Genomic DNA, 56,130 nt, shown 5'->3' with positions numbered 1-56,130 from the left:
TTCGCTACGCAATTTCTGATAGGCGGTTTCCTCGGTGGCCGAGAACCGCGACTTTTCTGACAAAGTCGCCGACATCCGCAGATCCTGCATTTCCGCCAGCTTGGTGTAATCCCGCGCGATCAGATCGAGCGTTTCCAGCACCTTCGGCTTCAACGCCGCTTCCATTGCGGCCAGCGACATCGAGGTGCCATCATCCTCGTCGTCGTCATCATCCGAACGCATCAGCGGGTTGCCGTCCGCATCCAACTCCGGCTCGTCGCCACCTGCCCGACGGGGTGCCGCTTCGACATCGACGCCTTCCAGATCGGCGCCAACCAGACCTTCCTCGCCATCCAAAGACCGCCCAAAGGTGGCCTCCAGATCAATCACATCGCGCAGCAGAATGTCTTCTGACAGCAGTTCGTCGCGCCAGATGATGATAGCTTGGAACGTCAGCGGGCTTTCACAAAGCCCGGCGATCATGGTGTTGCGCCCCGCCTCGATGCGCTTGGCAATCGCGATCTCGCCTTCGCGCGACAGCAACTCAACCGAGCCCATTTCGCGCAGATACATCCGCACCGGATCGTCTGTGCGATCCAGCGCCTCAGTCGTCGTCGTAACAACCGCCACATCGCGCGCGCCCGACCCGGTTTCCACCAGATCGCCGCCCACCACAGGCTCGCCCTCCTCGACATCCTCGTCTTCAATGACGTTGATGCCCATCTCGGACAGCATCGACATCACATCTTCGATCTGCTCGGACGACACCTGTTCAGGCGGCATCACATTGTTGAGCTGTTCGTAGGTGATGTAGCCCCGCTCGCGTGCGTCAGCGATCATTTTCTTGACGGCCGCTTGGCTCATATCAAGGGAAACGTCCGCCTCATCGGCTTCGGGTTTGCCGTCGTCGGTGTCTTTCGAGGCCATGAGCGCTCCTGGGTCAAAACGGAAGGTCGGGGTCGTGGTAGCGAATCAGAGTCAATCAATTCGAATCAATAGCGCGAATCACGGCGGGGGAAAGCCGAATCAGTGAAATCCCCGTGATCTAACGCTTCGGGCCGTCCTTAGAGAACTGGATGCTGTCCCACAAGCTGCGGGCCCCCTCCAATTCGTCCTTATCCATCTGCACGCCATTGCTGGCCATCACCGCCTCGGCTGTCTTGCCTTTCGGGCCAGCCGAGGCACTAAACCGCGCCACATTGGCTTGTGATATCCGCCAGGTCAGACCCTCATCGGCCAGACCTTCGATATCTTCCATCGCCTCGGCAATCTCGCGTCGCGCGCCCCGGCTGGCTTCCAGATGGGTCAAAGCCTCGGCAATGCAGAATTCGGCAAGGTCGCTGTCGGTGCGATTTCTCACTGGCGGCGCGATCTGAACATGGGGGCGGGCCAGCAGCGCATCAAGGGCAGCGGGCGCAGCTTGCTGAATTTGGTCATAAAGCTGGGCAGGCTCGGCGTCATGCCCGATCAGCAGCTGGCCGCGCAGGGCATGGTGGCCCTCACCGATCAACTCCATGCGTTCCAGCGCGGATTCAAAGCGGCGGATCAGCCGGGGGTGGAAGATCAGCGCGGCGAGGATCACCGCCTCACGCAACACTTCCTCGGCGCGTTCGGGTGCGGCAGCTAGCATCGAATCCTTGGTCGAGGCCACCGGAGGCATCTCAACCGTCGGCCCAAAGCGCCCGTTCTGCCCCGGCGCGCGCGGCACAAACGGCTTAGCAGCGCGCGGGCGCTGGCCAAACAACTCCCAACGCAACTGCTTGATATCTTCGCCATAATGGTTGCGGATCGACGGGTCCGCGATGCGCTTCAGATGCGCGCGCAAGGATTTGTCCAACGCCGCCTTACGTTCCGGGCTATCAAACTGCTTGCCCTCAATCTCGCGCTGCCACAGCAGTTTGACCATCGGCACGGCCTGATCCAGCACCGCCTTCATAGCCTGCGCCCCTTGGGCCTTGATCAAATCATCCGGGTCCATCCCGCCCGGCATCACGGCAAAGCGCAAGCCCTTACCCGCCTCCAACAGCGGCAAAGCCAGATCAATCACACGCAACGCAGCCCTGATCCCCGCCGTATCGCCATCCAAAGCAATGATCGGCTCATCCGAAATCCGCCACATCAGCCGCAACTGATCTTCCGTCACGGCGGTGCCCAAGGGGGCGACAGAGGCCTTGAACCCGGCCTCGGACAAAGCAATCACATCCATATAGCCTTCGGCCACGATCAGCGCCGCGCCCTTGCCGGAAGCCTCCCGCGCAGGCGCATGGTTGAACAGATTGCGCCCCTTATCGAACAGCTCCGTCTCTGGCCCGTTCAGATATTTCGCCCGCGCGTTAGGGTCCATCGCCCGCCCGCCCAGCGAAATCGCCCTGCCCCGCCCGTCCCGGATCGGAAAAATGATCCGCCCCCGAAACCGATCATAGGGTGCGCCGCCCCCGCGCGCGTCGCGCGCAGATGTATCGGCATCAGGCTTGGCGCAAACCCCTGACGCCACAATCAAATCATCCGCCACACCCTTTTGCCGCAACGCGAGATACAGCCCCTGCCGCGCATCCGGCGCGAACCCAATCTCCCAGCGATCCTGCGCCTCCACCGACAACCCGCGCTTGGCCAGATACGCCCGTGCGTCCGAGGCCGCCGAAGTGCGCAGTTGCAGCCGGAACCACTTCACCGCCTCCTCCATCACCTCAACCAGTTGCGTCCGCCTGTCCGCCACCTGCGCAGCCCTAGGGTCGCGCGCGGGCATCGGCATTCCGGCCTCGCGCGCCAGAACCTCCACCGCCTCCATGAAGCCAAGGTTGTCGGTTACCTTGATAAACGTCACCGCATCGCCTTTGGCATGACAGCCAAAACAATAGTAAAACCCCTTGCGATCATCGACGTGGAAGCTGGCGGACTTTTCCTGATGAAACGGGCAAGGCGCCCACATATCGCCCTTGCCCTGATTGGATTTGCGCGGATCCCACGTCACTTTCCTGCCCACAATCGAGGACAGCGAGACGCGGGTGCGCAGTTCGTCAAGGAAACCGGGTGGCAGACTCATGCCCTGTTATATCAGGTCTGATGGCCCCTCTGTCCAGTGCGCCGCTTGTATTTCACATTGGCGAAAATACTCCCGCCGGAGGCATCCGGCATTGGCCGCAAGAGCCTCCGGCGGGGATATTTGAGCACAGAGGCTGACAATTTTAGACAGATTTTAGCCAGTTCACCCCAGCAGATCGCACATCACCCGATGGAAAATCTGCACCCCAAGCGGAATAAGCGCATCGGGGAAATCATAATCCGGGTTGTGCAGCGCCGGATGATCCTGACCCACGCCCAAGAACACCATCGCCGACCGCGTGCCCCCCTGCCCAAACCGCCCGAAATCTTCCGAAGCCCGCATCGGCAGATCGCCCTCATCATGGGGCATCCCCAATGCATCCAGCGCGCGCGCCAAATGCGCCACAGCTTGGCGGTCATTCACCGAGGCCGCGAAATCATCGTGATGGCTAAACCGCACACGAAGCCCCTGCGCCGCAGCCTCCGCCCGCGCCAAATCCATCGCCGCCCCGCGCAGCGCCGCCATCTGACCGTCCGCCATCGTGCGCAACGTCACCCACAATTCCGCCTCTCCGGGCGCAATCCCAAACGCCGCCTCACCCAGCCGCGCATGCGTGATGGTGACCAGTCGGTAATTCAGCCCGAGCGGTCCGACCTGCCCCAAAGCCGAAATCGCAGGGATCAGACGCGCCAAAGCCATCGCAGGCGAGACCCCGGTTTCCGGCAAAGACGCATGGGCGGTTTTACCTGTAAGGGTGATCTTCAACCCCTGCGAGGCGCAATTCACCGCCCCCGCCTTCAATGCCGAATGCCCAAACGGCAGCCCCGGCATATTGTGGATCGAAAACGCCCAATCTGGCCGCAAGGCTGCAAAACGCGGATCAGCCACCACCGCAGCCGCTCCCGAGCCATCTTCCTCGGCAGGCTGAAACATCAACACCACCCTGCCCCGCTTGGGCCTTTGACGCGCGATCAACCGCCCCAATCCCATCAGCAAAGTCATATGCCCGTCATGGCCGCACAGATGCCCCTTGCCGGGAACGGTCGAGCAATGCGCCGCATCCGACAATTCCGTGATCGGCAGCACATCCAATTCTGCGCGGAACAGCACAGTTGGGCCAGCCTCAGCACTGTTGAACACCGCAGCCACGCCATGCCCGCCCAAACCCGTCACCACCTGATCGGGTTGCAGCGCCGCTAAAGCCTGCACGATCCGCGCCGCCGTAGCGGCTTCCTCGCGGGAAACCTCGGGAAAACGGTGCAACTCCCGCCGAAACGCCGTCAGATCGAGCAAATCCAGCGCCGAAAGCATCACGCCGCCCGCGCTGCCAAGGTTTTCAGCGCCACCTCAATCTCGTGCCAAGCCGTCCGTGCCATCGAGCGGAACAGCATCAGCCGGAAGCCATCTTCCGCCAGCCGCAGCAAAACCATCGACATGTGATAAAGCGGTGTGCGCGCCGCAGCCCCCACCGGAAACGCGCTCAGCCGCAAATCCATCGGCACATAGCGCGCCAAAGCCTGCACTGCCAACGGCCCCTGCAACGACAGGCTGACCCAGCCGCCGGATTGATCCGTCACCGCCGCCAAACCGTTCAAATTCGGGCACTCCGCCCCGATCAGAAACGCCTGTTCACGCCCCGCCCATGCGATGATCGCCGACCCATTCACCGCAAAACTATTCACCGCAGGAAACCCAAAGCCCAAGCGCTTCAACGCATCCCCCACCGCCTCGCTTTGCCCCGGATAGGGCGCGATGGAGCAGACCACGCCATGATCCACCTCGGCCAGCACCGTCCCTGCCACCACCAGCTTCTTCCCCGCCAAAGCGGTCTTTGCGATCAACTCAGCCACGCAATTTCTCCCCATCCTTGTCGTGGAACACCGGATCACAAACCTCGGCCAGCACATCAATGCCGCGCAGACGGTCGATCACCCGCACCGTCTCGCCATGCCGCGCCCGACCGTTCACCAAGAACCCCAGTCCCAAATCGCGGTCAAACATCGGAGAATAGCCGACAGAGCTGATATGGCCTTGGCTGTTCACCCGGCTCAGATCGGCCCCCGGCACGAACAGATGCGCGCCCGAGGTGATCTTCTCTGCCGACAACGGCTTCAACCCCACCATCTGCGCCCGCTCCGGCCCAACCAGACCGGGCCGCATCGAAGCCAACTTGCCGATGCAATCCTTCTTCGCCGACACCATCTTCGCCGCACCAATATCGAACGCCGTCACCCGGCCATCAATCTCGGCATGGGTGATCAAGCCTTTCTCGATCCGCAACACGTTCAGCGCTTCCATGCCATACGGCCCGCCGCCCATGGTTTCGGCCCGTGCCACCAGATCGCGGAACAAAGCCTCGCCATAACGGGTCGGCACCGCAATCTCATAGCCTTCCTCACCCGAAAAGCTGATGCGGAACAGCCGCGCAGCTACGCCGCCCACCGAAACGGCCCCCGTCGCCATGAAGGGGAAATCGCCCAAAGGCTGATCGAGATAGCCATTCAGCAACACCCGCGCCATCGGCCCCGCCACCGCAAACTGCGCCCATGATTCCGTCACCGAGATAAACCGCACATCCCAATCCGCACATTCGCTTTGATGCACGAAATCCAGATGCCGCATCACCAACCCAGCGGCGGCGGTGGTGGTGGTCATCAGGTAGTGATGCTCCCCCAGCCGCGCCGTAGTACCATCGTCCAGCACATATCCATCCGCCCGCAGCATCAGGCCATATCGAACCCGGCCCACCGCCAAAGTGCTGAACATGCTGGTATAAACCAGATCGAGAAAGCGCCCGGCGTCCCTGCCCTGAATATCAATCTTGCCCAAGGTCGAGACATCGCAAACACCAACCGCGCCCCGCACATAGCCAATCTCACGGTCACAAGACTGCCGCCAGCCCACCTCGCCCGGCTTCGGGAAATAGCTGGGCCGATACCACAGCCCCGCCTCAATCATCGGCGCACCCCGGTCGCGGCTCGCCTGATCCGAGGTCAAAAACCGTTGCGGCGCAAAGCCTGCGCCACGCCCGCCTGCCCCCATCGCGGCAATAGACGTCGGGATGAACGGTGGGCGGAAGGTGGTCGTCCCCGTCTCGGGTATCCCCCGCCCCGTGGTATCCGCCAGCACCGCCAGCGCCCCGACATTCGAGTTTTTACCTTGATCCGGTGCCATGCCCTGCGTCGTGTAGCGCTTCATATGCTCGACAGAAGAATAGCCCTCCTGCGCCGCCAGCTTCACATCCTTTGTCGTCACATCATTGGCAAAATCGAGCCAAGCCCGCCCCTTGCCCGCCACTTGCCACAGGGGGGCGATCACATAAGGCATCCCCTCAGCCGTAGGCAAAGCCGCATCCGCCGCCGCCATATTCAGCCCGCGCAAGGCCACCTGCGCCGCCGCCTGACCCTCGCTCAGACAACCCAAAGTATCGAACACGCCGTTACAAGCCCCAGCCGCCGTCAGGTTCGGCACCGCATCCGCCAACGGCACAAAGGCCGCCAAAGACGCCTCCCACCGGGGCCGTCCGTTCAAATGGCAGGTGATATGCAACGTCGGATTCCAGCCGCCAGACACCGCCAGCAGATCGGTTTCCAATGCAAACTCGCCGCCAACATGAGTGCCCGAAATCGCGCGCAGAGCCATCCGCCCTTTGGTATCAGTAACTTGCGCGCCCAGATACACCGGGCAATCCTCCACAGCACTCGCATCCGTCCGGCTGTCCAAGATCGCCGCAACCGTCACACCCGCCGCCATCAACTGCCGCGCCACCGCCCGCGCGCCGTCATTGTTGGCGAACAAAGTCACGCGCTTGCCCGGCACCACGCCGAATTTATTCAGATAAGCCTGCACCGCAGAAGCCAGCATGATCCCCGGCCGATCATTCATCGGAAACGCGATGGACCGCTCCAGAGCGCCAGCCGCGAGAACCGTCCGCGCCGCCGTGATCCGCCAGAAACACTCACGCGGCAAATCCGGTCGCGGCCTCTTATGCAGCCCCACCCGCTCAACCGCCGAATACTGCCCGCCGTCATAGGCCCCCGTCACCGTGGTGCGCGGCATGATCCGCACATTCGGCAAGGCGCGCAATTCGGCCTCGACCTTAGCCACCCATTCCCCCGCAGGCTTGCCGTCCAGATGCGCATCATCGGCGAGCAAACGACCGCCCAAAAGCCGATCCTCCTCACACAAAATCACATCCGCGCCTGCCCGTGCCGCCTCCAACGCTGCCATCAAACCGCTAGGCCCAGCACCAATCACCAGCACATCGCAGAACGCAAACGCCTTCTCGTAATGCCCCTCGTCATGCTTGCCCGACAGAGAGCCAAGCCCCGCCGCCCGCCGGATAATCGGCTCGTAAATCGCCTCCCAAAAGGCGCGCGGCCACATGAAGGTCTTGTAGTAAAACCCCGCCGACAGGAACGGCGACACCATATCGTTCACCGCCATCACATCGAACCGCAAGCTGGGCCAACGGTTCTGGCTGCGGGCGTTCAACCCCTCAAAAATCTCTTGCATGGTCGCGCGCACATTGGGGGTCTGGTTCGACGCCCCGATCACCTCGATCATCGCATTGGGTTCTTCCGACCCCGCCGTCAAAACCCCACGCGGGCGGTGATATTTGAACGACCGCCCGACCAGCTTCACCCCATTGGCGAGCAAAGCCGAAGCCACCGTATCGCCCTTGAACCCCTGATAGGTCTTGCCATCAAACCGGAACGAAACCGGCTTTGAGCGGTCAATCAGCCCCTTACCTGCAATCCGCATGTTCAGGCCTCCTTCTGCTTGGCAACCAGTTCTGATCCCAGAACCTCATGGCTGATCGTGTTGCGCACGACCACCATCCAAGCCCCACACCCCGCCTCGTGATACCACAGATCCCGCGTCACCCCCGCCGGATTGTCGCGCAGGAACAGATGGTTATCCAAATCCTCCACCGTCCCCTGATCGGTGGGCCGCTTCAGATAATCTTCCGAGCCATAGTAATAAAACTCACGCCGATCCCGAGTGCCACAAAGGGGGCAAGGTATACGCATCTCTCTACTCCCTCAATGCAAGTTATGTTGGCTGCCGGTGGCTTCTTCGTCCATCACATGACCGGTGCGGAAACGGTCCAGCCGGAAACGCTTCGCCACCTCATGACTCTGCCCCGTAGCCATCAGATGCGCCATGCACCAGCCCGACGCCGGAGCCGCTTTGAAACCGCCGTAGTTCCAGCCCGCATCGACAAACAGCCCCTCGATATGGGTCTTGTCGATGATGGGCGATCCATCCGGCGTCATATCCATAATCCCGCCCCAAGACCGCAGCACCTTCGCGCGCCCGATCATCGGCATCAAAGTCATCGCGGCTTCCATCACATGCTCGACCATCGGCAGATTGCCCCTAGCTGCGTAAGAAGAATAGAAATCGAGATCGCCGCCGAACACCAATCCGCCCTTGTCGGACTGGCTGATATAGAAATGCCCCATCCCGAATGAGATCACAGAATCAATGATCGGTTTGAGCCCTTCGGTCACAAACGCTTGCAACACATGGCTTTCAATCGGCAACCGCATCCCCGCCATCGCCGCGACCTGACTGGAGCGCCCCGCCACCACCATGCCAACTTTCTTGGCCCGGATCGCCCCGCGCGTGGTCTGCACGCCCTGCACAACGCCATCCACAATATCAATCCCAGTGACTTCGCAGTTCTGGATCAGATCAACGCCCCGAGAATCCGCCCCGCGCGCATAGCCCCAAGCCACCGCATCATGCCGCGCGGTGCCACCCCGCTTGTGCATCAAACCGCCATAGATCGGGAACCGGGTCTGCACGAAATCCAAATAGGGCGCGAAATCCTTGACCTGATCCAAGCCCCACAACTCGGCATCATCGCCCTGATTGATCATCGCATTGCCACGCCGCGCGAGGGTATCGCGCTGCCCATCCGAATGCGCCAAAATCAACTGGCCGCGCTGCGAGTGCATGACGTTATAGTTCAGCTCGGCCTCAAGCCCTTCCCAAAGCTTCAGCGAATGCGAGTAGAACTCGGAATTCCCCGGCATGTAGTAATTCGCCCGCACAATCGTGGTATTGCGCCCAATGTTGCCACCACCGAGATACCCCTTCTCCAGCACCGCGATATTGGTCAGCCCGTGGTTCTTCGCCAGATAATACGCGGTCGCCAGCCCATGCCCGCCACCACCGATGATGATCGCATCATATTCGGCTTTCGGTGCCGGATTGCGCCAGGCAGGCCCCCAGCCCTTGTTGCCGAACAACCCTTCGGTGATCACCTTCAACCCGGAATAGCGCATGGGGTGGCTCCTTGCTTGGCCTCGCGGGCAAGTCAACCCGCTTTGCGTGGGTTATTCAACAGCCAAACCCGAATAACTGTGCCATCCGCGACAAATGGTGTCGCAAGCCAATCAAGCGCTCATCGGTCCTTGCGGCCCTCCTCGCTGCGTTTTGGTCACCCAGCCCGGCATTGCTCTTTGCAAAATACTCCCGCCGGAGGCTCAAGTGGCCGCCAAGGTAGCCTCCGGCGGGAGTATTTATACCAATGTGAAAGCGAAGACGCCTATCAGGGCGGATGAGCGCCGCCTACAGCCCCTTAGACTTATAGGTTGCCGCAATCCGTCCGATCGAGACGATATAGGCCGCCACCCGCAGATCGCCGACTTCGGGCCGCCCATGCCAAACCTCGCGCATCGCCTGATAAGCGGTGCGCATGGTGTCATCGAGGCCGGAGCGTACCAGTGCCAATTCATCCGAGCCTTGCAGAAACTTCTTCTTGAAATCCGGCGTCAACTGCCAGCCGAGATGCTGATCGTTCGACAGCCGCTCCAATTCTTCGACCAGAATCCGCGAACGGCCCTCCTCGGCCCGCCGCTGCATCCGGCCAAAGCGGATGTGGGACAGGTTCTTCACCCATTCAAAGTAAGACACCGTGACGCCGCCCGCATTGGCATACATATCGGGAATGATCACGCAACCCTTGGCACGCAACACCTCATCCGCGCCGTAAGTGATCGGGCCGTTGGCAGCCTCGACGATCAACGGCGCTTCAATCCGCGCCGCGTTGGACAGGTTGATCACCCCCTCCAGCGCCGCCGGGATCAGGATATCGCAGGCCATTTCCAAGACCTTAGCACCGTCAACGACATGCTGCGCCTTAGGATAGGCTGCAAGCAAGCCATCATTGCGGTTCATCCATTGCCGCACGTCTTCGACGTCGATGCCGTCTTCATTCACCAAAGCGCCATCACGCTCGATGATCGCGATCACCTTGGCACCGTCTTCTTCCGACAAGAACTTCGCCGCGTGATAGCCGACATTACCTAGGCCCTGCACCACGATACGCTTGCCATCCAGATCGCCCGACAGCCCCGCCATCGCCGCATCTTCCGGGTTACGGAAGAACTCGCGTAGCGCATATTGCACGCCGCGCCCGGTCGCCTCGACACGCCCCTGAATCCCGCCCGCATGCGGCGGTTTACCGGTAACACAGGCCTTGGCATTGATGTCGGTGGTGTTCATCCGCGCATATTGGTCGGCGATCCACGCCATCTCGCGCTCTCCCGTGCCCATATCTGGCGCGGGCACGTTCTGCGCCGGGTTGATCAGATCGCGCTTGATCAACTCATAGGCAAACCGCCGGGTGATCTGTTCAAGTTCATGCTCATCCCACGCGCGCGGGTCGATACAAAGCCCACCCTTGGAACCGCCAAACGGCGTCTCCACCAGCGCGCATTTATAGGTCATCAGCGCCGCCAATGCCTCAACCTCGTCCTGATTGACCCCCAGCGAATAGCGGATGCCACCCTTCACCGGTTCCATGTGCTCGGAATGGACCGAGCGATAGCCGACGAATGTCTCAATCTTGCCGCGCAACCGCACGCCAAACCGCACGGTGTAGGTCGAGTTACACACCCGGATTTTTTCCTGAAGACCGGGGCCAAGGTCCATCAGCGCGGTCGCCCGCCGAAACATCATATCTACGGATTCGCGAAAACTCGGCTCGCCTGCAACGCTCATGCTCATTCCTCCCAAAATGCCGTCTCTCAACCCGGCAGAGCGCATGTTACGCTCCCCCAACACCTACTGCCGTTTGCTTAATAAACCAGCAAACATTGTAAGCAGATTTGAGCCGCTTTTGACCAAAAGTGATTCGGAATTGTACAATTTGGGCGATAGTGTGACGATCCATACAACCTATGCGAAAGTAGATCGTCGCCGGTTTCGCCACAGTAAAACCCCTGCATGGCCAGTGTTTCCAGCCCCCGTACAATGCCCCCTGCTTGCCCATGTTGCCACAATTTCGCCACAACTTCTGGGCAGCAAAGTGGCGAAAGGATGTGCTTGCGGGGGCAGCATCCGATGTGGCTTGTAAAGGAACAGACCGTGGTTATGGCCCCCTCCCCCCGCGCTTTGATGCGCAATCTGGTTAATCGCAGCCAGCGGTTTCAGCGCGACGAAGACGGCTCGCTGATCATTTTCGCGCTGGTGTTGTTCTTGCTGATGGCGATGATCGGAGGCTTTGCGGTCGACATGATGCGCTACGAGCAGACGCGGACCGCCCTGCAAAACACGCTGGACCGCTGCACCCTGATGGCGGCCAGCCTTGATCAGCGGCTTGATCCGAAATCGGTGGTCACAGATTGCGTTGACAAGGCCGGTTTTGGGGCTGACCTGCAAGCTGTGCAGGTCGTGCAGTCGTTGAATTCGCGCAGCGTCGTCTCGAAGGGCCGCGTCGATACCAAACCGTTCTTCATGCACCTGATCGGCATCAACAAATTTGACGCGCTTGGCACATCCGGGGCCGAGCAAGCCATCACCAATGTCGAAATCGCGCTGGTGCTGGACGTCTCGGGTTCGATGAGCGGGGCGAAGATCGCCAACCTCAAGATCGCCGCTGCCGAGTTTGTCGACAACATGCTGGCCAACGACCCCAATCACCGCATTTCGATCTCCATCGTGCCCTACAATGCACAGGTGAACCTCGGTTCGGTGCTGCGGGCGAAATATCAGGCGGTCAACCTGCATGGTGTGGCTGATGTGAACTGCCTTGAGCTGCCATCATCCGTGTTCAGCGCTCCCGGCATCCCGCGCAATGTCGATTTGCCGATGATGGCCTATTCCGATCACTACTATGGCACCAGCCAGACCAATGCCGCTGTCTCGCCAACCTCCAGCTCTGCACTGCCAAACTATGCCGCCACCTTTTGCAACAAGACCACTGCGAACATCGTCCGTCTGCCCAGCCAGAACGCCTCCACCTTGAAATCCCAGATCAATGGCCTTGTCGCAGGCGGCAACACTTCGATCACTTTGGGGATGAAATGGGGCGTGGCGCTGCTCGATCCCACCGCGCGCGGCATGTATGATGAGCTGATCGGCGCGGGCCAGATGGGCGCGAACCTGTCCGGCCGCCCGTTCGATTACACCGACACCGAGTCGATGAAGGTCGTCGTGCTGATGACCGATGGCGAGCATGTCGCCCACAACCGCGTCACCAATACCTACAAGACCGGCCCATCGCCGATCTACAAAAGTGCCGCTGATGGTCAGTATTCGGTGTATCAGGCCGCACATGCCGGCAACAAATACTGGGTGCCGCATCTGGGCACATGGTTGGCCACCCCCTACAACGGCGGCGTACAGCAGAACTGGGAAACCGTCTGGAGCAATCTGAAGGTCAGCTATGTCGCCTGGCAATTCTACGCCCGCGCCTTGGGGAGCAGCAATTCCGCGCGCAGCACGATCTACACCACTCAGATGAACGACATGGTGCAGACCTATGCCTCGGTCAGCGGCATGGATGCCTCGTTGCAGCAAAGCTGCGGGCAGGCCAAACAGAACAACGTGCTGGTCTATGGCATCGCCTTTGAGGCCCCCAGCAACGGCCAAGCCCAGATCTTGCAGTGCGCCACCTCGGCTGCGCATTACTTCGACGCGCAGAACGGGGCAGAGATTCAGGCGGCGTTCCGCACCATCGCGTCGAACCTGACCCAGTTGAAACTGACGCAATAGCACACTCCCCCCGATCATAGCATCGGGGGGCAGCTTTCCTGCATCGGTCAAATCAATGCCTCAACTACATATGATGTCTGATTCGCACCGCCCGCCGCTTTACGATGCCCCGGCGCACAGCGTAAAAGCCAATTTGGCACATTCTATCTATGATTGTGCTCAATCTTCCTGTGATTGCACCATGCCGGGCAACAAAGCCGCCCATCAGCGCAGTTTGTCGCCAGAATCATGGATTTCGCCACAAGCTGCCCACAATCTGAAACACCAAAGCCATAGTTTTGCCCAAGCCCACGCGCTTTATGCCGTTTCAAGCTGTGTGTCTATGCCTCGTCGCCCGGTGCCCCGCACCGCAAGCCACGAGCCGAATTTGGGGTATGTCGATGTTCATCGCGAACGTTGGAAATCAGGGTTGTGGCCAGATCAAACCGCGCTGCGCGGTGTTGAAACGCTTTTGGGCGGCGCAAGACGGCTCGCTGACCATTCTGGCGCTTACCCTGTTTCTGCTGATGGTGATGATGGGGGGCCTCGCGGTTGACCTGATGCGCTATGAACAAACCCGCACCACGTTGCAAAACACCCTCGACCGCGCCACGCTGGCCTCGGCTGCGCTGACCCAAACGCTTAATCCCAAAAGCGTGGTGGCAGACTACTTCACCAAGGCCGGGATGGACAAATATCTTAAAAGCGTCACCGTTTCTGAAGGCATGAACTTCCGAAATGTCACCGCCGATGCCGCCGCAGCCACCGACCCCTATTTCCTGCATCTGATTGGCCAAACCAAGATGGACGCCCTGGGCCACTCGATGGCTGAACAACGCGTCACCAATGTCGAGATCATGCTGGTGCTTGACGTGTCGGGCTCGATGCTCAGCAACAGTCGCTTGGTCAACCTTAAGATCGCTGCCACTGAATTCGTCGATACCGTGCTGTCCAGCGATGCCGAGCATAAAATCTCGATCGGCATCGTGCCATTCAACGGTCAGGTCAACATCGGCCCCGATCTGCGTGCCAAGTACACTGGCCTCACCGATGATCCCGGCGCGGCCAACGTGCAATGCGTCGATATGCCCGCTTCGGTCTACAACGCCACAGCCCTGCCGACCAACACCGCGATGTCGATGACCGCCCACGCCGACACCTATTCCGGCACCAACCAGACCAACGCATGGGTGGCTTACACCGATACCAACTACGCCATTGGCTACAATGCCACCAGCAACAACGGCAACGTCTGGTGCCCGCCGATCGCTGCCAACATCATCCGTCTGCCCTCCGAGACAATCGCGACCCTGCAAAGCCAGATCAACGGCTTGGCTGCGGTGGGGGCGACCTCGATCAACGCCGGGCTGAAATGGGGTCTGGCGCTGATGGACCCGTCGGCGGCCACAATGTACACCCAGTTGATTGCCACCGGTAAAATGGCCGGCACTCTCAGCGGGCGTCCGTTCAGCTTTACCGATCCCGAGGCGATGAAGGTGATCGTGCTGATGACCGATGGCGAACATTTTGCCGAAGAACGGGTCAATTCGGCCTATAAATCCGGCTCGTCCGATATCTACAAAAGCAACAGCGACAGCAACTACTCAATCTATCATGCCAGCTTGCCCAGCAACAAATACTGGGTCCCGCACCTCAGCAAATTCCAAGCCGTGCCGTGGACCAACGCGACCAACAGTGGCACCGCCACCCAGCAGACCTGGCCGCAGGTTTGGAGTTCGATGCGGCTCAGCTATGTCGCTTGGCAGTTCTACGCCCGCGCCCTGGGCAGCACCACAGCGGCGCGCAACACCGAATATGCCAACCGGATGCTCGCCTTCCGCACCCAGACCGCGACCACCACGATGGACAGCCAGTTGCAACAAATCTGCGGGTTGGCCAAAGGTCAGGGCGTGATCGTCTATGGCATCGCGTTTGAGGCCCCGACATTGGGCCAGACCCAGATCCGCAACTGCTCGACCTCGGCCGCACATTACTTCAACGCCTCGGGTCTGCAAATCCGCACCGCCTTCCGCGCCATTGCCAGCAACATCAGCCAGTTGAGGTTGACGCAATGATCCGCTGGTTCAAACGCCTGACCTGCGCGTTCCGGCGCGAGGACGGCACCGCCGCGATGGAATTTGTCCTCGCGGTGCCACTGCTGCTCACCATCTTCATGGCCTCGTTTGAAAGCGGTCTGCTGATGATCCGCTCGATCATGCTGGAACAATCCGTCGATATGACGATGCGAGAACTGCGCTTGGGTCATTACACCCTGCCAGATGCGGCACTGCTGAAAAAAGAGATTTGCACGCGCACGGTGATCTTCAAGGATTGTCAGGCCAACATCACCATCGAGATGACCCGGATCAGCACCGCAAACTGGGCACTGCCCACCACGGGTGTCGCCTGCATCGACCGCTCCGAAGAAATCCAGCCCGTCACTGCGCTGCAAATCGGCCAGCAGAATGACCTCATGTTGATCCGGGTCTGCGTTGTGCAGGACGCGCTGTTTCCCACCACCGGTATCGGCCTTGGCCTGCCGAAAGACGGTCACGGCGGCTATGGCGTGATTTCGACTTCGGCCTTTGCGGTAGAACCGAGTTAAGGGGAACACCATGAAATCGCTTCGCAACATGTTCCGCCGTTTTGGCCGCGATGAAAGCGGCGTGCTGATGGCCGAGGCCATCATCGTGCTGCCCTTCATGCTTTGGTCCTACCTCGCGCTGTTCGTCTATTGGGACGCCTTCCGCTCGGTGAACACCGCGCAAAAGGCCGCCTATACCATCTCGGACATGATCTCGCGTGAGATGGTCACCCTGCCCGCCAACTACGTCACGGGGATGCGCGATCTGATGCGCTTCCTGATCGACAGCGATCAAACCGTGAAAATCCGCGTTACCGAGGTGACATGGTCGCAAGCCAACGCACGATTTGAGGTCGACTGGTCGCGCTCGCCCGATGGCGCGATGCTGCAACTGACCACCGCGACAATCGCCAACTACGCCTACCGCATCCCCAAGATGGCCGATGGCGACCGCGTGACCATCGTGGAAACCGAAGTCAGCTATCATCCCGCTTTCGACGTTGGCATGAATGATGAAGTGCTGAAGCAATTCGTGGTGACACGTCCGCGCTTCATCCCCAAGCTGTGCATGACGGGTGTAACCTGCTCCTGATCGCCGATCCCGATCACCCAAGCCCGATCAAATCAGCGTCCCGCGCAAATCTGCACATAAGACCTATACATTCACGCCTTGCTGCAAATACGCACCAGACCTACCTTAGGGACAACGCAATCAAAGGAGCCTTGCATGTCCCTCCGCCCCGTTCTCAGCCAATCCACCGCCCAGCCGCATATTGAAGGTGCAGGCGTGCATCTGCACCGCGCTTTCGGCTTTGGCGATCCAACCCAATTCGACCCCTTCCTGCTGTTCGATGATTTCCGTGGTGAGACCCCGCGTGACTACATGGCGGGTTTTCCGTGGCACCCGCATCGCGGCATTGAAACCATCACCTATGTCCTCGCGGGCGCAGTGGATCATGGCGACAGCCTCGGCAATCGCGGCACGCTGAAAGGCGGCGATGTGCAATGGATGACCGCTGGTTCCGGCATCCTGCATCAGGAAATGCCGAAAGGCAACGCATCGGGCCAGATGCACGGTTTCCAACTTTGGGCCAACCTGCCCAAAGCCCTCAAGATGACCCCACCGCGCTACCAGGATGTAAAATCCAACGAAATCCCGGAAATCATGGATGATGACGGCTCTATCGTGAAGGTGATCGTGGGGTCGTTCTGGGGCAAAACCGGCCCGGTCGATGGCATCGCCGCCGATCCGCAATACCTTGACGTTTACGTTCCACCAGAAAAGAAAAAGACTTTCAAAATCGACACCCGCCGCCACGCCTTCGCCTATATCTTTGAAGGTGCTGGAAAATTCGCCGACAGCTCTAACCCGCGCGGTGTACTGCTGGAAAAGGAATACAAAGGCGAGGAGCTTAATATCCGCGACCTCTCCGGCAACCGCACCCTGATCGAGTTCGGGAAGGGTGATGAAATCACCGTGCAAGCCGGCCCCAACGGCATCCGCTTTCTGCTGGTGTCAGGTGCGCCGATCCAGGAACCCGTGGCATGGCACGGCCCCATCGTAATGAACACCCAAGCCGAGCTGCAACAAGCCATGACCGAGTTGCGCAACGGCACCTTTATCAAACCCGCGCATTAGCGACGCGCGGCACCACAACCTATGTCGCCCCGGACGTGATCCGGGGCCTCTTTTCCGCATAGCCAGCAAAAGGCCCCGGATCAAGTCCGGGGCGGCTTGCAGCTTTTTGCACACCTGCCAACACCCAGGCCGCATCTTGCCACTGCGCCACATAGGCCGTCACACCACAACATGTTGTGGAATACCGCACCAAAATGCACCCAAACCACAAGTCATTCCCCGCTGGGAAGACGTTTCTGTGGTCAAAAGCATGGCATCGGATCAGGTCAATACCGCCATCGCCACAAAACCCGCGCGCAAAACCCGCGCATTGAACCTGCGCGCCGCGCACGTTATGCTGTCAAACATGATGCGCGCCCTTCTCCTGCTTCTCAGTGTTTCCGCCTGTGCCCAATTCCCCGAAGTGGATTCAGGTGCGCGAACCAATCTGCCCACGCCCGGCTTGCTGCCCACTGACCAACTGATCTCTGGCATCAATCAGACCACGCCCGCCGATCCGCTGGCAGGCCCGGTTGCCACCCTGAACGCCCGCGCCGCCGCTTTGCGCGCCGAAGCCGCGAGCCAATAACGCCCGCGTTGCGCCCCGGCCCGCCATCGGCTAACACCCGGCGCAAGCAATCTGAAACGGAGTCCCCTCATGTCTGCCAAACCGCTGCGCATTGGTCTCGCTGGTCTTGGCACCGTGGGCATTGGTGTGGTGAAGATCGTGCAACAGCACGCCGATCTGATCGCCAAACGCACCGGACGCGCCATACAGATCACCGCCGTCTCCGCCCGCGATAAATCCAAGAACCGCGACGCGGATCTGTCCGCCTGCGCTTGGGAAACCGACCCCATAGCTCTCGCTCAACGCGACGATGTCGATGTGTTTGTCGAGGTGATGGGCGGCCACGAAGGCCCCGCCAAACTGGCCACTGAAGCCGCCATCGCGAGCGGAAAAGATGTGGTGACCGCCAACAAAGCCCTGCTCGCCCATCACGGCCAAGCCCTCGCCCTCGCGGCAGAGTCCGCAGGCCGCGTCATCCGCTTTGAAGCCGCTGTCGCAGGTGGCATCCCGGTGATCAAGGCGCTGACCGAGGGCCTCGCCGCCAACCAAATCAAACGCGTGATGGGCGTGATGAACGGCTCGTGCAACTACATCCTGACCCGGATGCAGAACGAAGGCCTCACCTACGCCGAAGTCTTCGACGCCGCCCAACAACTCGGCTACCTTGAGGCCGACCCAAACCTCGACGTCGGCGGCATCGACGCGGGCCATAAACTGGCCCTGCTCGCCGCCATCGCCTTCGGCACCCAAGTCAGCTTTGACGCGGTGGAACTCGAAGGCATCGGTGCGATCTCGATCGACGACATCAAACTTGCCGCCGACATGGGCTACCGCATTAAACTGCTGGGTGTCGCGCAAATGACCGGGCGCGGGCTAGAGCAACGCATGACCCCTTGCCTCGTCCCCGCCGACAGCCCGCTTGGCCAGTTGCAAGGCGGCACCAATATGGTGGTGCTGGAAGGCGATTCCGTCGGCCAGATCGTGCTGCGCGGCCCCGGCGCAGGCATGGGCCCCACCGCAAGCGCCGTGATGTCCGACGTGCTCGACATCGCGCGCGGATTGCGTCTGCCCACCTTCGGCCAACCCGCCAGCACCCTCGCCGCCCCGCAAGCCGCCCAATCCGCGACCCCCGCCAGCTATTACCTGCGCATGACCCTGCTGGATAAACCCGGCGCATTGGCGAAAATCGCCACCTGTCTGGGCGAGGCAGGCGTCTCGATTGACCAGATGCGCCAATATGACCACGAGGGCGACAAAGCCACCGTGCTGATCGTCACCCACAAAGCCACCCGCGCCGATATCGACCACGCCACCGGGCGATTTGCAAACACCGGCGTGATGGTCGGAGCACCCGTCGCGTTGCGGATCGAGGAAGTTTAACCGCGATTCGCAATGCCTTGATGAACGCAAGCCTCGCCCTGCGTCCGTCAGCGCAGCCTAAGCACAGCGGCAATACGCCCTAAAACATTGCAACTCGGCGGATTACCTCAGCGTCCTCAAACTGTTAGCGCCACCATCCTTGCCGCCTCGCCCCGCCCCGGCTAGACGAAACAAAACCCCATTTTACCGCAAGGATTCCCCATGGCCGACGTCACCGAATTCCAAGACCGCCTGCTTTCCCTCGGCCTCGCCCGCGTGTCCGAGGCCGCAGCCCTCGCCTCGGCCAAACTGATCGGGCGCGGCGATGAGAAAGCCGCAGATCAGGCGGCGGTCAACGCCATGCGCGACCAGTTGAATATGCTGGATATTGCGGGCGTGGTGGTGATCGGCGAAGGCGAACGCGACGAAGCCCCGATGCTGTATATCGGTGAAGAAGTCGGCACTGGAAACGGTCCGGCAGTGGATATCGCGCTCGATCCGCTGGAAGGCACCACGCTGACCGCCAAAGACATGCCGAACGCCCTCACCGTGATCGCCATGGCCCCGCGCGGCACCCTGCTGCACGCCCCCGATGTCTACATGGAAAAACTTGCCATCGGCCCCGGCTACGCGCCTGACACCGTCACCCTCGACATGCCCCCCGCCGCCCGCGTCCGCGCCCTCGCCCGCGCCAAAGGGGTGGCCGCTGACGAGATCACCGTCTGTATCCTGGAGCGCCCCCGGCACGAGGCTTTGATCGCCGAAGTCCGCTCCACCGGCGCCGCGATCCGCCTGATCACCGATGGCGACGTGGCAGGCGTCATCCATTGCGCCGAAAGCGAAATCACCGGCATTGATATGTACATGGGCTCGGGCGGCGCACCCGAAGGCGTGCTCGCGGCATCGGCGCTGAAATGCATGGGCGGTCAGATTTATGGCAAGCTGCTGTTCCGCAATGACGAAGAAAAAGCCCGCGCCTACAAGGCGGGCATCACCGATCTGAACCGCATCTACACCCGCGACGAAATGGTCACCGCTGATGTGATCTTCGCAGCCACCGGCGTCACCCAAGGCTCGATCCTGCAAGGCATTAAGATTGAACCCGGATGGGTCACCACCGAGACCATTCTGATGCGCTCCAAAACCGGGTCGGTGCGCCGGATGCTCTATAAAAGCCCAATGAAATAAGGGCGCAACCGATTTCCGATACGGAAATCGTGCCGGAATTTCTCAAATTCCGCCTTGCTCCGGGCCGCGCTGTCAGGCACACCCAACCCATGACAGCGCGCGCCTTCCTCTCCGTCGAACACTCGCTCACCCAGCGCCGCTGGATCGGCCCCGGCGATGAGGCCGAGCGTCTGGCCGAGGCGATGGCGCAGATCACCCGCCTCCCCCTCGCCCTCTGCGCCACGCTCGTAGCCCGCGGTGTCACCCCGCAAGACGCCCCCGCCTTCCTTGCGCCGCAACTGCGCGATCTGCTGCCCGATCCGCTGAAACTGCGTGACATGGCACGCGCCGCCGCGCGTTTCCTCCTTGCCGTCAAAACCCGCCAACGCATTGCAATATTTGCCGATTATGACGTAGATGGCGGCTCCTCTGCCGCTTTGCTGATCATCTGGCTGCGCGCCATGAACACTCAAGCCACGCTCTATATCCCCGACCGCATCGACGAAGGCTACGGCCCCAACGTCCCCGCCATGGCCGAACTCGGCAGCAACCACGACCTGATCCTTTGCGTCGATTGCGGCACGCTCAGCTTCGATCCCATCGCCGCCGCCCAATGTGATGTGGTGGTCTTGGATCACCACTTGGGCACCGAAACCCTGCCCGCCGCCTATGCTGTGGTGAACCCGAACCGCCAAGACGAAGACGGCGATCTCGGGCATCTCTGTGCCGCTTCCGTGGTGTTCCTGATGCTGGTGGAAGCCAATCGCCAACTCCGCGCGGATAGCACCCAAGGCCCGGATCTGATGGCACTTCTCGATCTGGTCGCGCTCGCCACCGTCGCCGATGTCGCGCCCTTGATCGGCGTCAACCGCGCCTTCGTGCGCCAAGGTCTGAAAGTGATGGCACGCCGCGAACGCGCGGGCCTGCGCGCCCTCGCCGACATCGCCCGCATGGACCAAGCCCCCACCCCCTATGCGCTGGGTTTCCTGCTCGGCCCCCGTGTCAACGCGGGCGGCCGCATCGGCCAAGCCGATCTCGGCGCGCGGCTGCTGTCCACAGACAGCCCTTCCGAGGCAACCGCTTTGGCCGAAAAGCTTGACCTTCTGAACACCGAGCGCCGCGATATCGAAGCCCGTGTCCGCGAAGAAGCCCTCTCCCAGGCCGAAATGCGCGGTATGGATGGCCCGCTGGTTTGGGCCGCAGGCGATGGCTGGCATCCCGGCGTCGTCGGCATTGTCGCGGCACGGTTGAAAGAGGCCAGCCACCGCCCCGCCGTGGTGATCGGTTTTGATGGCAACGAAGGCAAAGGCTCTGCCCGCTCCGTCACCGGCGTCGATCTGGGTGCGGCTATTCACCGCCTGACCACCGAAGGTTTGCTGCTGAAAGGCGGTGGCCACAAGATGGCCGCAGGCCTCACCGTTGCGCGCGACAAACTCGAAGCCGCGATGGCGCGCCTTTCTGAACTTCTCGCCAAACAAGGCGCAGGTGCGGGCGGTCGCGAAGATCTGCGCATCGACAGTCTGCTGATGCCCACCGCCGCAACCCCCGGATTTGTCGAGCAGATTGAGTCCGCAGGCCCGTTCGGCGCCTCTGCCCCCGCCCCGCGCTTTGCCTTCGCCGACACCAACATCACCACCCGCCGCATCGGCGAAAAGCACCTGAAAATCAGCTTCGGCGACAGCATGGGTGCCCGCCTCGAAGGCATCGCATTTGGCGCTTTTGACAGCGATCTCGGCCCGGCTTTGGAAAACCCCGGCCATCAACGCTTTCACCTGGCAGGCAGGCTAGAGCTGAACACATGGGGCGGCCGCACAAAGGTGCAATTTCGTCTGGAAGATGCGGCAAAAGCCTGATTTTTCCTCTTGCGAAGCGCCAAATCTGCCCTTAAACACCGCCGCACCATAGTGGCCCGTTCGTCTATCGGTTAGGACACCAGATTTTCATTCTGGTAAGAGGGGTTCGACTCCCCTACGGGCTGCCACTTCCTCCAATACTCTGACATCGCTGAATAATTTCAGCCCCCCTTGCGCCGCGCGACAGCCCGGCTATTCTGCCCATAATCTTTCCTTGTTGGATGCAGACCGTGTTGACCAAATCTTTGACCGCATTGCTTTTTTCGCTGACTTTAACCGCCCCTGCTTTGTCTGCCACCTGCGGCAACACCTCATCCGGGTTTGACGCGTGGAAGGCCGATATGGCGCAAGAGGCCAAAGCCGAGGGCGTCGGCGAAGCAGGCCGCGACGCACTGCTCGGGGCAAGTTATTCCAAGGCCACCATCGCGGCTGATCGCAATCAGAAAAGCTTTAAATACACCCTGCAAAAGTTCCTGTCGGTGCGCGGTGCCGACGCAATCATCTCGCAGGGTCGCGCGCGTGAAAAGAAGAACCCGGATTTTTACGCGGGACTGGAGGCACAATATGGTGTGCCCGCGGGTGTTCTGCTTGCCATCCACGGCATGGAAACCGGCTTTGGCAATTTCATGGGCGACACCAATGTCGTCTCGGCCATTGCGACGCTGACCTTTGACTGTCGCCGCACCGATTTCTTCCGTCCGCATCTGATCGGCGCGCTGCTGCTGGTCGATCAGGGCTCGATCAGCGCCAAATCTGTCGGAGCCAAGCATGGCGAGCTCGGCCATACCCAGTTCCTGCCCGGCAATGCGCTGCAATATGGTCAGGACGGCAATGGCGATGGCCGGATTGATCTGACCAACCTCACCGATGCGATGGCAACCACCGCCAACTACCTGGCCCGCAAGGGCTGGCAACCGGGGCTGGGCTATCAGGAAGGCGAGCCGAACTTCGCGGTGATCAAAGAATGGAACGCTGCCAAGGTCTATCAGCAGGCCATCGCGCTGATGGGCGCAAAAATCGACCGATAAATCGGTCTTCCCCTCTTGAACCCCGCGCGCCAACCGCTTAGGAAGCGCCACAGTGGCCCGTTCGTCTATCGGTTAGGACACCAGATTTTCATTCTGGTAAGAGGGGTTCGACTCCCCTACGGGCTGCCACTCCAAAAATTCCCCCTTACATATCATTACCTTACCCGCTTATTTTGTCCCACCGGGATACACCCCGGCGAAAAGTGGGACACTTCTGTTTCAGTTCCGTTCCGCTGTCATCTTCACAACGGCGCTTGCGGCCCGCGTCTTTTGACTGGCGGCTTTTGTGTATCGGGTGACTTCCTTGCTGGTCTGGTGGCCTGTGATCGCCATGATTTCAAACTCAGTGCGGCCCAGTTCTGCCAGCCGGGCAGCGGCGTCTTTGCGGAGTCCATGAACGCTGCAATGAGGCAGGCCAGCCGCGTCGCACCACTCACGAAAACCGTTGCAGAACTTGCGCCCGACTACACGGGTGTAAGGCGTAGTGTCTGCCCCTGTAAGCCGCACCAGAAACGAGTCAAGCCGGGCCTTGCCATCATGGCGAAGGGCCGAAAGGTCATTTCTGATCGGGTGATATTGGCGCAGCTTCGCCACAGTTAACGCTGCATCGGAAACCTTGCGCCACTCGCGGGAATTGTCCCGCGCTTCGGCAAGTGACACAAGGTCAGACGCCCCAACACAAAGGTCACGACGTTTGCCGTGAACAACGGTGCGCAAAATCCAAGACTTTGAACCGGACGGTTTTACTGATAGATAAAGAATATCGCCGTCGCCGCAGAGTCCGGGGTCTTTCAGGGTTTCGACACGGCGCGCAGAAAGCTTCGACATACTATCCTCCAACAACATCCATACCAACATCGAGCGTTGGAACGGGTCGGTTTTGGTGGTATTCAGGGGGAAGCATTTCTTAAAATAATTTTTGCAAATCAATAAATTAAAGTATTCTGCGGGGCGTTGTCGGAAGGTGTTCCTATGGCCCTACGGGCTGCCACTTCCAATGATTTCATCAATGAAACCTATCGCTTGGGCTTCCACCTCCGCCCGGCGCATCTAGCTTCCAAAACCGCAGCAATCGCGCTAGTCTTTACCAAATTCCACAGCGAAAGCGCGCCAATGGACCGGCTGATCAGCGAGCGGATGTTCGTCACCGTGCTGGAAACCGGCAGTTTTGCCGCCGCGGCGTAGCGCTTGGGCACCAGTTCTGGCCAAGCCTCCAAGCTGGTCTCGAAGCTTGAAGCCGAACTTGGCGTGCGGCTGTTGCACCGCACCACCCGCGCGCTGGCGGCGACCGAGGCAGGGCAGACCTATTTCGACCGTCTGCGCGGCCTGCTCGATGAATTTGACGCGCTCGATACCGAAACCCGCAACGCCGCCCTGTTGCCGCGCGGTAAGATCCGCCTCAGCGCACCGTTAAGCTTTGGCACCATCCGCCTTGCCCCGCGTCTGGCCGATTTTGCCAAGGCCTATCCCGAGATTGCGCTGGATGTGCATTTCTCTGACCGCCTTGTGAACCTTGTCGATGAAGGCTTCGACATGGCGGTGCGGGTCGGTAAACCCGGCGACACCACGCTGATCGCGCGCAACCTGTGCAACTCGCAACTGATCGTGGCGGCGTCCCCAGCCTATCTTGCGGCGCGCGGGGTGCCGCAAACGCCGCAAGATTTAGCCGGGCATGATTGCCTGATCGACACCAACTACCGCGACCCACAGCGCTGGAGTTTCGCTCAGAACCAACGCGTTGTGGTCGCAGGGCGGTTGACGTTCTCTAACGCCTCTGCCTGTATGATCGCCGCTGAGGCTGGGCTTGGCATCGCGTCTTCGCCCGATTTTGTTCTGGCCGACAGCCTTGCCAGCGGTCGCCTCGTCCGCCTGCTGGCCGCTTATGAAGAGCCGCCGATGGGGGTGTTTGCGCTGTATCCCTCCGGGCGGCATCTGGCGTTGAAGATGCGGGTGCTGATTGATTTTCTGGCGCAACATCTGCTGCACCCCAGCAAACCCCTTCCAAATCGGATGGAATGATTTTCCATTTGGCAAGATTATCAATCCATTCGGAAAGAGCCATAATGCGATCATCCATCCAAACCCAAAGGATAACCGCAATGACCGCCCTGCCCACCCAATCCACCAGCCAGACCGACCTCGCCGCCCTGATCCTGCGCCTCGCCCTTGGCGGCCTGTTCCTCGCCCATGCTGGCCTGAAAATCTTCGTCTTCACCCCCGCAGGCACCGCTGGCTTCTTCCAAAGCATCGGCTTGCCCGGCCCGCTTGCCTATCTGGTCATCGCCATTGAAGTGCTCGGCGGCCTCGCCCTGATCGTCGGATACCAAACCCGCATCGTCTCTCTCGCGTTGATTCCCGTGTTACTTGGGGCCATTGTCACCGTGCATTTCGCCGCTGGCTTTTTCTTCACCAACGAGAACGGCGGCTGGGAATATCCCGCATTCTGGATCATCGCCCTTGTGGTGCAATCCCTGCTCGGCGACGGCGCCGCATCTTTGGGCCGCCGCAGCTAACCCCGGAACGTTAGGAGAACAGACATGTCCACTGCATCTGCATCCTTGGAAATCGGCCGCGTCGCCCTGACGGTGAATGACATCGGGCGTGTCGGTTCGTTTTACAAACAAGCGCTTGGCCTTCAGGAACTTAGCAACGATGGCGAAACCCTGCGCCTTGGTGCGGGCAACATCCCGCTGCTGGAGTTGCGCGCCGACAAAACCGCCCGCCGCCGCAGCCCCAAAGAAGCCGGCCTGTTCCACACCGCCTTCCTGCTGCCCAACCGTGCTGATCTGGGTGCTTGGCTGCTGCACGCCTCTGACAGCCGACTGCCCCTGGAGGGTGCGTCAGACCACCTCGTCAGCGAGGCGATCTATCTGTCCGACCCCGAAGGCAACGGCATTGAGGTCTATATCGACCGTCCCCGCTCTGCTTGGAACACCCAAGGTGGCCAGATTCAGATGGCCACCAACGGCCTTGATCTGAACAACCTCGCCGCCTCCGCCAAAGCCCCTTACACTCAGGCCCCCGAAGGCACGGTGATTGGCCATGTCCATCTGCAAACCGGATCGGTGCCCGAGGCAGAAGCCTTCTACAATGGTGCCTTAGGCTTTGCGATCACCACCCATTACCCCGGTGCTGCGTTTTACGGCGCGGGCGGCTACCATCACCACATTGCAACAAATACCTGGAACAGCCGAGGTGCAGGCAAACGCAGTTTCCCCTCGACTGGGCTTGCCGATCTTGAAATCTTGGCCGATGCCGAACCCCTCGCCGCCCTGCGCGCCAAGCTGCCCAAAGCCCTGACCGACCCATGGGGCACCCCGATCACCCTTTCGCCAAAGGCTGCGTAAATGCTCGTCGATGGAAAATGGCAGGAAAACTGGCAACCCGTGCAGGCAAAAGACGCGACCGGCGGCTTCGTGCGCCAGCAATCGACCTTCCGCAACTGGATCACCCCGGATGGCTCCTCTGGCTTCAAGGCCAAGGCTGGGCGCTATCATCTCTACGTCGCGCTGATCTGCCCTTGGGCTTCACGCACCCTTATAGCGCGCAAACTCAAGGGCTTGAAATCCGCCATCAGTGTGTCCGTGGTTGAACCCAGCCTCACAGATCAAGGCTGGCGCTTTGGTGACTACCCCGGCAGCACCGCCGATCACTTGCACAACGCCACCTATATGCATGAGGTCTACACCCGCGCCGACCCGCATATGTCTGGCCGCGCCACCGTGCCGGTGCTGCGGGACAAACACACTGACACGCTGGTCAACAACGAATCCGCCGACATTGTTCGGATGCTCAACTCTGGTTTTGGCCGCCTTGCCACTGGCCCCGATCTTTACCCCGAGGCCCTGAGCCTCGAAATCGACGCCCTAAACGACCAGATCTACCCCGCCCTCAACAACGGCGTCTATCGCGCTGGCTTTGCCACCACCCAAGCCGCCTACGAAGCCGCCTTCGCCGATGTATTCACCACGCTCGACAGCCTCGAATCCCGCCTGTCTGACAACCGCCCCTATCTGCATGGCACAGCCTTTACCGAAACCGACATCCGCGCCTTCGTCACCCTGATCCGCTTTGACGCCGCCTATCACGGCTTGTTCAAAACCAACCTGAAACGCATTGCCGATTACCCAAACCTGCAAGCCTACATGCTGCGCATCCTGGCCCTACCCGGCGTCCGCGATACCGTCAGCATCGACCATATCAAACGCGGCTACTACTCGATCAAGACCCTGAACCCCTTAGGCCTTGTCCCGGTCGGACCCCTGCTGCCTTGGGACAAAGCATGAGCAAGCTGTTGATAATGCTGCACGGTGTCGGCAGTAGTGGTGCCGATCTGGCCGCAATCGGCCAACACATCGCGCAAAATATCGGCGCGCAGTACCAAAGCCCCGATGCACCGCAACCCTATGATTTGGGCGACACCGGGCGTCAGTGGTTCTCTATCGCCGGCGTCACCAAGGCCAACCGCCCCATCCGGGTCGTTGCAACCCGCGCGGGTTTCGATTCCACCCTGACCGAAGTCATCAAAGCCCACGGCCTGCAAAACCAGTTGCACAACGTCGCTTTGATCGGCTTCTCGCAAGGCGCGATCATGGCGCTGGACGCTGTCGCCTCTGGCCGCTGGCCGGTGGGCGCGGTCGTCGCCTTCTCACTGCGGCTCGCCACGCCGGCACCGCTGACGCCAGCGCTAAAAACCCCTGTAATGCTGATCCACGGCACCACCGACCCGGTGATGCCGATCACCGAGGCCAGCTCTGCCGAAGCCGCCCTCACCGCCGCAGGCGTGCAAACCACATTGCACCTGTTGCCCGGCGTCGGCCACACCATCACCCCTGCAGGCGTGGCATTGGCCGAAAGCTTCCTGCGCGCGGCGCTAAATTAACGCCGCTGCGTGTCCACCGGATAGGCGGTGCCAAATTTCATCCGCTCCATCACGAAATGCGAGGTGAAGTTCTTGATCGCCACCGCATCTGTCAACCGCTTGTACAGCCCGTCAAAATCTGCTGTATCACCCACCGAGATTCGCAGCAGATAATCCATCTCTCCGGCCATCCGGTAGACTTCCATGATTTCGGGAATCGCCTCGGTCGCCTTCATAAACGCGTCGCGCCACTCGGCAGAATGATCCACCGCCTCAACCTCGACAAACACCGTCAGCCCGAAGCCCAGACGCGCCGGGTCCACCATCGCCACCCGTCCGGTGACGATGCCCGTGGCCTCAAGCCGTTGAATCCGCTTCCAACACGGCGTCTGCGACAGCCCCACCCGGTCGGCAATCTGTGCCACTGGCAGCGTCGCATCGCGCATCAACTCGACGATAATCTTGCCGTCGATCTGGTCAAGTTCGGCCATAGCGGTTCCCCTTCTGCTTCGATGCCTAGGATGAGGCAAAAATTCTAAATGTCTACCATGTTTATCGTGATATATTCCACAAATCCTCTAAGGCATTGTTTTTATATGACTATATCCAGAGAATGCCGCCTACAGGACCGCTAACCTATTGAAAATACACCCGAGAGAATATTCTTCTAAAATCACGACAAAAAAGAGCGTTATTTTTCTGTTGCTATACTCGACCAACTCTGTCGTTATTAAGGGCATCGACACACTCGATCTACAGGAGACCAACATGTTCGCAGCACCCCATTCAGACTTCCGCCAAGCGGCGCCGATGTCCTGCGCCTATCAAGTCTCGCTGATCGACCGCCGCACCGGACGCGCCCATCGCGTATCGGGCAGCCCGTTGGTCCGCTTCACCCATGATCCGCAATCTGCAGTGCGCGAATTGCTTGATGGCCGCGACAGCCGCCTGTGGGAAACCCGCATCGAGCCTTTGGACCCCTACGCAAGATAAGCGCCCCATTCTCGGGTTGATCCCCGCCCTCGCCTTCCCGGCGAAACGCCACACCATTCCGCAGGAGAAACCAATGCTCACCACCATCACCGTTGCAGACCCAGATTCTCTTACAAAGCATGGCACCGCCCAAGGCACGCTCACCCAGCGCCATGCAGATGGCCGCGTCACCATCACCACCGGAGACCGCGATTTCACAGGCTTCCCGGTGCGCGAAAGATGGCTCGGCAAGGCTGCACTGATCGCACTTTCGGCGCTGTATCTCAGCTTCTCGGCTGCCCAAGAGGTCCATGCCGAAACCCTGCTGAACGTCAGCTATGACCCGACGCGCGAACTTTACAAAGACCTGAACGCCGCCTTCATCGCCAGCTACACCGCTGCGGGCAACCCGGCCCCAACGATTGAGGCCAGCCATGGCGGCTCGGGTGCGCAAGCCCGCGCTGTGATCGAAGGTCTGGATGCGCAGGTCGTCACCTTGGCCCTCGCCGCCGATATCGACAAGATCGCCAAAGAAGGCAAACTGCCCGCCGATTGGCAGTCGAAACTCCCGCACAATTCCTCACCCTACACCTCGACCATCGTGTTTCTGGTGCGTGAAGGCAACCCGAAGGGCATCAAAGACTGGGGCGATCTGGTAAATGATGGCGTCGAAGTCATCACCCCGAACCCGAAAACCTCGGGCGGTGCGCGCTGGAACTACCTCGCCGCTTGGGCCTGGGCCGAAAAGAACGGCAAAGACCCGCAAGCCTTCGTCAAAACCCTGCTAGAGCATGTGCCCGTGCTGGACAAAGGCGCACGCGACGCCACCACCACCTTTGCCCAGCGCGGCATCGGTGATGTGCTATTGGCGTGGGAAAATGAGGCCTACCTTGCCGAAAAAGAACTCGGCGACGATCAATTCGATATCGTTGTGCCCTCGCTCTCGATCCTCGCAGAACCGCCCGTCGCCTTGGTTGAAGCCAACATCCACAATGACGATCAGCGTAAACTGGCCGAGGCTTATCTGAACTTCCTTTACACCCCCGAAGCCCAAGCCATTATCTTCAAAGATTTCTACCGTGGCTGGGATACCTCGAAAGCCGATCCGGCAGACGTCGCCCGCTTCCCCAAGCTTGAACTGGTCGATATCACCCACTTCGGTGGCTGGGCAGAAGCACAGAAAACCCACTTCGCCGATGGCGGCACCTTCGATCAAATCTACACCGCGAAGTAAACCAATGCGCAGACCGCTGATCAACCGCTCGCCGCTTCCCGGCATGGCCCTAAGTGCCGGGATCACCCTCACCCTGCTGTCCCTAGTGGTCCTCCTCCCCATCGGCGCCCTTCTTCTGAAGGGCGCCAGCGCCGGTTTTCCCGCCCTGTGGACCGAGGTGAACACCCCCCGCATCTGGGGCGCTTTGTTCCTGTCGTTCCGGCTGTCCTTCATCGCCGCGCTGATCAACTTGGTGTTCGGCGTCGCCCTCGCTTGGGTCTTGGTGCGCTACCGCTTCCCCGGTCGCCGCCTGCTCGACGCCGCCGTTGATCTGCCCTTCGCCCTCCCTACCGCCGTCGCAGGCATCGCACTAACCGCCCTATACGCCCCCAACGGAGCCTTCGGTTCCATCGCCAAAGACCTCGGCTTCAAGATCGCCTACACCCAATGGGGCATCCTGATCGCCCTCATCTTCGTCGGCCTGCCTTTTGTGACCCGCACCGTGCAGCCCGTCGTCGAAGAAATTGAGCGTGAGGTTGAAGAGGCCTCCGCCACCCTCGGGGCCACCCGCGCCTATACCCTGCGCCGCGTTGTGCTGCCGATGCTCGCCCCCGCCGCGATGACAGGCTTTGCCCTGTCGCTCGCCCGCGCGGTCGGCGAATACGGCTCGGTGATCTTCATCGCCGGCAACATCCCCTTAAAAACCGAGATCGCGCCCTTGCTCATCGTCATCAAACTTGAAGAATTCAACTATGTCGGGGCCACTGCCATCGGCATCGCCATGCTGTTGATTTCCTTCGCAATGCTCTTGCTGATCAACGCCATCCAAGTTCTCAGCCGCCGGAGGATTGGCTATGTCTGACACCCCCCTGAACCACTGGCCGAAACCCACAGGCCCGCAAGCCCACCGCCCCGGAAATCATAGGCCCGTCACCACCGAATCCCCCGGCTTCCGTGTCGCGTTGATCGCTGTGGTCGTGCTATTCCTCGCCTTCCTGCTGTTCGCCCCCCTCGTCGCCGTCTTCGCCGAGGCGCTGTCGAAAGGTGCCGTCGAGGCCGTCAAATCCCTCGCCAACCCCGAGGCCGCATCAGCCATTAAACTGACCCTGATCGTCGCCGCCGTGGCCGTGCCTTTGAACGCCGTCTTCGGTATCGCCGCCGCATGGTTCATCACCAAATACGACTTTCGCGGCAAAGCCCTGCTGATCACACTGATCGACCTGCCGTTTTCTGTCTCGCCGGTCGTAGCAGGCCTCTGCCTCGTGCTCACCTTCGGGGCCAACACCGCCGTCGGCGGCTGGCTGGTCGCCCAAGGCTACCCCATCGTCTTCGCTTTGCCGTCTATCATCCTCGCCTCGATGTTCGTGACCTTCCCTTTCGTTGCCCGCGAGCTGATCCCGGTGATGATCGAGCAAGGCCGCGCCGAAGAAGAAGCCGCCCTCACGTTGGGAGCCTCCGGCTGGCGTATCTTTTTCACCGTCACCTTGCCCAACATCCGCTGGGCGCTGCTGTATGGCGTGCTTTTGTGCAACGCCCGCGCCATGGGGGAATTTGGCGCGGTCGCGGTCGTCTCGGGTAAAATTCGCGGCCAGACCGCCACCATGCCGATCACCATCGAGATGCTGTATAACGAATATCTCTCGGTTTCCGCCTTCAGCCTGGCCGCCGTTCTGGCCCTGCTGGCGCTGCTCACCCTCACCCTGAAAACCTTGCTGGAATGGCGCTTTGCCGATCAGCTTGCCGCCGCAACCCGTCCCTGAAAGGCCCAGCAATGCAAATCGAAATTGATCAGATTTCCAAAGAGTTCGGCGCGACGGCAGCCCTGCATCCGGTCTCCCTCTCCATCCCATCCGGCGCTTTGGTGGCGCTTTTGGGCCCTTCGGGGTCCGGCAAAACCACCCTGCTGCGCATCCTCGGCGGCCTCGAATTCCCCACCGCTGGCCGGGTGCTATTCGACGCCTCGGATGCCACCAACCTGACAGTGCAAGATCGCCGCGCTGGCTTTGTGTTTCAATCCTACGCTTTGTTTCGCCATATGACGGTGTTTGAAAACATCGCCTACGGGTTGCGCGCCCGCCCGCGCGCCGGACGCCCTGCCAAGGCCGAAATCGCCCGCCGCGTCACCAAATTGCTGGAGCTGATCCAACTGCCCGACATCGGCGCGCGCTATCCCAGCCAGCTTTCCGGCGGTCAGCGTCAACGCGTCGCCCTCGCGCGCGCGCTTGCCATCGAACCCCGGATGCTACTGCTGGACGAGCCGTTCGGGGCTCTCGATGCCCGCGTGCGCAAGGAACTCCGCGCGGGCTTGCGCGAGATTCACGACACCACTGGCCTCACCACCATTTTCGTGACCCACGACCAGGACGAGGCCATGGAACTCGCCGATCTGGTCGTGGTGATGTCGATGGGCCGCATCGAGCAAATCGGCCGCCCGCAAGACATCCGCGCCCGCCCGGCCACGGCTTTCGTCAAAGAATTTCTGGCGGTCTGACCGCCGCAAAATCCCCTATGCCGACAGCAAATCATCGCCCGGCGTCTGATAAACTGGCGGCTTATAAAACTGCGCCTGCGCCCGCCCCGCCCGCTTAGACGCATATAGTGCTGCATCGGCATCGCTCAGCATCCGCTCGGCCTCGGGTGGATCATACGCTGTCGAAATTGTCAGCCCAATCGAGGCTGAAATCCGGCACGGCGTGCCTTCAAAATCAATCGGTTGCGTCAAACGCTCAATGATCCGCCGCGCGATCTGCGTCAGTCGCACCGCATCTGACAACCCCGGCAGCAGCACGACAAACTCATCGCCGCCCACCCGCGCCACCATATCCGAGGCGCGCGTTTCCACCACCAAAGCTTTGGCGACCTCACGCAGCACCTCATCCCCCGCCGCATGCCCCAAACTGTCGTTGACCTGTTTGAAGTAATCCAGATCAATATGCATCAAACCAAACGCCACGCCCTGCCCGATCAGCGCGGGCAGCGATACCTCCAGCGCCCGCCGGTTGCGCAAGCCGGTCAGCGTGTCAGTCAACGCCTGTTCCTCTGCCGTCGCCTTCGCGCCCAAAAGGCTTAGGTTCAACCGCCGCAACTCGGTCATCACCGCCTGCTTGACCTCGACCAGATACAGCATTTCCACCGCCATATCGGTGGCGGCAAAATCCGCATCGGTCAGCGCATGGTGCCGCACCGCTTCAATCAGACGGATGCCAAACGACAGGTTCAACAGCATCCCGCCGTCTTCGGTCGGCATCGCCAACCCGCGAAACGTATCGCCCTTGCCGCGCAGATCGACATGCAGCCGCACCCCGGCCCGCGCCCGCAGATCCTGCATCGCAGCGATGCCCGCTGGCCTGCGCACCGCAAACACCTTCAGAAATGCAACGCCCAATGGCAGCGGCCCCTCAATCAGCTTGGCCAGTGTCGGTCCCATCGAAGTGATCTTGCCCGCAGCATCCAGACCAACATGCATCGGCATCATCCGCGACAGCGCAGCTTGGTTCAACGCAGCACCCGGCATCACCTAAGCCCCCGGCATGGCAAGCTCAAACCGCCGCCCCTCTGCAAAAGCGTGATCCAACAGATGCACCGCAACCACCTCGCGCCCCGCCTCAACGCCCATATGATCCAGCAGCACCAACGCGCCATAATCATCCGCCATCGCCCGCAAAAGCCCAACGGTGACATGCCCCACGCCATCAATCAGCTTTGACACATGCAGCAAAAACCGCCCCTCGCCCTGATCCATCAGCATAAATTCCGGCACTTCCAGATCGGGCAGGCCCAAGCGGCCATGTTCCGGCAAATCTTCCATCGAGTACAGAAAGTCCTGAAAACTCACCCCACCAAAGCGCAACAGCCGCCGCAATGCCTCAAGATTGGGATGCGACACCAGATAGGTGCCCAAATCCTCTAACACCGTTTCGCGCGGCCGCTGCAAATGCCGGGCTGCGGCCTCAATCACGGCTTCCGTCAGTGCTGTGTCATGGATCAGCAGCGGTTCAAAATTATCAAAGCCAAGCCCCGCCGTGCGCGCAATCGCAGACCAGCTTGCCACCCCATAGGTGTCGCGCAGAAAGCACTGGATCGAGCGGTTGATCAGGCCGTGCATCGGGATACTCGCAAAATGATTCTCCCCAAGCTTAAGCGTGGAGCCTTAACAATTACCAAATCGCCGCAAGGGCAGCACGACACGCGCTGATTGAGAGCGTGACAGGTTTATATAGAATCCGCATTGTCGAAAATCGCGTTCGAGCGCCTGAGAAAGGGAAACGATTTTCTATTCAATCTACACCTGACACGCTTTACCCCCACCAGACAAGCCTGCGTCCAAAATGCCGAAGGGCCCGCGCGGAAATCCGCACAGGCCCCCTATAACCCCTTAAGACCACTCAGAAATCGGTAGGCGCGCCACCCTCTTGTTTGCGCTTGGCCACGAACTGCCGCAACGCTTCCTGATCATTGCCGTTCATCTCGGGCGCTTCAAATTCCGCGATGATCTGCTTGTAGATGCGATGCGCCCGCTCCACCGTCCAGATCGAACCATCCTGCTGCCAGGCCTCATAATTGCGCCAATCCGACACGATCGGGGCATAAAACGCCGTGGCATAGCGGTCTTGCGTGTGCTGGCAGCCAAAATAATGCCCGCCCGGCCCCACCGCCTTGATCGCGTCAAACGCCAGATCATCGGGCGTCACCGCCACCACGGAATCCTCAAAATAGCGCTGGATCATCTGCAACACTTCGCAGTCCATAATGAACTTTTCAGGTGAGGCGATCAGCCCGCCCTCCAGCCAACCCGCCGCGTGATAGACCAAATTGGTGCGGCTTTGCACCGCCGCCCACAGGCTATTGCTGGTTTCCCACATCGCCTGCCCATCCGGCACATTCGCCGCGCAGGTGCCAGACGAGCGCAGCGGCAGCCCATAAAACCGCACCAACTGCCCGGTCATTTGTGTGGCGCGCATATATTCCGGCGTGCCAAAAGCAGGCGCGCCCGATTTCATATCGACGTTGCTGGTAAACGTCCCCAAGGCCACCGGGCAGCCCGGATTGATATATTGCAGCAAGGCCACGCCCGCCAAACCTTCGGCCAAAGACAGCGACACCGCCCCCGACATCGTCACAGGTGCCATCGCCCCCGCTAAAGTAAACGGCGTGATCACAACGGGTTGCCCGCGCTTGGCCAACCGCATCGCCCCGTCCAGCATCGGATAATCATGCTGCAACGGCGAGACTGAGTTGATGTTGGTATACATCCGCGGTTTGGCGTCGAATTCCGCATACGACAGCCCGCCCGCAATGCGGACCATCTCCATCACATCCTCAACCCGTTCCGCTCCCAGCGAATAGGCATGCACCACCTTATCGGTCAGCGTCAGCTTTTCATACAAGCAATCCAGATGCCGCACGCTTGCATGAATATCGACAGGCTCCACCGGATAGCCGCCCGCGACATGGATACAGTTGAAATACTGCGTCAACTTCATGAATTCTTTGAACGTCGCAAAATCCCCGGTGCGCTTGCCGCGCTCCAGATCCCACGCATTCGGAGGCGACGACACATTCACAAACAGCATATGCTTGCCGCCCATGATCACCTCGCGCTCCGGGTTGCGCGGCGTGATGGTGAAGCTTTCCGGCGCGTGCGAAAGCATCTCCATCACGAAATCTTCGTCCATCTTGACGTTGGTGCCGTTCACCACGCAGCCGGCTTGCTTGAGATAAGCCACGGCTTCCGGGTTCAGAAACTCGATACCGATTTCCTTCAAAATCCGCATCGTCGCTCTATGCACCGCCTGCACGCCATCCGCGTCCAAGGGTTCAATCGGGCGGTCATTGTTCACCGGAATCCGCCACGGCATCTGGTCAATAACCGCCGAGCCCGCCCGGCTTTTGTTGCCCGCCCGACCCCCGGCACGGATGCGTTTGCGGCTTGCGTCATCGCTCATCTGGCGTCTCCATTCTTGCAACCACAAGCGTGGCCACTGCTTTACGCCAAGATGAAGGAAACCAGCGCGGTTAGCGCACCATATTTGCGACGAAAATGCGTCGTTTTTATCCGCAGGCCCGGTTAGACCGCCGCCAACCCGTCAATCCAAGGCCCCAAACCGCTGATATCGGTCAAAACCACATCGGCATGGGCCTCCAGATCGGCGCGCACAGCGATCCCGGTCAGCACCGCCACCGCCTGCATCCCCGCAGCCCGGCCCGCATCCAGATCATGCAAACTGTCGCCCACCATGGCAACCCGTCCCGGCGTCAGCCCACACTGCGCCACAAACGCCAGCAGCTGCCCCGGCGCGGGCTTGCCACCAAAGCCGGAATCGCAACCCGCGACGAAATCGAACAACTCCAACACGCCCGCGCCCGCCAGATGCCGTCGCGCAGGAATTTCCGTGTCATTGGTCGCCAAGCCCAGTTTCAATCCCCGCGCCCGCAAAGCCCCCAGCACCACGGGCAAATCCACCGCAGGCACCATCGGCGCATCCGCCGCCAACTGGTTCATCCGCTCCAACAGCTCCTCCAACCGCATCCCCGGCAGATGCGGCAGCAGAATATCGGCGATCTCGGGCGTGGTCATAGCGATCACCGGGCTGTCGGCGGCAAAATCATTGCGCGCGCTGTCATAACCCAAAACCTGCGCCAACCGCCCATCGGCATCGCCCAATTCGGCCAGCAGATTACGAGTCCACGCCCCCCAGCTCAGGCGGAAATCAAACAACGTGCCGTCCTTGTCGAAAATCAGCGCCTCAATCATCGCAATCTCCATTTGGTCAGCATCCTGCCGGGCCCTTTTCGCCGCACCGTGACCGGGCCAAACCGAAAACGCAATCAGGTCCAGTTCGGCAACTGCCCGCCCGGCAGTTCCGCCCGCGCCTGCATCACCGCCGTATAGGGCAGCCGCGCATCATCGCAAAACCCGATCACCCGCGAATCATCCTCCATCAGAAAATCCAGCACCGCGCCCAGAAACACCGGATCGCCCGCAAGCACTGCCAAGTCACCCTGCCCGGCCCCGGTCGCGTTAAGGAAGATGCCCACCAGATCATCCTGCGCCAAAAGCCAAGCAAAGCCCTGCAAAGCCAGAGTTTCAGCAGATTCCCGCCTATTCATGCCGTTTTCCTTAGGTTTTGCGCAGGTCATACCGAAATTGCGTATCGTGGTTACTGGTTTCAGAAAGGATTTCTTAACCCTTTCGGCGGCACAGTGGAAACATAAGCTTAACACTCAAAGCAGGCGTTTCGACAATGGTCGGCAAGATACTCATCGTGGACGATGTTGCGACAAATCGCATCGTCATGAAGGTCAGGCTGACGGCTGCGGGCTATACCCCGGTCTTGGCGGCGGATGGCGCGAGCGGCCTGAAGCTTGCTCTGACGGAAGCGCCCGATCTGATCCTGCTGGAACTCACCCTGCCCGATATGCCGGGGCTACAGCTGTTGGAACGATTGCGGGCGGAACCTGCGTTGCGGCATGTGCCGATCGTGATCTGCTCGCCTGTGCTGGATGCCAAAGCCCGCTGCGCGTCTTTTCGCGCCGGGGCCGATGATTTCCTGCAAAAACCGCTGGATGATCAAAACCTGCTGGCACGCATCCGCAGCTTCATGCGCGCAAGGGATGAGGTGGAAGGTTTCTCACCGCATCACGACGGCATCGCCATGCTGGGTCTGGCCGAAGCCCCGGCGACATTTTATCAACCCGGTGTGATCGCCCTGATCACCCAACGCAGCGAAGTGGCGCTGAAACTGCGCCGCGATATGGCCCCACATCTGACCGACCGCGTGCTTGCCATGACGGCGGAAGAGGCGATGACCGAAGCCATGCATCATGGTGCCACGCCAGATGTGTTCCTGATCGAATCCGATTTCAACGGGCCGGGGTCTGGTCTGCGGCTGATGTCAGAACTGCGCTCGCGCACCCACAGCCGCCATGCTGCGTTTTGCGTGCAGTCCGGCCCCGGTTCTCCCATCGCGGCGGCGGTGGCGTTTGATCTTGGCGCGCATGATCTTGTGACACATGGCATCCCCGCCGAAGAACTTGCGCTGCGGCTGATCAGGCTGCTGGCCCGAAAACGTGAGGCTGACGCTGCGCGGGCCTCGGTGCAAGACGGTTTGCGGCTGGCAATGAGTGACAGTCTGACCGGCCTGCACAACCGCCGCTACGGCATGGCGCAACTCGCCGCCATCGCCGATATTTCCCGCCGCTCGGGGCAGGAATTTGCGGTGATGGTGGTCGATCTGGATCGCTTCAAATCGGTGAACGACCGCTGGGGCCATGCCGCAGGCGATGCCGTGCTGATTGAAGTTGCAGAAAGGCTGAACCGCAATCTGCGGGTGGGCGATCTGCTGGCCCGCATCGGCGGTGAAGAATTCCTGATCGCTTTGCCCGAAACCTCGCTCTCGGAGGCCCGCAGCATTGCCGAGCGTCTGTGCCACTGCGTTGAGGAATCCCCGGTGCGCATCGGCGATTTTGCCGCTTTGCAGGTCACCGTCTCTATCGGGCTTGCCACCTCGGCCGATGCCTGCCCGCCCTGCGTCAAAGACACCTTGTCAGAACTGATCGACCGCGCCGACCGCGCCTTGCTTTACGCCAAATCCGCAGGCCGCAACCAGGTCACCATCAGCCGCACCGCCGCCTGACGTCGCACATCAAAGCCCAAAGCACGCCCCGCCCGATGCCCCCCAACGCCTAAGGCTTCGACGGCAACCCTTCATCGCCAAACTTATCCGGCTTGCCCTTGCCGCCCTGCTGCAAGCGCTTCTCCAGCCGATCGGCAAACGCCCGCCGCGCTTCGGGCGTCATCGCCACCAGCAAATCGCGCATCATGCCCTGCCCAACCTCAAACCGCCCCGCCATCCGTACCCTTTGCGCCTCCAGCACCGCCGCAAGCTGACCCGGATCAAACGGCTCCGCCCGCAGCACGCCCAGCAAAACCTGCGCATCCTGGCCTGCCTCTTGCCGCGCCTGTCGCATCTCGGGCATCCGCGCCAGCAATGCCTTGCGCAACGCCTTGCGATCCTCGCGGCTCAGTGCCTCGGAAAACGGACCAAAGCCAATCTCACGCACCCCGCGCGGCCGGCCATCCTCGCGGTCATGCAAAAACGAGCCCGCAAACAGCCCCGCCACGGCCAGGTTCAGCGCCACCGAGACCGCCAGCGCAATCCGCAACCCCTTGCCCGGAGCTTTAACCACAGCCGTTTCGCTCATCACCTATTCCTCTACCAAAAACACATCGAGTTGCGGCATCAGATCGACCTGATCGACCGCACTCACAGCCCACATATCCGCAACCGCCCCAAACCCATCCGGCTGCACAAAGCCAAAAAACAACCCCACCACAGCCGCCGACCCCACACCCACCAAAGACCCTGCCCCGCCAAACAGCGCCGCCAGCCCCGCCAGCCACCCCGCACGCGGCACCACCGCCATCACCACCGCAGGCCGGGCCTGCAGATCAGCCGCATCCGCCAAAACCCGCGCCATCAGCGCCTCCGACGGCTGCATTGACGCCCGCTGCGCTCCGGCCAACAGATCATCTAGATCATCCATCATTCCGCCTCATCATTGCCCGTCATCTTCGTACCCTAAAGCCGCCCGCTGCCCCGATAAAAGTGCCGCCAATGCCCGCTTACCCCGCGCTGTCAGACTTTCCACCGCTTCCACGCCCGTCTGCAAAATCTCGGCAATCTCCAGGTTGCTGAACCCCTCGATATGCCGCAACACCACCGCTTCGCGCTGCCGCTCGGGCAAGGCCGCCAACGCCAGATCCAAAGCCGCCATCCGGTCCGCCTCAATCATCCCCGCCACCACAGACGCAGCCCCATCCGCAGGCTCGGCCACATCATCAAGCGCCTCGGCCCGCCTGCGCCTGCGCGCCCGCAAGCGGTCCGTACACAGATTGGCCACCACCCGGTAAATCCAGGTCGAGACTTTGGCCTCGCCCTGCCGCCACTCTGGCGCCACTTTCCACAACCGCAGCATCGCTTCCTGCGCCACATCCTCGGCCTCGGCGCGATCGCCCAGCATCCGCCCGGCATAGCCCAAAACCCGTGGCAACAGCCGCCCCGCCAGCAGACGCGCCGCATCAGGGTCGCCGTGGGCATAAAGCACCACCAGCGCCTCATCGACCAAATCTGCAAAGGTATCGCGCGGCATTGTCATCTTGTGATCGGGCTTATCCGGCTTGCCCCGGGCTCGCAACATTTTGCAACAGATCGGGGTTTCACTGTGATGCGGGGCCTGCGGCAACAACCGCAAACCCCACGCCTGACAACCGATCTTGGCTGAAGCCTCTGGCGATCTTGGCCAAAGCCTCTGGCGACCTTGGCCAAAGCCTCTGGCGACCTTGGCCGAAGCCTCTGGGGCTCATCGACCCCGACCCAGATCAGCAGTCAGATCAAGCCGTGATCAGTTCGCCGGATCATCGCCACCATCCGGCCCGCCCATCATATCATCCTCCATCGCAGGACGATGCTTGCCGTGCCCATCTTTGCCGTGCTTACCGTGACCCTTGCCATGCTTCTCATGCATCGCCTTGCGCGCGGCATCGACCTCATCTTGAGTGACCGCCCCATCCGCATTGGCGTCGATCCGATCAAACAGCATCTCCGGCCCCGGACGCGCCGCCATCTCAGCCGCGCTCAACAGCCCGTCGCCATCCGAATCCATCTTCTTCACCCTCTCAGCCGAGCGCGCCTTGATCCGATCACCCGCGGCTGCAATCCGAGGAGCCGCCAGCTCATCCGCCGAGATTTTGCCATCGGCATTGGCATCCATCGCCTTGACCCTGGCCGCGCGCAACGCCTCGACCTCGGCCTTGGTCACTTTGCCGTCTTTGTCGGCATCCAAGGTGGCGAAATCAAACTCGCCATGCGGCGGTTTGGGTGGCGTGGCATCCTGCGCATAGGCCGCAGCGCCCATCAAAGCCGCCGCCAGAATCAAGGCTGACCCTGCCAATTTCGGATTGCCCGCCAGTGTGCGGTAGCGCGCCAGTTTGCTGTTTATACCCGGTGTGCTGTTAAGCATGCTGTTCTCCTCAAGCTCGCCGCAGCCTCTGCCATGGCGTTCATACCCAGATAAACGCCGCAGCTTTCGGTTTCCGTCGCACAGCCCGCTTGGATTTTTTTCAACCCCGCTTGCGACAAAGCACCGCCCCCCCGTGTAAGCACTCAACTTTCGTCCCCACATCGGTTAAGCCATGCATCTCGCATTCAGGATTTTCCGATGACCGACGCCGCCCTGCACGCTGTACATGACCACGATGCCTTCGCCGAGCGTCCGGCCTGGCCCGCCCTGCGCCGGGGCTGGGCGCGGCGTTGCCCGAATTGCGGCGCAGGCCCGCTGCTGAAAGGCTATCTCAAGGTGCGCGAAAGCTGCCCGGTGTGTTCCGAAGATTTCACCGCGCAGCGCGCCGATGATGGCCCGGCCTACCTTACCATCCTGATTGTCGGCCATCTGATGGCACCGCTGTTGATGTTCGTGTTCGTAAAATACCGCCCCGAGCCCGCCACCTTGATCACCCTGTTCTCCATCGGCACCGTGGCGCTGTCGCTCTACCTGCTACCGCGCCTGAAAGGCGCTATGGTCGGGCTGCAATGGGCCAAACGGATGCACGGCTTTGGCCGCACCACCCCGGTCACAGTCGAGCAGTTGTGAGCAACGCTGCCGCCGAGACAATCCGCCCCGCCGCCACCCTCGTGCTGTGGCGGCCTGCGGGCAGCGGGTTTGAGGTGCTGATGGGCCAGCGCGGCCACGCCGCCGCTTTCATGCCGTCAAAATACGTCTTCCCCGGTGGCGGCGTCGATGCCGAAGATGCCACCCACGCCCTGCCCGGCCTGACCGCCGATTGCGCCCACCGTCTGACACTGAACTGCCCCCCCGATGCGCCCAGCCCCGGCACACTCGCCAGCGCCGCCCTGCGAGAGTTGACCGAAGAGACCGGGCTTTCCCTGCCCGATCCCACCCCCGGTGCCTTGCGCTTCACGTTCCGCGCCATCACCCCGCCGGGCCGCCCGCGCCGCTTTGATGCCCGCTTCTTCCTCACCTCCGCCGCAGGCGTTGCAGGCGACACCGAGACCTTCTCCGACACCCTGACCGAGCTCACGCACCTGCACTGGATCGGCCTTTCGGCAGCCCGCGCGCTCGATCTGCCCTTCATCACCGAAGTCGTGCTCGCCGAAGTCGCAGCCCTGCTGAACGGCCACTCCCAACCCGGCGTGCCTTTCTTCGACAACTCCGGCCCGGTGCCAACGTTTCGCAGGCTGTAAGCAAACCGCAGCGCCCAAAACCAGCCCCTCAGGTCATCCTCTCTGCTCAAATATCCCCGCCGGAGGCACCTCCGGTCGGCACCTGAAGCCTCCGGCGGGAGTATTTCAAAAAGAGCAAATCGGCAGACAGGTTAAGATTTCCTTAAAGTGATGAGATCAAGATATTGAAAACACACATATAAAAATGGTCCCGAGTTGGGACCACCCCCACTCACCCCAGCAAAGCCTTCACCCGCGCGGTAAAATCATCGCCCCGCACCTCAAAATTCGGATACTGATCAAACGAGGCCGCCGCCGGGGCCAGCAACACCACCTCCCCCGCCACAGCCTCCTCAGCAGCCCGGCTGACCGCCCGCGCCATCGTCTCACAAATCTCATACGGGGTGTCGCCCAATTCCAGCGCAAACTCCCGCGCCGAATGGCCGATCAGGTAAGCCTTCACCACCGATCCCAAATGCGGCACAAGCCCCGCAATGCCACCTTCCTTGCCCATCCCCCCGGCAATCCAGCGGATCTTCGCGAACGCCTGCAACGCCTTGCCCGCCGCATCGACATTGGTGGCCTTGCTGTCATTGATAAACCGCACGCCAGCCTTTTCCCCAACAAGCTGACTGCGATGCGGCAGCCCGGCAAAGGAATGAAACGCGGTCTCAATCAGCTTCGGCCCGATCCCGAGCGACCGACAGGCCGCATAAGCCGCGCAGGCATTCTGATGATTATGCGCCCCCGGCAGCCCGGCCACTTCGCGCAGATCGACCGAGGCCACCTGCTTGCCCCGCCGCCATTCCGCGAGGAACCCTTTGCGGGCGAACACCGCCCAGCCAAAGCCCTCCAGCTTCTGCCCCGAGGATATCCGGATCACCCGATCATCCTGCGGTCCTTCCGCCATCTGATTGGCCAAAAACCTCCCCTCGACCTCATCCACCCCGATCACCGCCCGATCCGGTCCACCTTCGGCAAACAGCCGCCGCTTCGCCGCAAAATAGCCGCCCATCCCGGCGTGACGATCCAGATGATCCGGCGAGAGATTGGTGAATACCGCCACATCCGGGGTCAGGCTGCGGGCGAGGTCGGTTTGATAGCTGGACAACTCCAGCACCACCACCTCACCATCCTGGGCCGGTTCCATATCCAAAACGCCGCGACCGATATTGCCCGCCATCTGGGTCGCCCGTCCGGCCACCTCAAGGATATGATGGATCAATGCCGTGGTCGTCGATTTTCCGTTCGATCCGGTCACGCAGATCACCCGGGGGGTGAGGTCGAAGTCGTCCCATTCGGGCCCGGCAAAGCTGCGGAAGAACAGGCCGATATCGTTGTCCAGCGGCACCCCGGCCTCCAAGGCCCGCGCGATCACTTTGTTCGGGCTGGGATAGAGATGCGGGATACCGGGCGAGGTGATCAGGGTCACGACACCGTCAAACGCCCCGGCGCGGGTCAGGTCGGTGCAGGTGAAACCCTCGGCTTCGGCCTTCTGACGCGCCTCGGGGCTGTCGTCCCACAGCAGCGCCTCGGCCCCACCCGCAATCAGGGCGCGAGCGGTGGCTGTGCCAGAGCGACCCAGACCCAGCACGGCCACTTTTTGGCCCTCATAGCCTTTTACGGGAATCATCGCAGCCTCCGGTTTTATCTGGGCCTTACAATGCCCCGAGCCGGGGGGGCGGGGCAAGGCGGCATCTGTCCACGCGTGGACAGGCGGGGCGGGGCGTGGTTTATCAAGGGGTTAGGCATGGTCAATTAAGGGATTGTCGGGGTTTAGCGCAAGCGTAGCGGGGTCAACCCCGCCCTACGATTGGCAGACGTGTGTGAAGTGAGTCTCCACCGCAACACTGTCGCGCCACACACAGAGTTTGCCACTCAAAGCTGGTGACAGCAGGGCAGCGGCTCTATGCTGCATAAAGCAGTCAAAAAATAAGAAAGTGACTATAATGCAGGTTCTTAACAAGCACATCCTCGCCGCGGTCAGCCTTGTTCTGGCAGGCTCAGCCGCGCAAGCCGAGATGACGGGGGGCCAAGTCAAGCTGTCGCAATCGGGGTTTATCGATGATTTCTCGGTCGCCAAGACCAATATCAGCGGCTCGGTGGAATTGGCGTTTGGGCCGCAATTCGGCATGCAGATGGATCTGGGCGTCAACCTGCTGAACTTCGCCGATGAAACGGCGACCAATTTTGTCACCCACGGCACCTATAAACTGGGCGACAGCACGGCGCTTGGCCTGTTCTACGGCATGGATGCGGTTAACGGCGGGCGCACGGATGTTTACGGGCTTGAGGCGGCGCAGAATTTTGGCACTGGCGGGGTGCAGGGCTATGTCGCGCATGCCGAAGATGATGGTGGCAGCGGCACGGTGCTGGGCGTCAGCGGCGGCATGGTGATGGGCAATGGCGTGGGGGTGGGGGCTTCGCTGGATCACGGCTCGTTTGATGGCACCTCGCTGACCCGCTACGGTCTGCGCGGCGCGTTCGGCTTGGGCGAAAGCTCGAAAATGTTCGCAGAGCTTGGGGCACTGAACACCGATGCTGGTTCGGAAACCTATGCCAAGATTGGGGCTACCTATAACTTTGGCGCAAATTCCGGGCTGATGTTTGGCGACCGCAGCCTGTTCAACCTGCTGCCGGGGTCGTAAGCTTGCGCGCGCGGCGCATTTCATCTGTTTTCTAAATATCCCCGCCGGAGGCTCCCTACATCAGCAACGGAAGCCTCCGGCGGGAGTATTTTTACCAGTATGAAACCCCATCACCGGCCAAGACTCGAAGGGGCGAGGCCGCAGGTCGCGGGACGCAAATTTTTATCTTATTTGAGCCAAACAGATGCCCGGTGCAGTTTGCTCCGGGCATTATTCTGCACGTCACCGCACCTTCAGCGTCGCGAGACCAATCATCGCGAGGATCAGGCTGATGATCCAGAACCGGATGACGATTTGCGGCTCGGCCCACCCTTTTTTCTCAAAATGGTGGTGGATCGGGGCCATCAGGAACACGCGTTTGCCGGTGCGTTTGAAGTAGAGCACCTGGATGATGACGCTCAGGGCCTCGACCACGAACAGGCCGCCCACGATGGCGAGGACGATTTCGTGTTTGGTGCAGACGGCGATCGCACCAAGCGCGCCGCCCAAGGCGAGGCTTCCGGTATCGCCCATGAACACCGCAGCCGGAGGGGCGTTGTACCACAGAAAGCCAAGGCCGCCCCCGAACAAAGCGGCTGCAAAAACCAGCAGTTCGCCGGTGCCCGGAACGAAATGCACGCCAAGATATTCCGCGAAATTATAGTTGCCGACGATGTAGCTGATCACCCCCAAGGTGCCACCTGCGATCATCACCGGCATGATGGCAAGGCCGTCCAGCCCATCGGTCAGGTTCACCGCATTGGCGGCCCCGACGATGACGATCATGCCGAAGGGGATGAAGAACATGCCGAAATCCAGCAACACGTTTTTGAAGAATGGCAGCGCCAGCTGGTTGGTAAGCGCAGGCGGATGGAAGCTGGACGCCGCATAAGTGGCCATCGCGGCGATGGCAAGGCCCGCAATCATCCGCACCCGGCCCGAGACGCCCTTGGTGTTTTGCTTGGTGACTTTGGCATAGTCATCGGCGAAACCGATCAGCCCGAAGGCCAGCGTCACCAGCACCACGATCCAGACATAGGGATTGTCAAGGCGCGCCCACATCAGGGTGGACACCATCAGCGCCGACAGGATCAGAAGGCCGCCCATGGTGGGGGTGCCCGCCTTGATGAAATGGCTTTGCGGCCCATCATCGCGGATCGGTTGGCCCTTGCCTTGTTTGCGGCGCAGAAGGTCGATCAAGGGCCGCCCAAAGATGAAGCCGAAGATGAGGGCGGTGGCAAAGGCGCAACCGGCGCGGAAGGTGATGTAGCGGAACAAGTTGAAGACGTCGCCGCCATCCGAAAACTCGGTGAGCCAGTATAGCATTACGCTTCTCCTTGTTGCGAGAGCATTACGCTTCTCCGTGTTGCGCTGTGGGACGGCATGATCCCGCGCCTCATTGCTTTGTGTCGGGCGCTGGGTGCCCCAATTTGCGCAGGGCGTCAACGATCAGGCTGACTTTTATGCCCTTCGAGCCTTTCACCAGCAGAATATCCCCAGCATCAATCAGGCTGCGCGGGCGGGCGGCAAGGTCGCGCGCATCGCTCACCCATTCGCCTCGTTGCGCGCGGGGGAGCTTTTGCCACAGCGATTTCATCCGGGGGCCGACGCAGTGGATCAGGTCGATTTTGTTGAGATGCGGGTGTTGGGCTACGGCCTCGTGGAGGGCGATTTCGGTGGGGCCGAGTTCCAGCATATCGCCAAGGATGGCGATGCGACGGCCCTTTCCAACGCGACCAATGCCGTCTTGCGGGGTGGCGGCGATCAGCACATCCAAAGCGGCGGCCAGCGAGGTCGGATTGGCGTTGAAGGCATCGTCAATCAGATCGAAGCTGGTTTCTTCCACGATATCAAGGGTGATATGTTCGCGCGTGCCGCGCCCTGCCGGGGGTTGCCAGCGACCCAAGTCAGAGGCCGCGATCATCGGGTCAAGCCCAAGTGCGTCAGCTACGGCCAAAGCAGCGAGGCCGTTGGCCGCGAAATGGCGGCCGGGCGACAGGACTTTGAACAGGCTCGGGCTGCCCATGCGGGTGGCTTGCACGATGGTGGCGGTGTCGCAGAGGGTGACTTGGGCGAGGTGGTAATCGGCGGTAGCGTTGCTGCCAAAGGTGATAGCTTTGGCCCCGACTGCGGTGGCTTTGGCTTGCAGGATCGGGGTGATGCCTTGATCGCCGGGGAAAATCGCGGTGCCGCCGGGGCGCAGTCCGTCGAAAATCGACGCTTTCTCGTGGGCAATGCCTTCAAGGTCGCTGAAGGCTTCCAGATGGGCGGCGGCGACGATGGTGATCAGGGCGATGTCAAGATCAGCCATGCGCGCGAGCGGGGCGATTTCGCCGGGGTGGCTCATGCCGATCTCGATCACCGCGAAATCGCTGTCGGGCGGCATCCGGGCCAGGGTCAGCGGCACGCCCCAGTGGTTGTTGTAGCTGGCTTCGGCGGCGTGCACGCTGCCCTGCCCGGCGAGAATGCGGCGCAGCATTTCCTTGGTCGAGGTTTTGCCGACTGATCCAGTGACTCCGACCACTTTCGCGCCGGTGCGCGCGCGGGCGAAAATGCCGAGTTTTTCGAGGGCTTGCAGCACATCATCCACGATCAGCAGCGGGGCATCAGCGGTGACGCCTTCGGGAATATGCGAAACAAGCGCCGCGGCGGCACCCTTTTTCAACGCCTGCGCAACAAAATCATGCCCGTCGCGCACATCCTTCAGCGCCACGAACAGATCGCCGGGCTGGATGGTGCGGGTGTCGATGGAAACGCCGCTGGCTTTCCATTTGGCAATCGTCCGCCCGCCCGTGGCGGTGACGGCATCGGCAGAGGTCCAAAGCGCGGCTGATGATTTCATAGCAATCCATCCAGTGCGGCGACGGCGATGCTGGCCTGTTCCACATCGTCAAACGGGTAAATGTTGCCCATGATCACCTGACCGCTCTCATGCCCCTTGCCCGCGACCAGCAAAGCATCACCGGGTTGCAGGGCATCGACGGCCAGAAGGATCGCCTCGGCACGGTCGCCAACTTCGTTGGCTTCGGGGCATGCGGCCATGATCGCGGCACGGATCAAAGCGGGATCTTCGGAACGTGGGTTGTCATCGGTGACATAAAGCACGTCGGCATTGTCGCGGGCCGCCGCCCCCATCAGCGGGCGCTTGCTGGTGTCGCGGTCGCCGCCCGCGCCGAACACCACGATCACCCGGCCCATCACATGCGGACGCAACGCGCGCAGCGCGGTTTGCAGGGCATCTGGGGTGTGGGCGTAATCGACGAACACCGAAGCGCCGTTCAGCCGGGTGCCTGCCAGTTGCATCCGGCCCCGCACGCCCGTCAGTTGCGCCAGCACGCCGAACACATCCCGCGCGGCTGAGCCGACCTCGATCACCAGACCCGCCGCCAAGGCGACATTCTCGGCCTGAAAGCCGCCGATCAGATTGAGGCGCACTTGGTAGGGCGTGCCCTTCCATTCATAGCGCACATCTTGGCCCTTGGCGTCAAAGCGTTGGCCGAGGATGCGCAGATCGCAGCCCTCGCCACTGCCGACCGAGATCAGGCTTTGGCCACGCGCAACTGCAATCAGCGCCACCTCATGGCCCTTGGGGTCGTTCATGTTGATCACGGCGGTGCCATCTTCGGGCAACACGCGGTCGAACAGGGCAGCTTTGGCGGCGAAATAGGCCTCGAACGTGTGGTGATAGTCGAGATGGTCTTGGGTGAAGTTGGTAAACCCCGCCGCTTTCAGGCGCACCCCGTCCATCCGACGCTGATCAAGGCCATGCGAGGATGCCTCCATCGCCGCATGGGTAACGCCCTCAGCCGCAGCCAAAGACAGCATCCGGTGCAAAGTGATCGGATCGGGCGTGGTATGCGCCGATGGTGCCGACCAAGCGCCCTCAACCCCGGTGGTGCCAATGTTGATCGCGGCATAACCCAAAGCCATCCAGATCTGCCGCGCAAAGGTCGCCACCGACGTTTTGCCGTTGGTGCCAGTGACGGCGACCATGGTGGCGGGCTGACTGCCAAACCACAGGCTTGCTGCACGCGCAATCGCCTCGCGTGGGTCTTCGGCGACGATCAGCGCGGCATCGGAAGCGGCCAAAGCCTGTGCCGCCAGCCGCGCCCCTGCGGCATCGGTCAGAATCGCGACCGCCCCCTTGGCCAAGGCCGCCGCGATAAAGTTGCCACCATGCGCGGCATGGCCCGGCATCGCGGCGAACAGAAAGCCAGCTTCCACCGCGCGGCTGTCCAGCGTGATGCCGCGCAGTACCGGGTTGCGGGTTTCGCGGGCGGTCAGGCCCAGATCTGCGAGTGTTTTTGTCCGATCTGCCACGACATGCCCCCAAGCTTAATTCTTGACGGCTATTAGCCCATCCAAGCTGGCGGCTTCAACCTGTGGCCGCATCCCCAACAAAGGCGCTGCACGGCGGATGATCTCAGCAGCAACCGGCACTGCCGTCCAACCTGCGGTGCGGCGCGGCTTTGATCCGGTGTTTTCCGACGGCTCGTCCAAAGTCACCACCAACACATATTTCGGATCATTGGCCGGGAACACAGAGGCGAAGGTATTGACCACCTTGTCATGGTAATAACCGCCACCGCGCTTGGTTTTCTCGGCAGTGCCGGTCTTGCCCGCCACCGCATAGCCGGGCACATCGCCCAGGCTGGCGGTGCCTTCGGTGACCACACGGCGCATCATGCTGACGGCCAGAAGGGCGACACGCTTCGACAAAATCCGCTCGCCCTGCATCGGTTCGGTGCGCTTCAAGAGCGTCGGCGTTACCTTGATGCCACCATTGGCGATGCTGGCGTAAGCCGTCGCAAGGTTCAGCGGGCTGCCCGAGATGCCATGGCCATAAGCGGCGGTGATGGTGACGATTTCTGGCCAGCGCGCCGGGCGCAGCGGTTTCGCGCCCTTCGCCTCGACCAGTTCCACCGGAGACGCATCAAACAGGCCCAATGATTTCAGAAAGGCCTGCTGGCGCTCACCACCGATCATCATCGCAATATGCGCTGTGCCGACGTTGGAGGATTTTGCAATAATATCAGACACCGACAGCATCGGGCCATAGTTGTGGCCCTCAAATTCGTTGATCTTGAACTTGCCGTAATACATCGGCGCATTGGCATCGACGAGGGTTTCTGGCGTGACCAGACCAAGCTCAATCGCTTGGCTTGCCGCGAAGATTTTGAAGGTCGAGCCTAGCTCATACACGCCTTGCACCGCGCGGTTGAACAGCGGGCTGTCAGACGGCTCGCCCGAGGTCGGGTTGGCGGGGCGATCATTGGGATCAAAGGTCGGGCCAGCCGCCAATGCCACGATTTCGCCGGTGTTCACATCCATCAGAATAGCGGCACCGCCCTTGGCGTTCATCATGGTGATGCCCGCACCCAACACGTCCTCCACCGCCGCCTGCACGGTGATGTCCAGCGAGGTGACCAGCGGCGTGCCCGCTTGCGCCGGATCACGCAGGCGCGCGTCTTCGTATTTCTCAAGGCCCGCAGTGCCGATCACTTCGGCGCTGTTCACACCTTCCGCGCCAAAGGATGATCCGCCGAGAACATGGGCAGCAAGCGTGCCGTTGGGGTAAAGCCGCATCTCACGTGGGCCAAACAGCAGGCCAGGGTCGCCGATTTCATGCACCAGCTGCATTTGCTCAGGGCTCAGCACCTTGCGCACCCAGAGGAAGCTGCGGCCATCGGTAAAGCGACGCAGCAGGGTTTTTTCATCCAGATCGGGGAAGATCGCGGCAAGTTCGCGGGCCACGCGTGCCGGATCAATCAGTTCGCGGGTCTGCACATAAAGCGCATGGGTCAGCATGTTGGTGGCCAGAATCCGGCCATTGCGATCCACAATATCGGCGCGGCCTGCGTCAATTTCTGCGCCTGCCGAGGCGGTGCGCGGCTCGACCGGTTCCGAGGCCGCAATCGTGCCCATCCGCGCGCCGATCAGGGTGAAAGCGCCGAAGAAGCACAAAGCGAGGATCACCAGACGCACTTGCGCCGAGCCGCGGGATTTGTCGCGCATGACCTCGTGGCGCAGACGCAGGTTTTCGCGCTCGATGCTGTCGGGGTTTTCGCCCTTCTGGCGGGCGTGCAGGATGCGGGCAAGTGGGCGCAAAGGCGTGCGGGTCATGGCGTTTGCGCTCCTTCTGTCGCGGCCAACGTGCCGGAGACTTCTTGCGTGCCGTCCAGCGGCAGGTTGGTGATCAGTGGCGCGGGTGGGAAGGCGATCTGGTTGGTGACGCCAAACTGCGCGGGCAGCATCGGCAGCAGTTCCAGCCGATCAAAGTTCAGCGTCGCCAGATCGCGCAGACGGTCGGGGCGGTTGAGGTAAGCCCATTCGGCGCGCTCAATCGACAGGCTTTCACGCAAGCTACCGATTTCGTTCTGCAAATCAGTCACATCGCGCAAGATGGCTTGGGTCGCGTAATTCTCGCGATAAGCCCAGAACCCCAACGCCATCACGGCGAGAAACGACAGAACGTACAGCACAGGGCGCATGGCTTAGCGGTGTCCTTTTTTGCTGGAGGGTTTCGGCAGATCGGGGGCGTGCAGGGCAGCACCTTCAATGTCTTTGGCAGGGGCTGCGGTGCGGCGGGCGACGCGCAGTTTGGCGGAACGCGCGCGGGGATTTTCTTCGAGTTCAAGGTCATCCGGGCCAATCGCCTTGCGGGTAACCAGTTCAAACCGCGCGGTGGTGTTTTCCTTCACCGGGGCGTAGCGGTTGGAATTCGGCTCCTCGCCCGCTGCCTGTTGGAAAAAACGCTTCACCACGCGGTCTTCCAGCGAGTGGAAGGTCACGACGGCCAGCAGCCCACCGGGTTTCAGCGCGCGCTCTGCCGCCAGAAGGCCCTGCACAAGCTGGGTAAATTCCTCATTCACCGCGATGCGCAGGGCTTGGAAAGACCGCGTGGCGGGATGGCTTTGACCGGGCTTGGGGCGCGGCAGGCATTTGGCTACGATCTCGGCCAGCCGCAAAGTCGTGCCAATCGGTTCAACCCGCTGTTCGACAATCGCATGCGCAATCCGGCGCGAGGCGCGTTCTTCGCCGAAGTGATAGAGGATATCGGCGAGGCGTTGCTCAGACGCGGTATTCACAATATCCGCCGCCGACTCACCCGACTGGCTCATCCGCATGTCCAAAGGGCCGTCTTTCTGGAACGAAAATCCGCGTTCCGCCTGATCAATCTGCATCGACGACACGCCGAGATCGAGCACCACGCCGTCGAGCAATTCCCCGGCATGTTTGTCCATATCCGAGAAATTCCCAGCCACCAAGCGCAGCTTCTCGCCGTACTCCCCCGCCCAAGGCGCCGCCATTTCCAGCGCCAAAGGGTCGCGATCGACGCCGATCACGCGTTCCGCCCCGGCCTCCAGCAATCCGCGCGTATAGCCGCCTGCCCCAAACGTCCCGTCCAGCCAAACCCCGCGCACAGGCGCACAAGCCGCCAACAGGGGCCGCAACAATACGGGGATATGCGGAGAGCGGCCGATGTTCTGGTCGCGGATCGGGTCCATCTCAGCCCGCCCGCGCAGCCCGACCCACCAGGGCCAAGGGATCGACGCCATCATCGTCATCATCGTTGAATTCGGCGTCGTAGACCTCACGACGATACAGCTTGAAACGGTTGGTATAACCGGCAAACGCCGCCTCGCCGGCAATATCGTCTACTGAAAACCCCATCTTGGCGCGGACTTTCAGCGGCAGCACAATCCGGCCATCCGGTTCAATCTCGACCATCACCGAGCGTGAAATCAAATCGCGTTCTGCTTTATCGCGGTCGTCGGAACCCAGTTCCATCGACTCAATCTTGGCGGCCAAAGCATCAGCGCCCGACTTCGAGTAACATTCGACGAAAGTACGGCTTTTGCCGCCATAAACCATGTAAACCCGGGGGCGTGCATCATCAGAGGAGGGGTCTTCTGCTTCCAGAATGCGGCGGAAGGCTGCTGGGATCGAAACCCGCGCCTTGCTGTCTACCTTCTGGTAGAACTCGCCTCTGAACGCCTCACTCACCATCGGCCTTTCGGCTCCTTTTGGGGTATCGCTACCCCCAGTTTCTTGGCCCCCGAAATAGAAAAGGCGGACCGAGCTGCTGCCACTGCTCGGTCCGCCGTCTGTCCCATCGCTGGGCGTCCTGCTGCGCTTGCCACCTGGGGGAGATGTCTGCTCGCTCGCGCGCCGGATCTGTCAAAGTTGGAAAGGCGGGGTGCCTGTATGAGCCTGTCTTTTTCGCCTTGTTCGGGGTCTTCAGCCGCCCCTGCTTTTTTTGTCCCGCCGTTCCGTCTTCGTGAGATAGGGATGCCATGGGATTTAATGGGAAGCAATGGAAATCTTTGGGTGAAGGTGGGGAATATGTTGTTTTCTGGATGGGCGGAAAACAGCATCTTGTGGTCACAGACGCTAAATTTAGGCAGTAACGCGGCTTTCACGGCAGCGTGAACACTAGATATAGATATTCGGAAACCTGCTCGCAGGCTCCCATGATTTCCCAATAAATTTTGGGCTTTGGCAAAAATCACCCCTATGTTGCGCAAAAACGGGTCGAATCAATGGGCGAGTGCCAACCAGAAACGCAAAAAACCGAGGTTTCCCCCGGTTTCCCCATGATTTCCCAGATAAGTGATTCGCGGGGTTAGGTTTCCCCATAAATTCCCGTAGGACGGGGTTCACCCCGCCATGAGGGCACAAGAGGCGGGGTGCGCCCTACCTCTGTGTCGCCCGGTGGGTTAAAAACCCACCCTACGCCATGCCGCCCGCAATCAGCCGTTGCGCCAACCGCGCATAGGCCTGCGCATGGGGGCTGTCGCCCAAAGCAATCGGCGTGCCTGCATCGCCCGCCAGCCGCACATCTATAGACAGCGGCAACTCGCCCAGGAACGGCAAGTCCAGCCGCCGCGCTTCTGCCGCCACCCCGCCATGGCCAAACAGATGCGCCTCGTGGCCGCAGTTCGGGCAGATATAGGTCGACATGTTCTCGATCAGCCCCAGCACCGGGGTTTTCAGCTTCTGGAACATATCCAGCGCCTTGCGGGCATCCAAAAGCGCCACATCCTGCGGGGTCGAGACCACAATAGCGCCCGTAAGATGCGTGCGCTGGCACAGGGTCAGTTGAATATCGCCCGTCCCCGGCGGCAGGTCGATGATCAAAACGTCGAGTTCGCCCCAAGCCACCTGCCCCAACAACTGCTGCAACGCCCCCATCAGCATCGGGCCACGCCAGATCACCGCCTCATCTTCCTTCAGCATCAGCCCGATCGACATCATGGTGACGCCGTGGGCGTGCAACGGCTCGATGATCTTGCCATCGGGCGAGGCCGGGCGCTTGTTCACCCCCATCATCCGCGGCTGGCTGGGGCCATATATATCAGCGTCAAGCAGACCAACCCGCCGTCCCTGCTTGGCCAAAGCCACCGCAAGGTTGGAAGACACGGTGGATTTCCCCACCCCGCCCTTGCCCGAGCCAATCGCTATAATACGGTCCACCCCGGCAATCCGCGCAGGACCGCCCTGATGCGGCGTCGGATGCTGGCCGATCTTCACAGCGCCGGGATTTGCACCCAAAAGTGGCGGCGCTGCGGTGGCCGGTTTCGGCGCGGGGCCGTGAGCCGTCATCACCGCCTGCACATCCGTCACACCGGGCAAAGCCTTCACCGCCATCTCAGCCGCCACCTGCGAGGCCGCCAAAGCATGCGCCTCGGCAGGTGTCGGCGCCTCAATAACGAATCGCACGCGGCCGGCCTCGACCATCACCGCGCGCACCAAATCACGCGAAACAAGCGTGCCGCCCGGCACCTGCACCCGCGCCAGCACCGCCATCACTTCATCCCGTGTCACGCTCATGGTTTTTCCTTTGCCCGCATTTTAGTTCGTACGCTACCTAAATGAGCAGTTGCGCTCCACAAAGTTGTGCGCTTTACCGGAAAGGGCAAGCCCTGTTGACCAAACGCTCAAATATTCAGCGGAGCGCCTGTTAAATATGAATATTTTGCGACACTAAGCCATGCGCGTGCCGCATGGCAGCATTGATCACTCAGCCTATTGTGCAGTTGCAGCATTTGCCCCATGTTATCGATAACAGCGAAACAGAAGGGTTTGGGCATCCGGCCAAGACCAACCGCTCGAAGAACAAAAAGTGAGGCTACCATGGCATATGTAAAAACAACCCGCGCCGTTCCGGCAACCGCAACCGACCGTATCTCGGGCATCTTCGCCGCGATCTCGGCAATGCTGGCACGCCGCCGGGTCTATGACCTCACCATCCGCGAATTGCGTCAGCTGACCGACCGTGAGCTGTCCGATCTGGGCATCGCCCGTTCGCTGATCATCGAAACCGCCCGTGAGGCAGCTTACGGCAAGTAATCCCTGAACCGGTCGCTACCTCTTCCCAGCGGCTTGGTTTCACGGCGCGGCGGCGCGCAACTCCTCCCTTGCGCCGTCGCCTTTTTATTATCTTCGATGAGCCTTCCTCCTCCCTTGGGCTCTCGGACACGCGGCGATCTGTTCTCCTCCCTCAGATCGTCGCACCCTATTCGAGCGGCCAACCTCCTCCCTGGCCGAGCGATCAGGCGGTGATCCAACCTCCTCCCTGGATCATCGCCGCCCTATTCGAGCGGCCTACCTCCTCCCGGGCCGAGCGATCAGGCGGTGATCCAACCTCCTCCCTGGATCACCGCCGCCTTATTTTATTCGATGAGCCTCAGGCTCTCGGACACGGGGCGATCTGTTCTCCTCCCTCAGATCGTCGCACCCTATTCGAGCGGCCTACCTCCTCCCGGGCCGAGCGATCAGGCGGTGATCCAACCTCCTCCCTGGATCACCGCCACCCTATTCGAGCGGCCTACTGGACCTGTCCCGGTTTCGTTCCGGTCAGGTGCTCATGTTAGGCGGCCTTCTGTTCGAAAGCCACGGGGGACTTCCAGCCAATTGCTGAGTGTCTGCGTCGGGGATTATAGAAGCCGTTTATGTATTCGAAGAGGGCAACTTCGACCTTGCGGCGGCTTTGCCAGTTCCGGCGCCAGACCAGTTCGGCCTT

General features: G+C 61.0%; 56 protein-coding genes and 2 tRNA genes (1 of these 58 only partly in view). 29 read left to right on the top strand and 29 right to left on the bottom strand.

All coding sequences use genetic code 11. The features are described 5' to 3' along the window. The 8 genes from rpoD to ACP7AP_RS12855 all read right to left on the bottom strand — a co-directional run. Positions 1–906: the beginning of an RNA polymerase sigma factor RpoD gene (rpoD, locus tag ACP7AP_RS12890; RefSeq protein WP_426034609.1), read on the bottom strand. 1,089 nt of this gene lie to the left of the window's left edge; only the first 906 of its 1,995 coding nucleotides appear in the window; it begins with the start codon at positions 904–906; its stop codon lies beyond the left edge, outside the window. Positions 907–1,024: 118 nt separating this feature from the next. Continuing rightward, complete coding sequence (gene dnaG, locus ACP7AP_RS12885) at positions 1,025–3,022, bottom strand: DNA primase (protein WP_426034608.1); 1,998 nt, start codon at positions 3,020–3,022, stop codon at positions 1,025–1,027. A 162-nt stretch (positions 3,023–3,184) separates the two neighbouring features. Next, positions 3,185–4,333 carry an amidohydrolase gene (locus tag ACP7AP_RS12880; RefSeq protein ID WP_426034607.1) on the bottom strand — a complete coding sequence of 383 codons (1,149 nt, stop codon included), beginning with the start codon at positions 4,331–4,333 and terminating at the stop codon, positions 3,185–3,187. Continuing rightward, positions 4,333–4,872 (bottom strand): sarcosine oxidase subunit gamma, encoded by a 540-nt coding sequence (locus ACP7AP_RS12875; protein WP_426034606.1) that lies wholly within the window; start codon positions 4,870–4,872, stop codon positions 4,333–4,335. The genes ACP7AP_RS12880 and ACP7AP_RS12875 overlap by 1 nt, the downstream gene beginning before the upstream one ends. Continuing rightward, positions 4,865–7,786: a sarcosine oxidase subunit alpha family protein gene (locus ACP7AP_RS12870; protein ID WP_426034605.1), complete on the bottom strand. Its 2,922-nt coding sequence runs from the start codon at positions 7,784–7,786 to the stop codon at positions 4,865–4,867. Before ACP7AP_RS12870 ends, ACP7AP_RS12875 begins: the two co-directional genes overlap by 8 nt. A gap of 2 nt (positions 7,787–7,788) precedes the next feature. Beyond that, positions 7,789–8,055 (bottom strand): sarcosine oxidase subunit delta, encoded by a 267-nt coding sequence (locus ACP7AP_RS12865; protein ID WP_426034604.1) that lies wholly within the window; start codon positions 8,053–8,055, stop codon positions 7,789–7,791. 12 nt (positions 8,056–8,067) lie between these two features. Continuing rightward, positions 8,068–9,318 (bottom strand): sarcosine oxidase subunit beta family protein, encoded by a 1,251-nt coding sequence (locus ACP7AP_RS12860; RefSeq protein ID WP_426034603.1) that lies wholly within the window; start codon positions 9,316–9,318, stop codon positions 8,068–8,070. 286 nt (positions 9,319–9,604) lie between these two features. Beyond that, on the bottom strand, positions 9,605–11,038 hold the full coding sequence (locus tag ACP7AP_RS12855) for a Glu/Leu/Phe/Val family dehydrogenase (RefSeq protein ID WP_426034602.1): 1,434 nt from the start codon (positions 11,036–11,038) through the stop codon (positions 9,605–9,607). A gap of 372 nt (positions 11,039–11,410) precedes the next feature. On the opposite strand from ACP7AP_RS12855, the gene ACP7AP_RS12850 reads away from it, so the two are divergent. The 12 genes from ACP7AP_RS12850 (at position 11,411) to ACP7AP_RS12795 (ending at position 23,318) form a co-directional block, all read left to right on the top strand. After that, complete coding sequence (locus ACP7AP_RS12850) at positions 11,411–13,033, top strand: pilus assembly protein TadG-related protein (protein ID WP_426034601.1); 1,623 nt, start codon at positions 11,411–11,413, stop codon at positions 13,031–13,033. A 380-nt stretch (positions 13,034–13,413) separates the two neighbouring features. Continuing rightward, entirely contained in the window at positions 13,414–15,087 is a 1,674-nt protein-coding gene (locus ACP7AP_RS12845; RefSeq protein WP_426034600.1) for a pilus assembly protein TadG-related protein, read from the top strand. After that, positions 15,084–15,617, top strand: coding sequence for a TadE/TadG family type IV pilus assembly protein (locus ACP7AP_RS12840; RefSeq protein ID WP_426034599.1), 534 nt, complete (start codon positions 15,084–15,086; stop codon positions 15,615–15,617). The genes ACP7AP_RS12845 and ACP7AP_RS12840 overlap by 4 nt, the downstream gene beginning before the upstream one ends. A gap of 10 nt (positions 15,618–15,627) precedes the next feature. Continuing rightward, positions 15,628–16,188, top strand: coding sequence for a TadE/TadG family type IV pilus assembly protein (locus ACP7AP_RS12835; RefSeq protein WP_426034598.1), 561 nt, complete (start codon positions 15,628–15,630; stop codon positions 16,186–16,188). Between the two features lie 135 nt (positions 16,189–16,323). Continuing rightward, entirely contained in the window at positions 16,324–17,235 is a 912-nt protein-coding gene (locus ACP7AP_RS12830) for a pirin family protein (RefSeq protein WP_426034597.1), read from the top strand. Between the two features lie 250 nt (positions 17,236–17,485). After that, positions 17,486–17,803 (top strand): hypothetical protein, encoded by a 318-nt coding sequence (locus ACP7AP_RS12825; RefSeq protein WP_426034596.1) that lies wholly within the window; start codon positions 17,486–17,488, stop codon positions 17,801–17,803. 69 nt (positions 17,804–17,872) lie between these two features. After that, a complete protein-coding gene (locus ACP7AP_RS12820; RefSeq protein WP_426034595.1) occupies positions 17,873–19,162 on the top strand; it encodes a homoserine dehydrogenase in 1,290 nt (429 codons plus the stop codon). 201 nt (positions 19,163–19,363) lie between these two features. Further along, on the top strand, positions 19,364–20,329 hold the full coding sequence (gene glpX, locus ACP7AP_RS12815) for a class II fructose-bisphosphatase (RefSeq protein WP_426034594.1): 966 nt from the start codon (positions 19,364–19,366) through the stop codon (positions 20,327–20,329). An 89-nt stretch (positions 20,330–20,418) separates the two neighbouring features. Next, a complete protein-coding gene (gene recJ, locus ACP7AP_RS12810) occupies positions 20,419–22,161 on the top strand; it encodes a single-stranded-DNA-specific exonuclease RecJ (RefSeq protein WP_426034593.1) in 1,743 nt (580 codons plus the stop codon). A 53-nt stretch (positions 22,162–22,214) separates the two neighbouring features. Continuing rightward, positions 22,215–22,289 (top strand) — tRNA-Glu (locus ACP7AP_RS12805). A 93-nt stretch (positions 22,290–22,382) separates the two neighbouring features. Beyond that, a complete protein-coding gene (locus tag ACP7AP_RS12800) occupies positions 22,383–23,189 on the top strand; it encodes a lytic murein transglycosylase (protein ID WP_426034592.1) in 807 nt (268 codons plus the stop codon). 54 nt (positions 23,190–23,243) lie between these two features. After that, positions 23,244–23,318, top strand: a tRNA-Glu gene (locus ACP7AP_RS12795). Between the two features lie 90 nt (positions 23,319–23,408). Here the strand turns inward: ACP7AP_RS12795 and ACP7AP_RS12790 are convergent. Further along, on the bottom strand, positions 23,409–24,017 hold the full coding sequence (locus ACP7AP_RS12790) for an integrase arm-type DNA-binding domain-containing protein (RefSeq protein ID WP_426034591.1): 609 nt from the start codon (positions 24,015–24,017) through the stop codon (positions 23,409–23,411). A gap of 144 nt (positions 24,018–24,161) precedes the next feature. Here ACP7AP_RS12790 and ACP7AP_RS12785 point away from each other — a divergent pair, with 144 nt between their 5' ends. From ACP7AP_RS12785 to ACP7AP_RS12760, 6 genes are all read left to right on the top strand, one after another. Beyond that, on the top strand, positions 24,162–24,374 hold the full coding sequence (locus ACP7AP_RS12785) for a hypothetical protein (protein WP_426034590.1): 213 nt from the start codon (positions 24,162–24,164) through the stop codon (positions 24,372–24,374). A gap of 3 nt (positions 24,375–24,377) precedes the next feature. After that, entirely contained in the window at positions 24,378–25,208 is an 831-nt protein-coding gene (locus tag ACP7AP_RS12780; protein WP_426034589.1) for a LysR family transcriptional regulator, read from the top strand. An 80-nt stretch (positions 25,209–25,288) separates the two neighbouring features. Continuing rightward, complete coding sequence (locus ACP7AP_RS12775; protein ID WP_426034588.1) at positions 25,289–25,702, top strand: DoxX family protein; 414 nt, start codon at positions 25,289–25,291, stop codon at positions 25,700–25,702. A 24-nt stretch (positions 25,703–25,726) separates the two neighbouring features. Beyond that, positions 25,727–26,536 carry a VOC family protein gene (locus tag ACP7AP_RS12770; protein ID WP_426034587.1) on the top strand — a complete coding sequence of 270 codons (810 nt, stop codon included), beginning with the start codon at positions 25,727–25,729 and terminating at the stop codon, positions 26,534–26,536. Continuing rightward, complete coding sequence (locus tag ACP7AP_RS12765) at positions 26,537–27,475, top strand: glutathione S-transferase family protein (protein WP_426034586.1); 939 nt, start codon at positions 26,537–26,539, stop codon at positions 27,473–27,475. Continuing rightward, positions 27,472–28,071, top strand: a complete 600-nt coding sequence (locus tag ACP7AP_RS12760) for an alpha/beta hydrolase (RefSeq protein ID WP_426034585.1) — start codon at positions 27,472–27,474, stop codon at positions 28,069–28,071. Before ACP7AP_RS12765 ends, ACP7AP_RS12760 begins: the two co-directional genes overlap by 4 nt. Here ACP7AP_RS12760 and ACP7AP_RS12755 read toward each other — a convergent pair. After that, the gene (locus tag ACP7AP_RS12755; protein ID WP_426034584.1) at positions 28,068–28,541 is read right to left on the bottom strand and encodes an Lrp/AsnC family transcriptional regulator; all 474 of its coding nucleotides are present in this window, start codon (positions 28,539–28,541) and stop codon (positions 28,068–28,070) included. The genes ACP7AP_RS12760 and ACP7AP_RS12755 overlap by 4 nt on opposite strands. Before the next feature lie 277 nt (positions 28,542–28,818). Here ACP7AP_RS12755 and ACP7AP_RS12750 point away from each other — a divergent pair, with 277 nt between their 5' ends. The 5 genes from ACP7AP_RS12750 to ACP7AP_RS12730 all read left to right on the top strand — a co-directional run bounded on the left by ACP7AP_RS12750 (position 28,819) and on the right by ACP7AP_RS12730 (position 32,726). Next, positions 28,819–29,043 carry a hypothetical protein gene (locus tag ACP7AP_RS12750; RefSeq protein WP_426034583.1) on the top strand — a complete coding sequence of 75 codons (225 nt, stop codon included), beginning with the start codon at positions 28,819–28,821 and terminating at the stop codon, positions 29,041–29,043. A 73-nt stretch (positions 29,044–29,116) separates the two neighbouring features. Continuing rightward, positions 29,117–30,256, top strand: a complete 1,140-nt coding sequence (locus tag ACP7AP_RS12745) for a sulfate ABC transporter substrate-binding protein (RefSeq protein WP_426034582.1) — start codon at positions 29,117–29,119, stop codon at positions 30,254–30,256. Between the two features lie 4 nt (positions 30,257–30,260). Continuing rightward, positions 30,261–31,097, top strand: a complete 837-nt coding sequence (gene cysT, locus ACP7AP_RS12740; protein ID WP_426034581.1) for a sulfate ABC transporter permease subunit CysT — start codon at positions 30,261–30,263, stop codon at positions 31,095–31,097. Then, positions 31,090–31,995: a sulfate ABC transporter permease subunit CysW gene (gene cysW, locus ACP7AP_RS12735; RefSeq protein WP_426034580.1), complete on the top strand. Its 906-nt coding sequence runs from the start codon at positions 31,090–31,092 to the stop codon at positions 31,993–31,995. The genes cysT and cysW overlap by 8 nt, the downstream gene beginning before the upstream one ends. Positions 31,996–32,006: 11 nt before the next feature. Further along, entirely contained in the window at positions 32,007–32,726 is a 720-nt protein-coding gene (locus tag ACP7AP_RS12730) for a sulfate/molybdate ABC transporter ATP-binding protein (protein WP_426034579.1), read from the top strand. Between the two features lie 15 nt (positions 32,727–32,741). On the opposite strand, the gene ACP7AP_RS12725 is transcribed toward ACP7AP_RS12730, so the two are convergent. The 5 genes from ACP7AP_RS12725 to ACP7AP_RS12705 all read right to left on the bottom strand — a co-directional run bounded on the left by ACP7AP_RS12725 (position 32,742) and on the right by ACP7AP_RS12705 (position 37,345). Next, positions 32,742–33,749, bottom strand: coding sequence for a diguanylate cyclase domain-containing protein (locus ACP7AP_RS12725; RefSeq protein ID WP_426034637.1), 1,008 nt, complete (start codon positions 33,747–33,749; stop codon positions 32,742–32,744). Between the two features lie 3 nt (positions 33,750–33,752). Further along, a complete protein-coding gene (locus tag ACP7AP_RS12720) occupies positions 33,753–34,340 on the bottom strand; it encodes a heme NO-binding domain-containing protein (protein WP_426034578.1) in 588 nt (195 codons plus the stop codon). A 280-nt stretch (positions 34,341–34,620) separates the two neighbouring features. Further along, entirely contained in the window at positions 34,621–36,180 is a 1,560-nt protein-coding gene (locus ACP7AP_RS12715; protein WP_426034577.1) for a trimethylamine methyltransferase family protein, read from the bottom strand. Between the two features lie 122 nt (positions 36,181–36,302). After that, entirely contained in the window at positions 36,303–36,989 is a 687-nt protein-coding gene (locus ACP7AP_RS12710; protein ID WP_426034636.1) for an HAD family hydrolase, read from the bottom strand. 74 nt (positions 36,990–37,063) lie between these two features. Then, positions 37,064–37,345 (bottom strand): DUF3572 domain-containing protein, encoded by a 282-nt coding sequence (locus tag ACP7AP_RS12705; protein WP_426034576.1) that lies wholly within the window; start codon positions 37,343–37,345, stop codon positions 37,064–37,066. A 155-nt stretch (positions 37,346–37,500) separates the two neighbouring features. Between ACP7AP_RS12705 and ACP7AP_RS12700 the strand changes: the two genes are divergently transcribed. Further along, on the top strand, positions 37,501–38,871 hold the full coding sequence (locus ACP7AP_RS12700; RefSeq protein ID WP_426034575.1) for a diguanylate cyclase: 1,371 nt from the start codon (positions 37,501–37,503) through the stop codon (positions 38,869–38,871). Positions 38,872–38,920: 49 nt separating this feature from the next. Here the strand turns inward: ACP7AP_RS12700 and ACP7AP_RS12695 are convergent, their stop codons facing one another. From ACP7AP_RS12695 to ACP7AP_RS12680, 4 genes are all read right to left on the bottom strand, one after another. Beyond that, positions 38,921–39,439 (bottom strand): periplasmic heavy metal sensor, encoded by a 519-nt coding sequence (locus ACP7AP_RS12695; protein ID WP_426034574.1) that lies wholly within the window; start codon positions 39,437–39,439, stop codon positions 38,921–38,923. A 3-nt stretch (positions 39,440–39,442) separates the two neighbouring features. Continuing rightward, a complete protein-coding gene (locus tag ACP7AP_RS12690; protein WP_426034573.1) occupies positions 39,443–39,781 on the bottom strand; it encodes a dihydroorotate dehydrogenase in 339 nt (112 codons plus the stop codon). Positions 39,782–39,793: 12 nt separating this feature from the next. Then, positions 39,794–40,393, bottom strand: coding sequence for an RNA polymerase sigma factor (locus tag ACP7AP_RS12685; protein WP_426034572.1), 600 nt, complete (start codon positions 40,391–40,393; stop codon positions 39,794–39,796). 246 nt (positions 40,394–40,639) lie between these two features. Continuing rightward, a complete protein-coding gene (locus tag ACP7AP_RS12680) occupies positions 40,640–41,257 on the bottom strand; it encodes an EF-hand domain-containing protein (RefSeq protein WP_426034571.1) in 618 nt (205 codons plus the stop codon). A gap of 198 nt (positions 41,258–41,455) precedes the next feature. Here ACP7AP_RS12680 and ACP7AP_RS12675 point away from each other — a divergent pair, with 198 nt between their 5' ends. Both ACP7AP_RS12675 and ACP7AP_RS12670 read left to right on the top strand, forming a co-directional pair. Further along, the gene (locus ACP7AP_RS12675; RefSeq protein WP_426034570.1) at positions 41,456–41,887 is read left to right on the top strand and encodes a DUF983 domain-containing protein; all 432 of its coding nucleotides are present in this window, start codon (positions 41,456–41,458) and stop codon (positions 41,885–41,887) included. Further along, positions 41,884–42,498 (top strand): NUDIX hydrolase, encoded by a 615-nt coding sequence (locus tag ACP7AP_RS12670; protein WP_426034569.1) that lies wholly within the window; start codon positions 41,884–41,886, stop codon positions 42,496–42,498. The genes ACP7AP_RS12675 and ACP7AP_RS12670 overlap by 4 nt, the downstream gene beginning before the upstream one ends. A 211-nt stretch (positions 42,499–42,709) precedes the next feature. Here the strand turns inward: ACP7AP_RS12670 and murD are convergent, their stop codons facing one another. After that, complete coding sequence (gene murD, locus ACP7AP_RS12665; protein WP_426034568.1) at positions 42,710–44,110, bottom strand: UDP-N-acetylmuramoyl-L-alanine--D-glutamate ligase; 1,401 nt, start codon at positions 44,108–44,110, stop codon at positions 42,710–42,712. Between the two features lie 316 nt (positions 44,111–44,426). Here murD and ACP7AP_RS12660 point away from each other — a divergent pair, with 316 nt between their 5' ends. Beyond that, positions 44,427–45,125, top strand: a complete 699-nt coding sequence (locus ACP7AP_RS12660) for a hypothetical protein (protein WP_426034567.1) — start codon at positions 44,427–44,429, stop codon at positions 45,123–45,125. Between the two features lie 222 nt (positions 45,126–45,347). On the opposite strand, the gene mraY is transcribed toward ACP7AP_RS12660, so the two are convergent. From mraY to ACP7AP_RS12620, 8 genes are all read right to left on the bottom strand, one after another. After that, positions 45,348–46,430 carry a phospho-N-acetylmuramoyl-pentapeptide-transferase gene (gene mraY, locus ACP7AP_RS12655; RefSeq protein WP_426034566.1) on the bottom strand — a complete coding sequence of 361 codons (1,083 nt, stop codon included), beginning with the start codon at positions 46,428–46,430 and terminating at the stop codon, positions 45,348–45,350. A gap of 70 nt (positions 46,431–46,500) precedes the next feature. Then, complete coding sequence (locus tag ACP7AP_RS12650; RefSeq protein ID WP_426034565.1) at positions 46,501–47,946, bottom strand: UDP-N-acetylmuramoyl-tripeptide--D-alanyl-D-alanine ligase; 1,446 nt, start codon at positions 47,944–47,946, stop codon at positions 46,501–46,503. Then, the gene (locus ACP7AP_RS12645) at positions 47,943–49,424 is read right to left on the bottom strand and encodes a UDP-N-acetylmuramoyl-L-alanyl-D-glutamate--2,6-diaminopimelate ligase (protein ID WP_426034564.1); all 1,482 of its coding nucleotides are present in this window, start codon (positions 49,422–49,424) and stop codon (positions 47,943–47,945) included. Before ACP7AP_RS12645 ends, ACP7AP_RS12650 begins: the two co-directional genes overlap by 4 nt. A gap of 15 nt (positions 49,425–49,439) precedes the next feature. Beyond that, a complete protein-coding gene (locus ACP7AP_RS12640; protein ID WP_426034563.1) occupies positions 49,440–51,227 on the bottom strand; it encodes a peptidoglycan D,D-transpeptidase FtsI family protein in 1,788 nt (595 codons plus the stop codon). Beyond that, on the bottom strand, positions 51,224–51,595 hold the full coding sequence (ftsL, locus tag ACP7AP_RS12635; protein ID WP_426034562.1) for a cell division protein FtsL: 372 nt from the start codon (positions 51,593–51,595) through the stop codon (positions 51,224–51,226). Before ftsL ends, ACP7AP_RS12640 begins: the two co-directional genes overlap by 4 nt. A 3-nt stretch (positions 51,596–51,598) precedes the next feature. Continuing rightward, on the bottom strand, positions 51,599–52,612 hold the full coding sequence (gene rsmH, locus ACP7AP_RS12630) for a 16S rRNA (cytosine(1402)-N(4))-methyltransferase RsmH (protein WP_426034635.1): 1,014 nt from the start codon (positions 52,610–52,612) through the stop codon (positions 51,599–51,601). Position 52,613: 1 nt separating this feature from the next. Then, positions 52,614–53,114 (bottom strand): division/cell wall cluster transcriptional repressor MraZ, encoded by a 501-nt coding sequence (locus ACP7AP_RS12625; protein ID WP_426034561.1) that lies wholly within the window; start codon positions 53,112–53,114, stop codon positions 52,614–52,616. 723 nt (positions 53,115–53,837) lie between these two features. Beyond that, on the bottom strand, positions 53,838–54,938 hold the full coding sequence (locus tag ACP7AP_RS12620; RefSeq protein ID WP_426034560.1) for an Mrp/NBP35 family ATP-binding protein: 1,101 nt from the start codon (positions 54,936–54,938) through the stop codon (positions 53,838–53,840). Positions 54,939–55,111: 173 nt separating this feature from the next. Between ACP7AP_RS12620 and ACP7AP_RS12615 the strand changes: the two genes are divergently transcribed. Both ACP7AP_RS12615 and ACP7AP_RS12610 read left to right on the top strand, forming a co-directional pair. After that, positions 55,112–55,234 carry a hypothetical protein gene (locus tag ACP7AP_RS12615; protein ID WP_426034559.1) on the top strand — a complete coding sequence of 41 codons (123 nt, stop codon included), beginning with the start codon at positions 55,112–55,114 and terminating at the stop codon, positions 55,232–55,234. 7 nt (positions 55,235–55,241) lie between these two features. Next, positions 55,242–55,457 (top strand): DUF1127 domain-containing protein, encoded by a 216-nt coding sequence (locus tag ACP7AP_RS12610; RefSeq protein ID WP_426034558.1) that lies wholly within the window; start codon positions 55,242–55,244, stop codon positions 55,455–55,457. A gap of 520 nt (positions 55,458–55,977) precedes the next feature. On the opposite strand, the gene ACP7AP_RS12605 is transcribed toward ACP7AP_RS12610, so the two are convergent. After that, the coding region (locus ACP7AP_RS12605; RefSeq protein ID WP_426034634.1) for an IS3 family transposase at positions 55,978–56,130 on the bottom strand (153 nt) is incomplete at its 5' end.

It is taken from the genome of Cypionkella sp. TWP1-2-1b2 (assembly GCF_049896245.1).
Classification (GTDB): Bacteria; Pseudomonadota; Alphaproteobacteria; order Rhodobacterales; family Rhodobacteraceae; genus Cypionkella.
This window is presented reverse-complemented; position numbering and strand designations above follow the sequence as displayed.

What these genes read in the sequence shown, in the direction of transcription:
- ACP7AP_RS12820 (WP_426034595.1), top strand. Translation starts at nt 17,873, where the DNA reads ATGTCTGCCAAACCGCTGCGCATTGGTCTCGCTGGTCTTGGCACCGTG.
- ACP7AP_RS12725 (WP_426034637.1), bottom strand. Translation starts at nt 33,749, where the DNA reads ATGCCGGGTGCTGCGTTGAACCAAGCTGCGCTGTCGCGGATGATGCCG.
- ACP7AP_RS12790 (WP_426034591.1), bottom strand. Translation starts at nt 24,017, where the DNA reads ATGTCGAAGCTTTCTGCGCGCCGTGTCGAAACCCTGAAAGACCCCGGA.
- ACP7AP_RS12775 (WP_426034588.1), top strand. Translation starts at nt 25,289, where the DNA reads ATGACCGCCCTGCCCACCCAATCCACCAGCCAGACCGACCTCGCCGCC.
- ACP7AP_RS12695 (WP_426034574.1), bottom strand. Translation starts at nt 39,439, where the DNA reads ATGAGCGAAACGGCTGTGGTTAAAGCTCCGGGCAAGGGGTTGCGGATT.
- ACP7AP_RS12615 (WP_426034559.1), top strand. Translation starts at nt 55,112, where the DNA reads ATGGCAGCATTGATCACTCAGCCTATTGTGCAGTTGCAGCATTTGCCC.
- recJ (WP_426034593.1), top strand. Translation starts at nt 20,419, where the DNA reads ATGACAGCGCGCGCCTTCCTCTCCGTCGAACACTCGCTCACCCAGCGC.
- ACP7AP_RS12730 (WP_426034579.1), top strand. Translation starts at nt 32,007, where the DNA reads ATGCAAATCGAAATTGATCAGATTTCCAAAGAGTTCGGCGCGACGGCA.
- ACP7AP_RS12660 (WP_426034567.1), top strand. Translation starts at nt 44,427, where the DNA reads ATGCAGGTTCTTAACAAGCACATCCTCGCCGCGGTCAGCCTTGTTCTG.
- ACP7AP_RS12710 (WP_426034636.1), bottom strand. Translation starts at nt 36,989, where the DNA reads ATGATTGAGGCGCTGATTTTCGACAAGGACGGCACGTTGTTTGATTTC.
- ACP7AP_RS12785 (WP_426034590.1), top strand. Translation starts at nt 24,162, where the DNA reads ATGGCCCTACGGGCTGCCACTTCCAATGATTTCATCAATGAAACCTAT.
- ACP7AP_RS12715 (WP_426034577.1), bottom strand. Translation starts at nt 36,180, where the DNA reads ATGAGCGATGACGCAAGCCGCAAACGCATCCGTGCCGGGGGTCGGGCG.
- ACP7AP_RS12830 (WP_426034597.1), top strand. Translation starts at nt 16,324, where the DNA reads ATGTCCCTCCGCCCCGTTCTCAGCCAATCCACCGCCCAGCCGCATATT.
- ACP7AP_RS12720 (WP_426034578.1), bottom strand. Translation starts at nt 34,340, where the DNA reads ATGCACGGCCTGATCAACCGCTCGATCCAGTGCTTTCTGCGCGACACC.
- ACP7AP_RS12840 (WP_426034599.1), top strand. Translation starts at nt 15,084, where the DNA reads ATGATCCGCTGGTTCAAACGCCTGACCTGCGCGTTCCGGCGCGAGGAC.
- ACP7AP_RS12625 (WP_426034561.1), bottom strand. Translation starts at nt 53,114, where the DNA reads ATGGTGAGTGAGGCGTTCAGAGGCGAGTTCTACCAGAAGGTAGACAGC.
- ACP7AP_RS12850 (WP_426034601.1), top strand. Translation starts at nt 11,411, where the DNA reads ATGGCCCCCTCCCCCCGCGCTTTGATGCGCAATCTGGTTAATCGCAGC.
- ACP7AP_RS12835 (WP_426034598.1), top strand. Translation starts at nt 15,628, where the DNA reads ATGAAATCGCTTCGCAACATGTTCCGCCGTTTTGGCCGCGATGAAAGC.
- rsmH (WP_426034635.1), bottom strand. Translation starts at nt 52,612, where the DNA reads ATGGACCCGATCCGCGACCAGAACATCGGCCGCTCTCCGCATATCCCC.
- ACP7AP_RS12685 (WP_426034572.1), bottom strand. Translation starts at nt 40,393, where the DNA reads ATGACAATGCCGCGCGATACCTTTGCAGATTTGGTCGATGAGGCGCTG.
- ACP7AP_RS12855 (WP_426034602.1), bottom strand. Translation starts at nt 11,038, where the DNA reads ATGAGCGTTGCAGGCGAGCCGAGTTTTCGCGAATCCGTAGATATGATG.
- ACP7AP_RS12865 (WP_426034604.1), bottom strand. Translation starts at nt 8,055, where the DNA reads ATGCGTATACCTTGCCCCCTTTGTGGCACTCGGGATCGGCGTGAGTTT.
- ACP7AP_RS12675 (WP_426034570.1), top strand. Translation starts at nt 41,456, where the DNA reads ATGACCGACGCCGCCCTGCACGCTGTACATGACCACGATGCCTTCGCC.
- ACP7AP_RS12860 (WP_426034603.1), bottom strand. Translation starts at nt 9,318, where the DNA reads ATGCGCTATTCCGGGTTGAAGGTGATCACCGAAGGGTTGTTCGGCAAC.
- cysW (WP_426034580.1), top strand. Translation starts at nt 31,090, where the DNA reads ATGTCTGACACCCCCCTGAACCACTGGCCGAAACCCACAGGCCCGCAA.
- ACP7AP_RS12845 (WP_426034600.1), top strand. Translation starts at nt 13,414, where the DNA reads ATGTTCATCGCGAACGTTGGAAATCAGGGTTGTGGCCAGATCAAACCG.
- ACP7AP_RS12705 (WP_426034576.1), bottom strand. Translation starts at nt 37,345, where the DNA reads ATGAATAGGCGGGAATCTGCTGAAACTCTGGCTTTGCAGGGCTTTGCT.
- ACP7AP_RS12765 (WP_426034586.1), top strand. Translation starts at nt 26,537, where the DNA reads ATGCTCGTCGATGGAAAATGGCAGGAAAACTGGCAACCCGTGCAGGCA.
- ACP7AP_RS12770 (WP_426034587.1), top strand. Translation starts at nt 25,727, where the DNA reads ATGTCCACTGCATCTGCATCCTTGGAAATCGGCCGCGTCGCCCTGACG.
- ACP7AP_RS12680 (WP_426034571.1), bottom strand. Translation starts at nt 41,257, where the DNA reads ATGCTTAACAGCACACCGGGTATAAACAGCAAACTGGCGCGCTACCGC.
- ACP7AP_RS12745 (WP_426034582.1), top strand. Translation starts at nt 29,117, where the DNA reads ATGCTCACCACCATCACCGTTGCAGACCCAGATTCTCTTACAAAGCAT.
- ACP7AP_RS12880 (WP_426034607.1), bottom strand. Translation starts at nt 4,333, where the DNA reads ATGCTTTCGGCGCTGGATTTGCTCGATCTGACGGCGTTTCGGCGGGAG.
- ACP7AP_RS12690 (WP_426034573.1), bottom strand. Translation starts at nt 39,781, where the DNA reads ATGGATGATCTAGATGATCTGTTGGCCGGAGCGCAGCGGGCGTCAATG.
- ACP7AP_RS12750 (WP_426034583.1), top strand. Translation starts at nt 28,819, where the DNA reads ATGTTCGCAGCACCCCATTCAGACTTCCGCCAAGCGGCGCCGATGTCC.
- ftsL (WP_426034562.1), bottom strand. Translation starts at nt 51,595, where the DNA reads ATGCGCCCTGTGCTGTACGTTCTGTCGTTTCTCGCCGTGATGGCGTTG.
- ACP7AP_RS12800 (WP_426034592.1), top strand. Translation starts at nt 22,383, where the DNA reads ATGCAGACCGTGTTGACCAAATCTTTGACCGCATTGCTTTTTTCGCTG.
- ACP7AP_RS12870 (WP_426034605.1), bottom strand. Translation starts at nt 7,786, where the DNA reads ATGCGGATTGCAGGTAAGGGGCTGATTGACCGCTCAAAGCCGGTTTCG.
- ACP7AP_RS12610 (WP_426034558.1), top strand. Translation starts at nt 55,242, where the DNA reads ATGGCATATGTAAAAACAACCCGCGCCGTTCCGGCAACCGCAACCGAC.
- ACP7AP_RS12640 (WP_426034563.1), bottom strand. Translation starts at nt 51,227, where the DNA reads ATGACCCGCACGCCTTTGCGCCCACTTGCCCGCATCCTGCACGCCCGC.
- ACP7AP_RS12755 (WP_426034584.1), bottom strand. Translation starts at nt 28,541, where the DNA reads ATGGCCGAACTTGACCAGATCGACGGCAAGATTATCGTCGAGTTGATG.
- dnaG (WP_426034608.1), bottom strand. Translation starts at nt 3,022, where the DNA reads ATGAGTCTGCCACCCGGTTTCCTTGACGAACTGCGCACCCGCGTCTCG.
- ACP7AP_RS12620 (WP_426034560.1), bottom strand. Translation starts at nt 54,938, where the DNA reads ATGAGCGTGACACGGGATGAAGTGATGGCGGTGCTGGCGCGGGTGCAG.
- murD (WP_426034568.1), bottom strand. Translation starts at nt 44,110, where the DNA reads ATGATTCCCGTAAAAGGCTATGAGGGCCAAAAAGTGGCCGTGCTGGGT.
- ACP7AP_RS12650 (WP_426034565.1), bottom strand. Translation starts at nt 47,946, where the DNA reads ATGAAATCATCAGCCGCGCTTTGGACCTCTGCCGATGCCGTCACCGCC.
- cysT (WP_426034581.1), top strand. Translation starts at nt 30,261, where the DNA reads ATGCGCAGACCGCTGATCAACCGCTCGCCGCTTCCCGGCATGGCCCTA.
- glpX (WP_426034594.1), top strand. Translation starts at nt 19,364, where the DNA reads ATGGCCGACGTCACCGAATTCCAAGACCGCCTGCTTTCCCTCGGCCTC.
- ACP7AP_RS12760 (WP_426034585.1), top strand. Translation starts at nt 27,472, where the DNA reads ATGAGCAAGCTGTTGATAATGCTGCACGGTGTCGGCAGTAGTGGTGCC.
- mraY (WP_426034566.1), bottom strand. Translation starts at nt 46,430, where the DNA reads ATGCTATACTGGCTCACCGAGTTTTCGGATGGCGGCGACGTCTTCAAC.
- ACP7AP_RS12825 (WP_426034596.1), top strand. Translation starts at nt 17,486, where the DNA reads ATGGCATCGGATCAGGTCAATACCGCCATCGCCACAAAACCCGCGCGC.